Source organism: Chromobacterium sp. FG22, from assembly GCF_057809415.1.
On sequence record NZ_JBMDJX010000029.1, the window covers coordinates 1 to 49,526 of the forward strand.

Here is a 49,526-nt window from a genome sequence, read left to right on the forward strand (position 1 = left end):
CAGCAATGCCGGCGGCCGCCGGCGACGGTACGGATCTCGTGTGTGCAGCACCTGGCCGCGGACAGGCCTGCGCCCCTTAACTTCCATCAGCAGCAGAAACACATCATCGGCTTGCGGCGCCGGCCGCGCGCAGGAGGCACCAGGTGGGGCTCGCACAGGCCTGGGCGCCGACGATGCCCTCGAGCTCCAGGTCTCCACCACCGCTCTGGCCAGGCAGCAATGCCGGCGGCCGCCGGCGACGGTGCGTATCTCGTGTGTGCAGCACCTGGCCGGCGTCTTCAGGCGTTCACCAACTGCAAGAAGATATCTTTTGGTTGTGGCACTTTTGCACCCTGGTTGGCCCTCTTCTCTAGGTCCTCAAATTCGAATTACTGGCCTTCCATGACCGGAGATCGTGGATGCGCTAAACCGGACAACGCGGATGAAAAAACCGGACATCGTGGATGTCGCTCTCAAACAAAAACACTCTATAAGCCAATCTCCTAGGGCGTCATGAGGACAATTCCATATTTTCGAGTCAGAACTCCACTCATTGCATTCGTTATGCCCCACCGGATATCAGGGATGCGTTGCACCGGAGATCGGGGATGGTTTCTGTAGTTATCCACAAAAAGTAAGGGGCAGCCGGACAACGCGGATGAAAATACCGGACAACGCGGATGATTTTGACCGGACAACACGGATGCCACCTACCGGACAACGCGGATGCCTATTCCCCCTGAAAGCCAGTAACCAAGGGGGTTTGCGGAAGTTTTACTACGCGCGCGCGGTTTTTTACAAGTCTATTACTCTTTTACGAAATCAGCGGGCGCAAACGCCCGCGCCGCCTCATGACTCGCGGCAAAGCCGCTCGGGCCGGCTCAAACCCGGCCGCTAAAGCGGCCCCCACCCGGCCAAGAATGTGCGCCTACGGCGCAACCACCCGCCATCGGTGTGGCCGTACCGGCCACGGCGGGTATGCTACTCCCCACTACCAACTTAAAATGAGAATAACAATTAAAGGAGCGTCGTCAACGACGCAACCGCCCGCGTAGATGTGGCCTACGGCCACGCGGGCCTACATAATTACAATCCATAAGCAGATCTAAGGTTCTGGCCTAAAAGGCCAGAACCTTGACCCGGACAAAGGCACGGGCAGACCGACTCTTCGAGCCAGCCTGCCCGGCCAGCCGGGCGCCTGTGGGCGTCTGCAAAATATACCTAGATTGACTTACGTAAATGTCTACAGGAAGGGAGGGGAGGGGAGTGCTCACGAATCTTGCCGTTCCTGACAAGCTCAAGAGCATAGCTACACAAAACGTTCACTTGGTATGGGAGGCCACATAAACACTAGCCCCCCTTTGAAACAGCTCTAAATGGCCCGTTAACGGCACAAGCTTTAAATCGACAACGACTCGCCCATCATCGAATCAAATTTGGCCACTGCCTGTTCTGCACTTGTAGTCCTTGCAACAATCTCACTCTGATAGCGCCCAGTAGTGTTCCAGAGTTCGTAACTGATTTCGCCGCAGCTGCTGATCTTGCAAATGGTCCAGCTGCCTGGACCTTGCAAATAGTAGTTGTCTTTCTTTTCCCACTCTTCGATTGGCATGCGTGTCTCACTTTGTAGATTTGCTGGCGCTGGGCGTCGGCTTCGCTGCTGCAGGTTCCCTCACCGTAGTCGTTTTCGCGCCTGCTGGAGCCAGCAAACCAATCAGACGCTGATTTTCTTGTTGTTGGCGATCCAGGTTGGTCTTGGCGTCTTTCAGCTGCTCCTGGGCACTTTGCAGGCCGGCCTGCAATTTGGCCACCTCGGCGGCGTCTTGGCGCGCGCCGGCGCGTAAGTCCACCAGCTCGGCTTCCATTTTGGCTTGCAACTGCTCGGCCTTGGCCGCGGCGACGCCGGCGCTGGTCAGCTCGCTGCGTGCCTGCGCCAGATCCTGTTGCGCTGCCTGGCGTTGGGCCTGTTCCTGTTCCAGCCGTTGTTGCAACTGCTCGACCCGCTCCAGGGCCTGCGTGGCCCGTTCGCGTTCTTCCTGACGCTGCTCGCGCAGCATGTTGAGTTCCGTTGCCGTGGAGGCCTGGCTCTGCTCAGCGGCTTGCCGTGCGCGCTCCGCGGCCTGCAACTGGGCTTGCAGCGCCGGCAGATCCGCCAATTGTTGGCGGGCGCGGCCCAGTTCATCGCGCAGGCCGTCGACGGTGGCCTGCAGCTGGCTGGCTTCGGCGCGGATCGCGGTGAGGTCGGCGTCGGTCTGTTCCTGGCGGCCGGCGGCCTGGCTGAATTCGTCGCGCAGGTTGGCCAGCTCGCGCTCCAGATCGTCGCGTTCGCTCTGCAGCGTCTCGTTGTCCTGGGCGAGGGCGGTGGCGCTCTCCTCGATGTCGGCCAGCTCGTCGCGCAATTGGCGCGCCACGTCGCTGTGGCGGCGTTCCAGCGCCTGCTCAACCTTCTGGTACAGCGCGCCAATCAGTTTGGTCGTCTGATCGGTCTGTTGCTGCAGAAACTTTTCCGCCTGGTCCTGGACGTCGGCTGGCCAGCTGCTGGGGTTGGCGGCCGCCGGCGCCGCGACGTCGCCGTGGTGCTGCTGCCAGACCTCCATCAACCGTTTGGGATTGCCGCCGCCAACGATCTTGTGCAGACCCCATGGCGTGATGGCGCGGCCCATGCGCAGCATCTCGTCGCCGGCGGCGAGGATGTCCTCGTCGGAGATGGTGGCCTTGCGGCCGGCGCGGCCCTGGACGTTGTCGGCGAAGGCTTTGACGAGTTCGGATGGGATGGGCATGGACGCACCTCAATAAGTTGGTATGTCATCAGCGTAGCATAGTATTTGTTGGTTGCCAATATTTGACCAACAAATAAACCAACAAACAAATAAACCAACAAATAAATAGCCAACAAATCAACCAACCAATCAAATAAATTGATTTTCCTGGGTCCGGAGAATGGCAATTCTCCGGACCCAGCCCGCCACCACGCCGCCGGCGCCCACCGCCACCCGCACCTGGGCGGCCGCGCGTCCTGCCGGCCGGCCGCGGGCAGGCGCCGCCGCGCGACCGGGTCGACGCCCGGGCCGGGCACGTCGAAGGCCGTCAGCCGCGCGCACTCAGCGCCGGCGAAACTTGAAAACGTACTTTTTCAGGAAGGGGAACAAAGTGAAGGAAGGGGCGCTGCGTGAAAAACGGCGATTTTGACGTCGGTAAGGTCTTGGCCGACCCTCAAAGAGGGCAGAGGAGGGGAATACCGGCGGCACCGGCGGGCGCCGGCGCCGGACGACGGGTCGTCAGGAGGGAGACTGGCCGGCCTCGGGCTCCACGGTGCAGACCAGCTCATCCTTCGGGCTGTTGCGGCGGCCGCTCGCGTTGAACCAGCCGACTTCATGGCCATTGGGGCCGAAAGCACGGAAGACATACATGGTGAGCTGCTTTTCGTTCGCGGCCGCCTGGGCCTGCGCTACAAGGTCTTGCATTGCTTATACTCCTGCGCGTTAAGAGGGGGGAATGCCGATCGGATGGCTACGGCGCGCCCATTCTACGACGCGAGGACGAGTCTGGCTTCCAATAATCGAGAGCGCGACCCGGCTCGCGAAGGGGGGGCGAATCCCTTGCTGGCCACCGGCAACGCCAGGGAAACCGGTCTGCAGGAAGGCGAGATGGGGCGTTGGCCGCGGGCGGGTAACCAATCACATCGACAGCGCGCCGCGGCTACGCCGGCGGCCGTGGCCAACTATTTTTCGTGTACGCCCGTGTTATCCAGGCCCGCGGCGCTATACCTCCCATCGGCGTCTTACACGCCGCTGTGCGCCATCACCGATGGCATGCACAACATTCCAAGGAGTTGCTATGACGGCATTTTCGATGTACTTGGTGGGCCTGCTGTTGCTGGCCCTGGGGGTGGACGCTTACTCGCCGTGCTTGAAGCGCGCCGGCGGCACCATCATGATGTACGCCACCCTTATGGCGCTGTTGACTTAAGCGGGTTGTGGCGGCTCACCGAGCGGTGGGCCGCCAATATCCTAACGAACCGCGGAATCTTCTAATGGCTTCCTTCGAAGGGTTAGAAGGTTTTTGCTGCCGTTAGAATATACCTTCGGCATGCCTTGGCGTCCCACGTGTAGCCGTTTCGCTCGACCAGAAGCTCGGCCGTTGTGTTGGCCAGGGCCGCTCCCTCATAGAGGCTCTTCTCGTAGCGGGCATGCACTTCGCGCTCGGCATGGATCACTTCAGGATCCTCAAGCAGGACCTGGAATTCCCAATCAAAATCGATGTCCTGGCGCCAGATGCGCGCTGCCTCGTAGTGAAACCAGAGCGTTTCGATATCAGGGATGTACCCGCGGTGCCAGCGGCGACCTTGCCAAAAATCGTCTGGCAGCTGCTGGGTTAGGAGGAGCGGGCGAAGCGCCGGTAGATCGAACAACGCCCGTAAGAAGTAGACCTGACCAGCCTTGCTGTCTCCAAGCAGAAACGAGCAAAGCGCCAGGATTAACAGAATGTGGCCATCCCCGCGTTCTCCCTTTTTTTGAATCTTGGCCATGGCCCTGAGCGCGGCACTACGCTTTTGGGCGATAGCGAGGAACAGGGGGAGATCGAACCGGACCCCAAGGTTATCGTTGGGGTTTTGACGAAGTTGGCGGCGAGCAAGCTTAAGGGCTGCGGCAATATCCCCTTGCCGAATATGCCAGCGCATGTAGTTGTAGAGCAGGCGATGGTATGCACGGTTGTCCAAGTATCCCCAGGAGATCTTGCCTTTGAACCCTGTGGGGATCAACGCTAGCGCTCGATCCACCCCTTGCCTGAAGGCGAGGCCTGCCGTTTCGTCATGCCTCTCCAATTCTTGCATCGTGGCTTGCGCGAGCCACCCCTCCAAAAAGTCAGGGCGCTTTTTCAGAATGCTTGCAACGTGGGATTGCGCTCGGGCTTGATCTGCCTTTGGGCGCTCATCGTAGCGCTGCCACCTGTCGTCCAGTTCTTCTACCAGGCTTGCGCATGCGGCCGAGCAGACAAACCGGCCATCGCCGTCGTCATAGACATGAAACTGGTAAAGCGGTGTAGGCGAGCCTTCCGGCTTGCGCGCCAGCAGATCTCGCCATGTGTCGGCGCCATTTAGCTTGGCAAGCGCGGACTCCACCTGGTGCTGTCCGCCAAGCTCACGGCTGAGCCGGGTCGCCAGGTCGGTGAGTCCCGCGCGTTCCTGGGGAGTGGGAGGGATGTCCGGCGAGAGGGAAATCAGTAGCGGAAGCGCCGGGACAAACGGCTGAAAGTATGTGGCTGGCGCCTGTTTGCGGCTGCCTCGCTCCGGGGGCGCGTATTCGGCCGCGATTCTATCCAGCAAGGTCTGAAATGCGTGCCAGTTAGGGAAGCCGGCAGCCTTGGCCACAATTTCGAGCATCTTGCGGTGACCGATCAATGGAAACTCGGCCTCCAGGAATCGTGCATGGCGCTTGGCCGCGGCCATGAGTTGCTTGCCCAGCATGTCAGGGCAAACCAAAAATGTCTCGGCGCCAGCAACGCCGAGGGCGTCGGCCGACACCATGAAGTCTGTAGCCGAAAAGGACATCGTTGTCTCCTAAGCGCCACGGAGGTGGAACGGCTCACTCGTTCACCGGGCGCAGGAAACACTCGATGAAGGATGGGGAATACAGGTTCTGGTTGATCGGCTTGGCCAGTGTGAGCGGCAGGCGCACCAGGGGCACCGCGACCGATTGTGCGACCGGGGAGCCAGGGCGTCAAGGAGGTGCAGAGCTCCTGCACGAGGCGAGCGGAATAGGGGAGCTCCTGACCTTTTGGTCAAGGAACCAAACAGTGAATATCTAACCCAATGCCCATGCCAATAAAATGGCATTTTTCCCCAATTCAACTGAAGGGAAGGGCATGCAGCACACGACTGAGGAAGGGCAACGCCTGGTGGCCGACTGGCTGGCCAAAACCGCCGCTAGACCGATCCAGGCCGTCTATCCCGTGGCGACGGGGGCCTCCGTCACCGAGCGGGGTGGCCAGGTCCTGGCGACGTCGCCCATCGTGTTGGGCGCTCACCGCATCGCGCTGGTGGGCGACACCGTGCGTTACGCCGACGGCACCGAGGCCATCATCATCAGTGGCGCCGGCGTCGCCGGCGTGGTGGATAACCGCTCCTTCGCCCTCGTCGGCAGCGAGCTCAACAATGGCGATCGCATCGCCGGCCCGCACCATGATGATGCCACCATCACGCAGTATGCCGATGAGCCGCCCATTGAGGGCCTGCTGGATCCGGCCTATGTTTCGGCCTCTGGGTCCGGCGTCTGACATGGGCAAGCCCATTATTCGCGAGGGGGACCCAACGTCGCATGGTGGCACCGTGCTGGAGGCCTTCCCCACGCTGACCGTGTTCGGCAAGCGCGCGGCCGGCATCGGCCACCAGGGATTTTGCCCTAAGTGCAAAACCACTTTCACCATCGTCGCCGGCGCTAAGAATTACACCTTTATGGGCAAGAACGTTGCCGTCGAGGGCATGCAGACCTCCTGCGGCGCCGTGTTGATTGCCACCCAAGGGCAAGCCACGGTCGGGGACGAGCCTGGCGCGCACAGCGTCCAATCGGCGCTGGCCGGCGTGCCGACCGCCGCCCTGGCCGCCGGCGGAGGCGTCGACGAAGAAGTGATTGAGCACTGGTACAGCCTGGAAGACGAGGCCGGCAACCCCGTCGACGGCTATCGCTACGACCTGTACCAGGGCGAAGATCGGCTGGCGCATAAAGGAACCTTTGCGGGCGGGAAATCGACGGTGATCCCCGGTGGCGAATCAGAGTATGTGATGTGGTTGGAGCGCGACTCCGCCATCAGAGAGGCGGTGTCATCATGACGACAGTGACGGCAAAAGCGCCGAAAGCTATCGCGGCGGAAACCCGCCTCCTTGCCGCCATGGCGTATGGCGAGGCGTCCACGGCAGATGATGCCGACGAGATTTACGCCCTGGCCAGCGTGCTAAAGCGACAGCGCGACGCCAGGGGCTACGCCACCATGGCGGCGTTTGCCGCCGGCGAGCCCTCATTCTCGTTTGTGGTTGGCGACGGCAACAAGCGCTATCAAAAATTCAAGAAGGCGTCGGATGCGGACGTGCGTGCCGATACGGGCATGAATACGGCCATCGCCGCGGCCGAGAACGCGCTCGCGAACGGGCCGGATAAATCGAACGGCGCCTGGTTCTGGGACGGCGCAGACATCAAGTCCAACTACAAGAAGCATTTCAAGGTCAGGCAAGGCATCCGCTTTACCGATGCGGCTCACAACATCTACGATCTCAACGAGTCCAGCAAGCTCGTGATCAAGTACAAAATCACGAAAAAGAAGGTCAACGGGAAGGTCCTGGAGCACAAAGAGGAGCTGTATCGCTATGATCATGTCTATGAATCCACCGCGGCCTACGGCGGCACGATCTTCTGGCAACAGGCCCCCGACTACCTGAAATTCACTAGGGCAAAGGAATACAAATGAGATGGCTCAGCGTGCTTTTTGCCCTCGCCCCAGCGATGGCCTTCGCCCTACCCTCTGGCGCCGTTGTGAAGAGCTGTCTGGAGAACCAGGCCCAGCCGGGCGTTACCGTAACGGACATTCCGACTCACGAGATCAACCAGGAAGACGCGTTCCGCCCCGGCTACGCCGCCGAGTACGTCCTATTCAATGGCGCCAAAGTGGGGGTCGCCACCTCGAAGCGAGGCGCGGCCCTCCTCTACCGCGGGAGGCTTTACCCGGTAGCCAAGGCAACCATCCTGCCGGGGAACAAAGCCGCCCAGCCGGAGGAGATCCGCGTTGAGCTGGCGTCCTGGACTTGGTTGAAAGAAGGCGGTCGGCAGTATCTGTGTGTTGCAGACAATTTCGACGGTGTCGGCCGCAGCGGATCGTTTCAGAAAATCCGGTATGGCTATGTATTGGAAACGCGTAGCGGCGGGAAGTTGTATTACGCCAACGGCGTGGTGGGTGATTAGGGGGAAGAGCGTCCATCACCTGGTGATAAACGCCGTTCGCGAGATGCAGCCCGAAGGCCGCATCATTACTCAGAGGGTATCTGCTGCGTCCCGAGCTTCGTCCATCAAATCGTTCTTAATGGCCGCAACTTGGCTGGCCGGCACCGGCTTGCTCGGGGTGGGCAGCTGGTTTTCAATGAACTCCGTCATCGTGATATCACCCTGGGCCTCGTTTCCCCTACGCAGGAAATCCGTGGCCGCCTTGATGGCCTCCTTACGTCCCATATCACCAGACGCGATAAGAGCAGCTGCATGCTGTGCAATAAAATGCGCGCTGTCCTCGCGGTACTGATCTTCTGCGTCTTCCACTGCCAATGTAGAGCCAATACTCATTTTGATTCCCGCCATTGTTGAATCCAGCAACCGGCTGGCGCGGGCGCCTGGTGGCGCGCGTGGTTTCGCATGCGAAACTCGGTTGAGTTTATTCGTCGCTGCCGGCACCTGACCGCGATCCAATAATTTTATATGCTCGCGGCAACAAATCCTTGTCATTACGCGCGGGCAAACTTTTGCCAGCCGCTTCCAACTTAGCCGTCACCCGGTCCTCCAGCGGAGGAGCCCAGCCATCGGATGTGCTACCGATCTTCTCGGGTGTGCCACAGCCGCAGCACATAGATGATGGGGGCCTTGACCTCGTAGCGCACTTCATAGTCCCCAACCAGAAGCCGACGCACTTCGCGCGGTGCGAATTGGAAAAGCTGTTCGCCGATGCGCGGATTGTCCTGAAATTTGGATGGGGCTTGAGCCAGCGCCTGGATGGTTTTCGCTGCCGCGTTGCGGTTCACCGGAGCCAGGAACTCATGCAAGCGCGTCAAATCGGACAGTGCCTTGGGGGTCCACTTCACCTTCATCAGCGCGGTACCGGCAGCGGCTGATCCGAGCTCAAGCTTTCCGCCCACGCTTGCACGGCCTGGTGATCAATGACGCAGCCGGCGTCGACGTCCGCTAATGCTTCCTTGGTCAGCCGATCGCGCTCATCTTCTTGGGCGATCCAGGCGGACAGCGCCTGCTTCATGATCCAGCCGCGGGAACGCTCGATGCGGCTGGCCACTTGATCCACTTTCTCTGCGAGTGGAATGGGGACATGTGCGGTCAGCACGCGAGTCCCGGTCTCGGTCACGGTCACGGTCACGGTCTTGGGCATATTGGGCTCCTCTGTTTCGTTGATTCAAAGTTAATAATAGTGATTAACTTTGAATCGTTCAAGCGTATCACTTCAGTAGGCCTGCCAGGGCAGCTGAAAATACTGCGCCAGGCCGGCGGACAGCCGCCGGTAGCCGGTGCGGGTGGGATGGACGTTGTCCGGGCCCAGCACGCTGTCCACCGGCTGAATCAGGTCGCCAAACTCTCGCGCCACAAACTGTACGTAAGCCGCGGCACGAAATTGGGCAGAAGGAATAACCCAGACCACCGTCCGCGCTTGCAGGCGGTGGCGAAGCTGCCGCAGCTCCTCGAGCGATACCCGGTCCTTGTCGTTGCTGCCGGTGCTGACGACAACAACTTGATAGGGCTGGCCGGGGGCCACGGCAATGCTTTGGCGCGTCGTGCGGCCGACTTTGGCTTGCGCCACGCAGCCCGGCAGCCCGCGGCTGATGCCCACCGCCAGGCTGTCGCCCAGCACGAGGCAGTCCGCGGCCATGGCCGGCAAGGCGAGCAATCCTCCGACCAACGCGGATAGCAAGTGTGGCTTACACATCGTTCCTCTCCCCTTTTGACCAGGCGGGCTCGGTCAGCAGCACGCGCAACACCGTCACGTTTTCATCGGCGCCCAACTGGTAGACCAGCAGGCACGGCTCGCTCAAAAGTTCACGGGTGCCCGCGACACGGCCAGGGTGGCCCGGCCACGCTTGGCGGATCAATTGCTCTGCGCAGGCTTCAATGTGTGCATCTCGCTCCGCGGCCGGCACATTCCCCTGGGCGCTGTCGGCTAGGAGGGTTTCGCGATCGGCCAACGCCAGCGGTGTCCAGGTCAGCACTTTTTCCCCTTGGCGGCGCGGGCCTCTAGTTCCGCCCGTTTGGCGGCAAACTGGGCTTGGGCCTGCTCATGCGGGATGCCCGGCGCGGGATCCTCCAGCGCGGCCTGCACCGCATTGCGGACATACACATCGTAAGCAACGGCCTGGTGGGCGCGATGCAGGGCGGCGCTGCGGTCCGGGCGCTGGGTGCGTTGCGGGCTGTTCGGGTCGAACGCCGTCGAGTCGACCTCGAACTGGGTGATGCCAAGGCTGGCGAGGTAGGCGACCAGGGTCTCCAACTTCTTGAACAGGCGCACCTGTTTGCTGCGTGAGGCCGCCAGCGCGCGCCGACTGCTGCCGTATTGCACCACGATGGACCAGCCGCCGGCTTGGCCGATGGCCTGTGCGCTGTGCACGCTGCCGGCGGCAGCCAGGTTCGTCAGCGTGGGGTGATCGATGGTTTCCAAAGTCGGGTCTCCCAACCTGCAATTAATCATTAAATGGCAGTGCGAATTATAATTAGCTGCCGCAATTACTGTAAATTGACTGGTCCAATCGCGCAGATCGATAATGGATGCCGGATGATTATCAGGAGTCTAAAGCTATGTCATCTCGCCTTGATCCCATGCGGGTTGCGGAGCTCCAGCGCAGTGGTTTTTCGGTTGCGCTGAAGTGCGATGTAGGAGAGAACCAGTATGGTTGGATCAGTTTATTGACGCCGGAATCCCAATCGGATTGGCAACATCGCCAGCCCTATCGCTCCACCAGTGCTCAAGCCTGGGTGGATTGTGATGCTTACGCGAGAGGAGTGATGCCGATGCAGCCGGATCCGGATTGGAATGAAAAGCGTTAGCGCCGTCACAAACCGCGGCCGGATCGCCGGCCGCCAGCAAGGAAACACGAGCATGAAGAAAAAGCGGGTCCATCGACCGCCCTCCTTCGATATTTCGATCAAGATGGTCGCGCCCGGGCTGGATGCCGTGGCGGCAATTCGACAGGGGACGGTCGACCAGGTGCAGGTGGTCAACCTGCGCATGATGAGCAAGATTGCCAGCGCGGCACGCTTGCGCAAGTTGCTGGCGCCGGATCCGGATGGATTGGATACGCTGATCTCGCCGCTGGTGGCGGCGCTGGACAGCGGCGACATGGTTCAGTTGGATCTCGATGAGCTGGAGCGCGCGGAACTCTGGCTGACGGCGCTGCGCGATATGCTAGGCCGGGCGTCGGCCCAGTCTCTCCAAGCGTTGCTGGACGATTTGATCGTCAGCGCCGATATCCGTCAGCAGCTGAAGCGGATTGATCAGGCGAGCGAGTTGGCCTGAGTAAGGATGGGGATGGAAGCGAGAAGACCAGGTCCACAGATGACCGATGCGCAGTTTGACTGCTGCCTGGCCAGCCGATCCGGCGAGGCCTCGGCGGCGGCCAGGCTGGTGCTGGTCCAGGGGCAGACCGTTGCGGCCGCGGCCCAGCAAGCCGGGCTGGCGGAGAAAACCATCCGCAACGCGATGAGCCGGATCCGCAAGCGCCACGCGCGAATTGTGCAGGCTTACTGCGGCGGGGGAACGGTCATGCGTTCGGAATAAAAAATTGCATCCCTATTTGAGTGGGGATATAATTTGGGTGTGTACTCCACTTAAGCAAAGGGTAAAGCATGGCGAACAAGACGATGGCCTTCGAAGAACTGCAGCGCCGCTTGACCCAAGCGGTGCTGGCTACGCTGGATCAAGAAGTGAAAGCGCTGCTGGGCGATGAAGGGGCGCGCGGCTGGACCGACAAGGAACTGCCGATGCTGTTCCGTGGCCTGCATCCGCATATTGAGGCTGTCGCCCACCGGATCAATGACGGCGGCGAGCCGGGCGGCGCCCGTTTCAAAATCGTCAAAGCCAGCCACTAGCGCCATGGCCAGTCCAGAACACGATAGCTTGGTCCGCATGGGCGCGAAGTGGCTTAAAAAACAAGGCTTCTCCGTGGTGGCCACGGAAATCCAAGCGACCGGCTGTCGGGAGCAGCCCGACGTCATCGGTTTCCGCTCCGCGTGCTCCGCGATCATCGAAGCCAAAGTCAGCCGGGCAGATTTTTTGGCGGACGCCAAGAAGCCGGAACGACTTGCTGACGGCGCTGGACTGGGGATGTATCGGTTCTACCTCTGCCCCCAGGGCTTGATCCAGGTCGACGAGTTGCCGCCCAAATGGGGACTGCTGTACGGGCAGGGAAAAACCATCGAAGAAGTGCTGCGGCCGCTGGGCAATATGTGGCCCGCGGCGGGATACACCCAGCATGGATGGGAGGACTTCCAGCATGTAGCGGATCCGGGAATGGAGCGCGCGGTGTTGTTTTCGATTGCCCGGCGTCTCTCCGATCGTAAGTCGTTTGAGCAATGAGCTCGAGGGAGAGAGGCGTGTCAAACCTACCGCATATCAAAAAGCCTTGCCGCGACTGCCCGTATCGCAAGGACGCGCAGAAAGGCTGGCTGGGCGCCGATCGGGTGCGCGAACTGCTCGCCGCTGAGTCCTTCGTCTGCCACAAAAAACTGGATCGGCAGTGCGCCGGACACATGCTGATCAAGGGCGAAGCGAACGCTTTCGTGCGCATGGCCAATCGGCTGCAGATTCCGCTTGAGCTGTCCGGCCGCGAGCTGGTTTTTGAGAGCCAGGACCAGTGTATCGAACATCACCGATCCTATCGTGATCTGCCGGCGCCGCAGAAGTTGGCGGATACCTGAGGGGAGCTCCTCTTGGGTGTAATTGTAGAAACAGCGCAGGCCACTAAGGAATTTGCCATGCAGATAAAATTGCAGCTCGATTATGACGCCACTAATGATTATGGGCTGAATCAGTGGGACGCTGCAGCACAGCGCTATATCCCGTTCGAAAATGAATCCATTTTCAAATGGAAAAGAGGGGACCGTGGATTTTTCAGCGCCGTAGCATTGGCTGTTGAGTCTTTGGCTGATGAGGGCTATCAGATTGAACTGGCCGAAGATGAGGAATATGAATCCTCTGCATCGGAAATTGCTTTTGAGATTTGCTCGGCAGTGGGCCGTCGTGTTTTGCCACTCGAACCCATCGTGCTGAACGAGGGTGAGTATGCCTTTATGTATGCTCGAAATATTATTCAAGGCAGATGGCCTGAGGCAGAGAAAACGCTCCTCAAGGAGAATTACGCCTCTTTAATCTGGGAATACATCACGGATGTGATTAACGGTCCTTGGCCGGAGCTGGAGCCATATATTCTTCGTGAGAATTCCATGTTGCGTGAAGCCTACCCCCTCTTTTTGAAGGAGCTGAAAAGGTCGGAAGAGAAGGATGGTTGTTATGTGTTTGTGATCCCCAACCTGACTGATGGTGATCCAGCACTGGTCCCTGAGAACGAAGAGCATATGCCTGCAGATTGAAAGGCAGTGGACTTGAGTGTGGGGGTAGGTCGACGCTGATAGGGCATGCGACGGGAGGCCTTGGGGGAGAGCTAGCGCCCTGATGTTGCCGCATGCAAGCCCCCACACTCAAGGCCACCGTCGCAGCCACGCGGAAGCCACAAAGACACCGGAGCGGTACATGAAATTGCAAAAAGGCATGAAGCTGATCTACCAGGGATTTGAGCAATCGCCGTCCGTCGAGATCAAGGCGGTGATGCTCGAAGGGTACCAGGAGTACGACGGCGGGCTGCAAGGCGTTGCGGTTTGCTGGTTGAAAAAGCCCGGAAAGCCCAGCGCTTTCATCCCGTGTCAAAGCAGTGTTGACTTCGTCTGCGATGAACGCTTTGCCAATCTGAAGCCAGCTGGCCAGGTAAGCCGTTAACGGCGAGTCCGACATCTACGAGCTGGCTCAATAGATGAGTTTCGCATGCGAAACCACGCGCCAAGTGCGCCCGCACCGGACGGCTGCCGGGATAGAAAGGTAACAAAATGAAGCAGTCAAACGTCGCTCGCATCCGCCCTATCCGGTGGATCATCTATGGCATCAGCGCATTCGTGGTTTTGACCGCATGGCAGGGGTGGAATATTCGGAAAGAATACAATGCGGCGCGGGTCGAGGCTGTGCAGAGCTGGGGAAGTACTTCTGTTGCTCGGATGAGTCTCGTTGAAGGCTACATGCAAGCTTGTGAGAATGAGAAACCTAAGCCGCGTGAAGAAGGAAAACCGCCGGCTGGGCCGCTCACTTTCAAAGAGTGCGCCGCTCTGCTCGTTCGCAAACCCGGTGTGTCAGCACAAGAGTCGGCAAATCTTCTTCAGGTTATTGACCGCAGCACCGACAACGTTCAAGTCCCCATCCCTCTAAGGTGGCTGTAACTCGAAAATTATCGTGGCCAGGTGCCACCCGTGCCGGCGTGACGGGCCGGTATCAGCAAGCCAACTTCTGACACCTATCGCGGCTGCAAGGCTGCCCGCTGACGGCCGGAAGCCGTTAAGGAAACATTATGGATTTCAGCAAGCACGTACTGGCCGTGGTCACTTTGCTGGCGCTGGCCAGCGGCGCGGCGGCTGCCGCCGACTCTCGGTCTTTCCCTACTGCACAGCAGATGCAAGCTGCGGGGGAAAGGACTTGCGGCAACAACACCAAGTGCTGGCGCGAGTTTGCCATTCTGCAAAAAACCCAGGCGCAGAACGCCGTCGGCCTGTACTGGGTGAAGCTTGAATGGCGCAATAAGAACAAGTCCAAAAATGCTCTCACAACCTTCCCCCAATGCAAGACGGAGGATCAGGAGTGCTGGAAACGCCTGGTCAAGATGGCGAGCGTCGCGAACGAAGCCGTCACCACCCTGGACAAGTTCGATGATGAGGAAGGCGTCCACAAACCATAGGCCGTAACGGGAGCCGGACAATGAACCAGGATCAGCAGGCTGTATACCAGGCCTTGAAGGCGAATCCGCCCGTCAGCCGGTTGACCGGACTGGGCGCCGCCTTCTATCTCGGTTATGACCACCCTACCCTGCCGGTCGGCCAAGCGGGGCCCGCCGCGGGCCTACCAGGATCCAAGGCCCGGGCCGCATACAAAGCGGGCCAAGCCGCAGCGAAAGCCGGCCAGAACCACACGAGGAAAAAAGCATGACTGGAGTTCAACGTGAAGCGAGCTTCGATCAACGCTCCCGCGAGGAGATCGAAGCGGAAAAGGCACGCATGTCGCCAGTGCTGACACAGCAGGATCATGACAATTTGGATGCTTTCTTGAACGGCGTGCTGGACGACTTCAGCATGGGGAAACTCACCAAGTTCCAAGTCGTTCAGGGGCTGGGCCATGTCTTTGGCGCCATGGACAAGGGCAACTACCCGGAGGCCAGGCATTGGTTTGAGCAAGGGCGGAAGCTGATCCGCGGTGATTACGAATAGTGGCCACATAAACCCATCCTGGTGGTGCCCGTCCCGGGCGGCCGCCGTAACGCTGGAGATCAGAAATGTCCGATACGTTGAAGATGGCTCGCATCATCAGTGGCCACCGTATCCGCGAGGTCAATCCCGATGACGCGGACTGGCTGCTCGCGGTGCAAGAGCAGCAGGACCAGCTCGCAAAAGAAGTAGCAGCCTGGCGCGAACGCTTTCCTAGCCACCGGTATAGCGCGAAAGACGATTGCGTAGAACTCAAGTAGTCGCTCGGTATTATCGCGTCGCTTTGCCCATGCCGCCGGCCAGCGGCATCAGCAAATCGACTCACCAGGAGATCTACATGGAAAACTTTTTACGCCGTTATGGCGTGTGGTCGGTGACCACGATAGGTATCGGCTACACGCTCTTTGTGCTTGCAGGGGCGTCCGGCTGGAGAATCGGCGCGTGGTTGGCGGATCGGCTCATGCAATTCTGAGCCGTAGCGCGCTCCGAGGCCTGGCAGGAACCAATCGGCGCGCTGGCAGCCGGTACGTCCAGACTTATTCGTGAGGCCCTTTGCTCAGGCGTGCCTTCGCTTCCAACACCCTCACAATCAGCGGATGTTCTCGACGGAACACCGAGGTGTGCTGGCTGGACTTCTGCTTGTCATCAATTGCCTGCATTTTCTCTTCGCGCAGGGCTTTTGCCTCCTCATCGCCCGCGGCCGCCGGCAGCGCCTTCTCCGCTTGTTGGCGTTCTATCATTTTCCTATAGCACTCGGCGTCGGCATCGAGCAGAGCTTGGTATTTGGCATACATCTCGCGGCGCTCATCCGGGGAGTAAAACTCGTTTACCAGTTGCAGCAGACTGAGGGCGGACACCGAGGCATCCAAATGCTGCAGAGTAGCCAGCAGCGGTTTCTGGAGGTCCTTCACCAGGTCGGGCATTGTGCTATCCATCTTGCGTCACTTTTGTGGGGGAAAGGGTTTCAGAGGGCGCAGGCCTGGCGTGCGCCAGGATCCAGGCGTCGCCGGCATGTCGCCGTGAGGGTGGGATTCTATTCCGCCATGATTTTACTGCGCAGGTTGTTGCAGTAGCCGCAATAGCTACCATTTCTCAGATCCTCTTGGCTTAGAGGGGCATCACAGCGGCGACAGAGCTTATTCTCCAATTCGTGCTCACACCACTGACAGCAACCGTCACGAGTCAGGAAGGTATGGTGATGGCAGCTGTCACATTCTTCAAAGTCCGATGGCTGGCCGCTGAATTGGTCTGAGCCATCCAGCTCCTGCAGCATTTCCCAGATCATCTGAGGCCTGATCAAGTCGATCTGACCGCATCCATGGCACTTGTAGCGGAAGTCATGGGACTCAACCCTGAGGCCTGCCTCCATGTCTTCCGAGTGGGGCTGCAGCAAGTCGGAAAAACACGCGGGGCAGTAGCAGCGATCCAGCCAGCGCCGCATGCGAGGCGGCACGCCGGCTTGGCTCCACTGCTGCTCACATTCCTTGCGGATGGCCGCGTGAACCTTGTGATGCTTCAGCATGACGAGCCAGGATTCTTCCAGCAGCTCGGCGGGATCTTCTTCCAGTTCATTGGTGATGAACTCTTGCAGCAGAGGGAACAGGTCGGCCAGCATGCTGGCGATTTCGCCAAGCGGGTTGGTCGGGTGCAAGTGCTCCAGGAAGTTGCGGTTTTTTTGGATCCGCTCCAGGAGCGTCCAGTCGGTCTTGATGCCAAGATGTTCGAAACGCAGCCTAATGCCTTTGACATCGATCGTGGCCGGCCTGAATCGCCCGACTGGCTCCCAGCGAAGACCGCCGTCCCCATTGGGACGGGGAAGAAAGTCAGCGGGTGGGTTATGGATCAGTTTGTATGCCCCCTCAGCATCATCCGCCAGGGAAGCGATTTTGTATTTCAGCAGCAGCAATACGCCGGCGAACAGGTTCCGACTGGCGGACAGCGCGCGGGCAATCTCTTGCTCGCGTTTCTCTCCTTCCTGGGGGGGCTGGCTACGTATGAAATCCTCGACGCCGAGGCGGATCGAGGTCAGTGCGTTTTCCTTGAGTTTTTCGATATCAAGCGTTGTCATGGGGTCTTGCCAGAGAGAAAAAGGGTGAGGCCTAGCGCGATGGCGCCCGGCCTGTCGACGATTATTTAATGAGAAAAATGACGCCAGCGATGGCGATACCGAAGGGCCCGAGGCTCCCAATTACGGAACGGCCCATCCCAATGCAACAAATATTCAGGAATCCAACGACCGCGCCGTATGCGATCGCAAAGAGGGCCAATCCCTTCGCCAGCATGCCTGGAAGCGGCGCAAGGTAGATCAGCAATGCTGCAATGAAGGCAAGCATACCCAAAAACCCCTCCACACCGAGGTTGTATCGATCGCGCATAGCACTCCTTAGGTGCCGGGCGCACCCGGCCGTTGAGAACAAGGGCATATTCTAGCAGTCTGACCGCGCTCTTCGGAAAAGCCTCTCTATCAGATACATAGTTATCTATTGATTGATGGGGATAAGTAGAATACTATTGATTCATGTTCAACGCCGGCGGCGCCCTTTCCGACCTTGTGGGGTCGCCGGCCATTCTTGACGGGGACCAGCATGCAGCAAGTCAACAAACACTATGTGATCGCCTTGTGCGGCGTGACCATCGGCCGCAAGTTTCACTTGGCCGGCACCATCATTGGCATTTACCACGATGACGACTTCAGCGCGTGGCAGAAGGCTCACGAGATAAACCGCAAATCCGGGGCCGATTATGGCCGTCGGGCCGCGGTGATCGAAAGCGCTGAGCCGCTGAAGAAGGGTGATCTGCGTATGGATCTGGTCGAGGCCTGGGAGCGGCAAGAGCTCGACCGGCGCAAGCTCGAGCTGATGAAAGATATCCTGCGGCCGGAAAGCACCGGTGTCGATTTCAATCAACGCCGTGTCACCGGCGAACTGGCCCTGCTGAAAATCTCGCTGGACGAGCTGCGCGCCCTATACGAGGTGCGCGCCCGCGAGTCGTTGGAGGAGGACGAGCGCAAGGAGGTGCAAGAGGCCGAAGACCGCGCGCGGCGCAATGCGGCTTTGCACGATGTACGGAAGCTGGAGCTGCAGCGCGACGAAATCACCTATACCTTTCCCGCGGTGCGAGGCATCCAGGCCGGCCGCGCCTACTACGTCGCCCAAGTGCCCTACGGCGTGCTCGCCAAGCTGTTCAAGTTCGATATGGTGGCCAACCCTATCGACTACGTGCTGCCGGCGCTGACGGCCAGTGTGTCCGCGGAGATGGCTTTCGAGCCGGTGGCGCTGCCCGGCGCCAGCGACCGCGTCGGCATGCTGTCGATTCCGATCAGCGCGACGATGTTGATTAACGACGGTCAGCACCGGCGTAAAGGCATCGAGCTCGCGCTGGCGCAGCGGCCGGCTTTCGCCCAAGAGACCATCGCGGTGACGCTGTACTTTGACCAGGGCCTGGCGCGCAGTCAGCAGATGTTCGCCGACATCAACGCCAAGCAGGTCAAACCGTCGAGCGCAATCAACGCGCTGTACGATCATCGCAACCCTTTCAACGCCTTCGTGCTGAAGCTGCTGGATCATCTGCCCAAGCTCAAATCGCGCATCGACTTCGAGAACGCCAGCCCGGGCGCAAAGTCGCACAAGCTGTGGAGCCTGGTGGTGGTCCGCAAATTCATCACCTTGCTGACCGGCGTCAGCGAGAAGAACATCGCGGAACTGGAGCCGGCCATGCAGGCCGATTGGGCCGAGGTGCTGAATGCCTTCTTCCAGCAGTGCGCCCAGCACATCCCGCAATGGGACGCGATGATGGACAACCGCGTGGCCGCCAGCCAGGTGCGTGAGGAATGGGTGATTGGCCATGCAGTGTGGCTGGAGGCCCTGGCGTTGTTTGGCCGTCAGCTGCTGAACCGCGCCGGCACGGCGGAACAAGTGAACTGGACGCCGATGGCCGGCTTGGCCACGCTGGATCCGCAAAAATCGTCGAAGCTGTGGGAGGGACGTTGCGTGGTGCTGGGCAAAATGCAGAAGACCAGCGACGGCGTGAAGTCGACCGCGGCGCAGCTGCTGAAGGCGGCAGGCCTGCCGCTGACCAGTGAGCTGGAGGAGCTGGAGCAGCGCTTGACCGCCAGCATGGCGTAACCAGGTGTGGCGCACGGTTCCGACACCGCGCGCCACCTACTGAGGACCAGTAGTCCGCCCATCTTATCAGAAAGCCCCCATGCCCCGTCCCTACCCGATTACCGAAGCCTCCCTGGACCTGATGCTGACCCAAACTCGGGTCAGCTCGCCTGGCATCCGCGCGGCGCTGCAGGACCATTTCGTGCGCGGCCTGCCGCAGAACGAAGCGGCCGCCCGTCACGGAGTGGCGCCGCAGCAGTTGAACCCGGTGGTCCGCAAGATCCGCAGCAAGATCAAACCGGCCTTTGACGCATATGCCGATCTGGTCGGCGCCGGCGGCGCGTCGCAGCCGTGAGCCAGGGAGACAATCATGAGCTTGAGCTGGAGAGACAGCGCGCTGGCGGTGATGGACCAGGTGCGCGTCGAGCATTTGCAGGCCGGCGTCAACGATAAGGCGCAGATCGCCCGCGCCATCGATGCCGCGTATCCCTTTGGCGAGCGGACGCACTATCCGTACAAAGCCTGGCTGTCGGCGCGCAAGGCGTTTTTTGCGCGCCATGGCCTGCCGCTGACCACGCGCCGGCGGCGCCCGCCGGACTTGCTGGACGCCCTGGTTACCGGAGATCGCGGATGAACGTCGATAGGCAATACCCCTTGGCCTTGGATGGCGACCCGGAGCGCGAAGCGATTGAAGCCGTGCACGCCGCGACGGCGCTGTACACCGCGGAGCCCGTTGTCGACCAGCTGCTGGAACTGCTGCAGTGGCCGGCCAACGGCGGCAGCCTGCTGGATCCGAGCTGCGGCAACGGCATGTTCCTGGTGCGGGCGCTCGAGCGTGTGCTGGCGATGGCGCCGGCGGCCAGCGACGAGGCCTTGCTGCGGCTGACCGGCTGGGAGTTTTACCCGCCGGCGGCCGCGGAGGCGCGGCAGCGGGTCGAAACGCGCTTGATCCTGGCCGGCCGCAGTGCCGGCGATGCGCGGCGGCTGGCCGAGCGCATGGTGGTGTGCGCTGACTTCCTCACCGCGGGGCCTGACTCGCCAAGCGTCAATTTCATTGCCGGAAACCCGCCCTACCTGCGCCGGCTTCGGGTGCCGTCGCTGCTGCAGCGGCAATACGACACAGTCGTCCCGGGCCATGCCCGCGCGGATCTGTTGCACGCTTTCCTCGATCGTTGCGTGCGCTGCCTGAAGCCCGGCGGCCGCATCGGCCTGGTGACCGCCGATCGCTGGCTCGCCGCCGCCCAGGGCGCCGCGTTGCGCGCCGAGATGGGGCGCTACGTGGCCATCGCCCACCTACAGCGCCTGGACGCGCGCAGCACCTTCTTTCGCGCGAAAACCCGCGTTGCCGGCACGCCGCCGCGGGTGCATCCGGTGGCCTTGCTGCTGGCCGGCGCCGGCGAGCCGGGGTGCCAGCCGCTGAGCGCCGCCCCGATCTATCCTGGCGTCGATGCCGCGCGCTATCGCGACCGGCCAACGCTGGGCGAGCGGGCCTCGGTTCGCCTGGCGCCCTGGTTGGGGACCGATGGCGTGTTCCTGGTCGACGCCGGCGCCGCGGCGACGCTGCCGGCGGATCACCTGGTGCCGGTGTTGGCGCCGGAGGACCTCGCCGGCGAAGCGGTGCAGCCGCCGCGGCGCTGGGCCATCCGGACGGTCCCCGGGGTGCTGCCGGCGCCGTCGATCTGCCAGCACTTGCAGCGCACACTGCCGGCGATGTCGGCCCGTGGCCGCCAGGCCGGCGCCTGGCAGCCGCCCGAGTCCTTCCATCGCTGGGATTTGTCGCGGCCGATGTTGGTGCTGCCGCGGATCCTGGCGCGCGTCGCCCCGATCTGGTTGCCGGCCGGACGCTTGCCGATCAGCCACCAGCTGGCGATCCAGTGCGACGACGTGGCGCAGCTGCGGCAGCTGGCCGACGCCCTGCGCCAGCCGTTGGCCACCGAGTGGCTGCATGGCCATGCGCCGCGGCTGGAAAACGGCTATCACCAGCTATCCGCGCCGTTGTTGCGGCGCATGCCGCTGGCGATCGACGGATGAGCGTGCGGGTGGTGCGCCCGCCGTCTCGCTGTCCTTGATAGAATGTTGGCATTTTATTGCGGCAGAGGTGGAAAGAGATGGCATTACCGTCACTGGAAGGGAACTGGTTTTCAGGCAAGCGTGGGAACGCTCGCCTTTATCTGCTGGACGTGCGCGACAAGCGGCATCCTGAGGGAGCGCCGGTTGCGCAGCTGCTGGTGGAGCGTGAGGAAACCGTGGTGCCGGATGAGAAAGAGGGTCATACCTTCGAAGCCCGGCTGCAGCTGTTTTACCAGGTGCTCTGGTCAAGCGGAGGTCTGCAGCCTTTGGCGAGCGGCCATTTCCAGGCCAGTTACCGACGAGAGTTCGACGGCGGCGAGATCGTATCCTTGACCGGTCGTAATGGCGCGCCAGGAACGGTGTTCCTGGATCCAGAGTCGCTGCGGGGGCAGCGAGTCGGCACCTATCTGATGAATGAGCTGGTGGCTTGGGTGCAGCGCTGGCCCGAAGCCGACGTGCATCCGATCCAATTGGAGAACGCCCAGGCGTATGAAGCAAACCGCGCCCGCCGTAATCGTTTCTACGAACGGTTCGGCATCGTGTTCGACTACCAGGATGCAGGGTACCAGGAAGGCCGGTCGCGGCCGATGAAGGTGCGCGAGCTGCTCCCTGTTTTGTCTTGGCAAGAAAACATCCGGGAGCGCGATATCCGGGACGTGCTAGAAACGCAGCGGCGAGAAAATGAGCGCCTCACGTTCGAGCGGGACGGGAGGGTTCGCGCGCTGGAGCAGGCGAACGATCAGCTGCGGCGCGCATGCCGCCAGCCGTTGCGCTGGGCCGTGAGCCAGCTGTGGCGATTGCATGCGCCGAGCCGCGGCGTGGTGTTCCTGGCGCTGATGGTGGCGGGGATGTTGTGGTGGCAATTCAAGTCCTGAGCCTGGCCGTGGCCAGGCGCCGGCGACTGGCCAGGCACAAGTCATGAGCCTGATCCCTTTTGGACTGAAGGGCGAAGTCCTAGTGGAAGTCAGCGAAGTCGCCCAGGGCCTCGCCTGCGGCTGCGTGTGTCCGGGCTGTCGCGGCCCCCTGGTGGCGCGCCAAGGCCCGATCAACATCCATCACTTTGCTCACCACTCGCGTGCCTCCTGCGCCGAAGCCATGGGCCAGGCCTTGCTGCTGGCCATTGTTGAGGTGTTACAGGCGCCGGATTGCCAGTTGGGTCTGCCTGGTCCGCAAGCTCGCGTGCTATCCCTCGAGGCGGTGACGCTGCCGCCGGCGACGGTACCAGGTGGCGCAGCCATCCAGGTTTGGTACCGTCAGCGTGCGCTGCAGCTGCTGGTGGAGTGGGATCTCGCCGCCGGCGCCGCCACCCGCGCGCAGTGGCAGGCGCAGCGGGTACCTGCGATCGCGCTCAACTTGACGACCTTCGTCCGCGAAATCCAGCATCGGCAACAGAAGCAGATCCGCAAGGGCGATGTCCAACAGTGGCTGCGGGCCGAAGCTTACAAGAGCTGGATCTACCGCACGCCGCGGCCGGCGCCCTCCTCCCGGGTAGAGCCCCAGGTGATCTCCAGGCCCGCGCCTGTTCCATTCGCTCCGCTCAGGCTGGCCAGGCCGGAGGTGATCGTGCCGCGGCCGCGCAGCCAAACCCCTCCGAGTCAGGAAGAAATTCGGGCCGCACTGATGGCCCAGCTGGCGCATTTTGCGCCGTTGGCACCCGTCAACGTTGAGCTTTTTGTCTTCAGGATAGAAACGGCGATCCGCCTGGGCGTGCTGGCGGATGCCGGCCGGAGATACCTGTTCAAGAAGAACTTGATGCCGGCGGATGATCTATGGGTGGGGCAAGTTTTAAAGCGGCTGGGTTATGGCGTTGAGTGAGAGAAACGAATGATATCGTCTGACTTAATATTCCAAATCACGCCATGCCGGAGGCTAGAATTTAGAGGACATGCAGAAAAAACATGAAAGGAGAACTTGCGTCTAGATAGCAAAAAGGACACCCCTTAAGTAAGAAGTGCCCCTCTTAGCCAGTGTAGGGTGACCCACACGATGCTTATATATAAACCGTCGCTGGTTTCAGTATCGTTGAACGTCCCCCACTGGTCAAGCTCCCCGCACGTCTTTTTCCGAGGTCAGATTGCAAAGTGTTCAAGGGGTTTGCCCATGAGCGCCGTGTAGTTGGCCTGGCAGTTTTCAGCCGTCCACTCATGCCAGTCCAAGCAGTTCTCGAACTCACCGGGTTGTTTCACCGTCGAACGCAATTCTTTACCGGCATGCGCCAAACAGAATGCCCCGACAACTGCTGAATTATCTGCGCCACGAAACCAACTCGATGACACCTCGGCTACATGGACCATCTGCATCGTTTCGTGGCAGTAGAGTGTTACGCTGTGGCTCATAATTATTTTCCGTGATCGTGCCTCTAGTTTTCCAGCCAGAACACGACTCTAACGTTACTCGGTTCACCTAGTGACTTAAGAGTGGCCATATTTTTGAAATAGGTTTTACCCAATGCTTCTTGTAGAAGGTGCGAATATTCGGTTTCGAGAATCTCGCTTACAAGTAGCCACGAAGCAGAATGCCTCTCATCATAAATAATGGATTGGATCTGATCTTCTCGGGGTATGGCATGGCCTGACCTATCGCATGACTCAGCATTTTCATCCAGTAGCTCTTCGCTGATATCAACCGGAAGACCGCGCAGGGTATTTATCCCGCGCAGAAACGTTGACAGCAGGTGGTGACGGCTCGGAAATGGAGTCGTTGTCATGCTCCCGTCTACATCGATGAAGACAGGTTCCGTTACCAGCAGCCACCGCCCCTGCTCCTCTATCTTCCGTTCAATGAACGATGTAATGTTTGTTCCCATTGCGGCAGGTATCCTTTCCGACAACCGGCCGGCGCGGGCGGCCTTGACCGCGAGGTTTCGCACGCGAAACTCTGGTTGAAGTCTGCTTGTGGTTGCCGGTTCTCGCCCGGCAGCGGCTAGCAGGCATTTCCGTTCTGGCCGCCTTGGTAGGGGCGGTAGGGTTTGACAACCTGCCGACCATCCATACTCTCTCAAGGTTTACCGGGTCTTGCTCGCGCTCACCGCCGTTGTCGGAGTATCTGGCTATCGGGTTCCTGTCCTACTACCCCTACCGGGGCGGCCTGTTTTCCGACTATTCAGTCATCACTTAGTGGGTCAATTTCAATCCGGTCCATATTTGATTCAAGTGCCAGATGAAATGCAGTTTTTGAGTCACATGGAATGATATTTGCCTCGATCTCATCCCAGCCTAGTCTTCGTGCAGCGAAAGCCAAACGGTTACCGCGTATAACTTCGAACTCACCCTCTTCAACTGGTCGAATCAGTATCGGCGTTTTCTGGCCATCGGCATCAAGCTCAACCGCCAGTGCATAGATAGCTTCTGCCGTATGCTTGTGTAGACTATATTTGCCAATAACAAGCTTGCTTGTTGATATTTTCATTTTCTATGTTCCCTGGGGTTAGTGGGCCTCCTTGGATGCGTCAGACTTCACCCAGGTAGAAAGCCGAGCAAGCAGGCCGAGCATAAAAATGGGCACTAGGGCAATCAATAGATTGATCGTCAATCCCATAACTGCCCTCAACAGTAGTGATGGCCCGCGGATTACCCAGGGGAGTTCGGTTGTCGATGGGAAAATTCCTCCAGTGAAGAACTCATGCGCAAGGTACGCTCCGGGCCAGTGCCACGGCCATGCATGCCAGGCAGATGGTTGGTAGGTCAGCGATGACCATTCAAACCACATGATTGCCTCATATCCTCCCCAGCTGAAGCCGAGGAGACAGAGGGCGAGCAAGAAAAAGGGCATAGTCATTTTCCGGGGTCTTACTGGCCGCGGGCTGCGCGGGCCTGGTTGACGATTTTGACCAGCTTTGGCCGGTAGTATTCATTGCCCGGCATGCCGCCCGGCTCGAACGCTTTTTCAGCATATTCGGCCTGGAATAAAATCAATTCATCAGCTAGCGCCCGAAGCAGCTCAAGCTCTGCCGTGACAAGTGCCGCGCCCTCTACAACAGCCTGCCGGCGTATCGCCGTTGCGCGCTCGCTTTTATCTTCTATGTGCAGGCTGGCATCTACTGCGCGATCCAGAGCGGCAGTGATTTGCTCGTCAGTTAGCTTCATCTCTAAACCTTTCTCTCGGCTTCCAGCCGGTAGTGGGCGACCAACTGGCTGCAATGTTTCGCATGCGAAACTCTGTTGAGTCTGCTCGTTGCTACCGAGACTCGCTCGGCAGCGGCCAGCAGGCTTTTCCGGTCAGTTTGATACCTTGGCGGGCAGGAAAGAATCCAACGTCGAGCGCTCGCCAAATACCTGTTTGCTGGCCGCTGAAATCTGCTCAATCGTGCCGTTAAACAAGAAGCCCTTTTGTGCTGGCATCGCCAGCACCTCCGGCAAGTTATGCGCTGCATCGGCCAGAGCATAGATGGCTTTGCATGCAGATTCTGGGTTGAACTTTCCACCGCCTAAAGCGCTGACATGGCCTTGTCTTGCAGCATCCCCAGCAATCCCTCGAATTTGCACTAGCAGTTCGCCGAGCAGCTGAAGTGCATCTTGGTTCTTGTCCATTTCGTCATCCTTGTTGTTGTTCATGGCGGCGGACGGCCTGCGCAGGCAGCTACCTGGCCGCGATATTTTCCGTCCCGTTACTTACTTGTCTGGGCGCGCCAAGGAGCGCTTAATTCTGCTCACGGCCCGCGCATCCCGTTTTGCCCATTCTCTACTACGCTCCACCTGCTGGAATGCAGCCCAATCCGCTTCATTGGCTTTTCGCATCGCTACAGCCCATTTTTGGAAACTTGTTACTGTTGCGCTGCCTTGAGCTTTGGCTCCACTTGCAAGATACGGATCTGCTGTTCGCCAGATTGCGACCGCATTTAGTCCATCCTGGCCAACAGAAACCACAAGCCGTTGCTCTCCAGCTGCGTTTTGATAGACGTGATCCCGTTGAATTGGCAACACATCAGCCATCTCTCATCTTCCTTTTCCGCGAATCAGTCACAATTCCAGCCAAGCACCAAAATGCTGGCTTCGTTCGGTATTACTTCTGCAATACCGAATGTCTGAAGGGTCTCCGCCATGGATGCAAGAGGATAGACCGCCTGCTGTAGTAGGGAGGGATCGCCTGACTCTACGCCAAGGGATTTGAGAAACAGAGCGTATGCCTGCTGATGCTTAGGCTCCACCCCGTAATCAAGTCCGGCCGGTTCGAATGCAGCACAAAAATCTTCGTTTGCGATGGCATTCAGCGTGGCTGTTGCCTCTTTGGTGGTCGGGTGAATGACCTTCACGAAGCCCTCAAATTGATGGATCGCAAAGCCGCCGCAGTCATGGCCTTCCAGCCACTCCCAACCATCGCCGTCATCAGCACTGATGCTCCTTTTCCAGAAAACCAAAACTGGCTGATCATCAGCAATTTGTGCGCTCTCACGAATTGCCCAAATTCTTGGCATGGAATTCTTTCTTAAATCTTCCCTGGCTACCGGCCAGCGCGGGCGACGACTGCCGCATATTTTCCGCTATTCGGCAATGAACACGGGTTCTGCCGACGCCAGAGCGTTTTCCAGCGCGTCTTGGTCTACATCGAACTGCGCGCAGGTATGCCATACGGCGTCATTGATTGCCTGCAGATCGCCGGCTTTGACGCCTTTCAGATTCTCCAGCAAGGACGCAAGGGCTTCGCCTACACTGGCCGTATCAGTTTTGTATTGCAGTTCGCTTTGCATTGTTTCGTTCTTCCTACGGTTGCCGACCGGTGCGGGCGCCACCTGGGCGCGGTGATTTCCGAGGGGACTACCTGGTATCAGCTCAAGAAGGGAGCCAAGTAAGGAAGTGTTTGGGCCGCAACGATGCCGCCTGCCGCATTCTCCAAAACCGATTTAATGCTGTTCGCTGTGGCTTTGATTACGTGCCACTTTGGCTTGGGCGATACCGCCTGAGCCTGCAAAGTCGCCAGTTCGGACCGCAGTTCATCGCCAGGCTCACCAGCGACCTCGCCTCGATCAAGGGTCCCATGCAAAACATCGATCAAGGCTTTAAGGGCATCCAGGTCGGCCGTCTTGGTTTGCATCTGATTGGAGCTATTCGATCCAATCTGAATTTGCGACCCAGTCACGTCGCCAAAGTGGTAGTGCTGCTGAACCATTTGCTTCTCCTGGGGAGTGAAAGTCATCCCTTCACCGAGTACGCCACGCTCTTCGAGATCCAACGCCCATTCCAAGATGCGACTGCGAACCTTCTCAACAATGCCGTGAATTTGGACTGTGGAGAGACTAATTGCCGGACGCATAGGCACCTCCATGCCCTGCATCAGACGGTGCTCCAGGTCAGCGGAAAAAAAGGAAAACAACCCCTGTTTGCTTTGGGACAATTGAACCAGCTCAGGAACAGATTGGCGAACCCTAGTCAACGTCAGGTGCTCTGCTGACTCAGCGGTCGGCATCATTAATGGGATAGGGCCGTTGATGGGGTTGAGGGCTTTCAACTGACCACGCAACAGCCGGTAGTCGGGGATGTCTTTTCCCTTGTTGTAGCCATTTAACTCGCCGTCGATCCAATCAACAAGGTCGGGCACGGCTAGCCGGCGAGCGACCACCAGCGCCTTGAGCAATAGGTCGGCTGTAGAAACGGCTGGATCGGTGGCCATATTGACCAGCTCAGGAACGATGGCTGCCATAAGTCCTTCCTTAAAGTTGTTATTAAACGGAACACCAAAGCTAACCAGCCACGGGCGCTAAGCGCAATTTTCCGGTCAGTCGGTAACGCCCAAGTCACCGCCCAAAATGAGCGACACCTTCTCACCACGTTTTGCCCGTGCAGCAATATCCGCGATCATCATTTTGTCCCCCTCCGCGACCAGCTCTTCAGGCACACCAAGTTCTTCAAGCGTTGCGGCAGGCCCGGCAACAATTTCAAATCCCTCGCCATCCTCCGTTTCCTCAGCTTCCATCTTGCAGATCAGAAATGCGCCATTGTCATCTACTCGCGTTTGATACAGGCCATCTGCGCTGACGTAGTATCCAGGATTCCCAGGGCGATGATTCCAGATCACGTCAGGTTGCATTGTGGTGGTTTGCTGATGTTGGTTCATAATTCTCTTTCTGCGCGGCAGAGCCGCATTGTTGCCCTTCTGGGGCGGTTATGCCGGCAGCGACCGGCGCGTCTTTTCCGTGGTAATTACCAAAGTTTCAGGGCCGCAGGCACTTCGGCATTGATAACTACAAACATGCCCAGGTACACACCCAGCAACCAGTATTTTTTGAGCAGAACCTTCAGTGTTCTCATATCGCCTCACATTTTCCGTTGGAATCAATCAGGAATGGAAACATGGCCGTGTTTTTGAGCACTGGAGACAATCGAATCAACCCTTGCTCGCAAATTCGCATACTCACGCGGGGACAGCTTCTCCCCGATGTGTATTGAAATCAGTTGTTCTGCAGTGGCGTTCCCTTCTGCCGCTTCACGCAAAAAAGAAATTTGCGACGAAGTAAGTTCAGTGCGCTGAGCTTCATTCACCTTCAGATGCGTGTAGAAAGCGACCATTAAACAAAGGGTTACCAGAAAACCATATAGCAAAAATGAATCCACTTTATATTCCATTTCCGTTCTGGCCGCCTTGGTAGGGGCGGTAGGGTTTGACAACCTGCCGACCATCCATACTCTCTCAAGGTTTACCGGGTCTTGCTCGCGCTCACCGCCGTTGTCGGAGTATCTGGCTATCGGGTTCCTGTCCTACTACCCCTACCGGGGCGGCCTGTTTTCCGGTATCTATGAAACCATCCGGAATTTCCGGATAGTTCGTGCTGAATAATTTTCCGGGGTCTTACTGGCCGCGGGCTGCGCGGGCCTGGTTGACGATTTTGACCAGCTTTGGCCGGTAGTATTCATTGCCCGGCATGCCGCCCGGCTCGAACGCTTTTTCAGCATATTCGGCCTGGAATGAAATCAATTCATCAGCTAGCGCTCGAAGCTGCTCAAGCTCTGCCGTGACAAGTGACGCGCCCTCTACAACAGCCTGCCGGCGTATCGCCGTTGCGCGCTCGCTCTTATCTTCTATGTGCAGGTTGGCATCTACTGCGCGATCCAGAGCGGCAGTGATTTGCTCGTCCGTTAGCTTCATCTCTAAACCTTTCTTTCGGCTTCCAGCCGGCAGTGGGGGACCAACTGACTGCAATGTTTCGCATGCGAAACTCTGTAGAGTCTGCTCGTTGCTACCGAGACTCGCCCGGCAGCGGCCAGCAGGCTTTTCCATTGGTTTAATTCTTTGCGGCCAGTTCAGTGATTAACAGCAATACAACTTCCTTTTGACTTGCGGAAAGGTTTCGAAACATACGTACCAAAGTAGCCTCTTGCTCACTCTCGCAAATCCCCTGTTCGAGATGATGGCCCGTCAGAACATATAGCAAATCCACGTTGATGGAACCCAAGGCGGATAATTGAGTGGCCGTAGGTGACGAAACTCCCTTTTCCCAATCTACGAGCGTTCGCCGCTTTGCTCCTGAAACCTCGGCAAATGTCTCTTGCGTCATTCCCAACCGCTTACGCTCATCACGCAAACGCGCGGCTATAGTGCTATGAGACACATCCATTTGTTGGGATTCCATAATTTCCGATCAGCTACGCCAGTCGTTGAGTACGTTCGAATTTATGAATGAAGCACTCGCCGTTATGTGCGCAAAGCCATACACCATTGTCGAAATAATTGATGACGACATGGATTTCCGGATTAACGCCATCAGCATCGGGAATCCAATCTTCATCGTTGCGAACCATGTGGGCAATCTGTTCTGCTAATCTGTCGCTTATGGTGTGTTGCATAGTAATTTTCCGATGGCTAGTGAGGCTTCGAGCCGGTCAGCTCGGTGTAAATGCTTTCCCACTCGATCCGCTCGACGTTTTTTTCGTTGCGCTGGCCTTCCCAATCTTCCACCACCCGACCGTCGTCTATCAGCTCAACCCGATCACGCGCAGCATGCCACGCGCCATGTGCGTAGTCCGCCAAGCGCTGCAAATCCGCGTCCGGCAGATGCTGGCCATCCTGATGCCGGCGGTACAGCTCGGACAAATCGTCGTAGTTGGGGAACATGCGAGGCTCCTGTTTTTAGAGGGGGTGGCCAGTTTCAGACAATTCGCCGGTATCAACAAAGTGTTGCAGGATCGGTAGCAGTTGTGCGACTTGTTCACGGGTGAGGTGCATTCCCGTCGTCAGCAGAACGGCATCGGGTAGCGGGTACGGCACCCAACCCGTAGTCTCGGTAGTTTCCACTCCGTGTGCCGCCGCGTTGCACGCCATGATCTTGGGTTCGGCGTCATCAACGCCAAGCCACAAGGCGTCTTCGGTGACCAGACTGCTTTTCTGAAGGCGGCATGGTGCGTCGTTGCGATCACGGAAGGCTATCGACGCGAAACCATGTTGCGTTTTGGTGTGATTCATAATTTTTCGTCCTATTTGTTTTTCATGGCGTTTATCAGCATTTCGGCTGACTGCCAATCGCGGAGGAACTGAACAAAATTCCTAGGGTAGATACTGTGGTTCTGCTCGCCGCTAGGACTGATGGCGTGCCGAAACAGCGTTGTTGCCGCCTCCGCAATCTCGTTTTCCTCAGCCATCCCAAGCGCCAAAACTTCACTTTGCTTGCGGCCTATTAATGTGAGTACAGCGCAAAATGGATCGGTTTCTGCTTCGCCCCGGTCGATGTGATCTGCAACCTTCCGCAACCACTCCACTATACGGCGGCGCTCCCTCATCTGTGCAATGGTTGCTTTTCTGTCAAGCAGCCGGGTTACGTCAGCCATTTTCTTTTCCGAGTTATTCCTGCGCCTTCAAAACGTCCGCTTTCTTCTGGCATTCAACGCATCGCCGCTCGTGCGGCAGCTCAAGGAAAGCCGCCAGCTGCACGATCACCACGCGCCGGCTGGGCCTGGATGAATAGCGACACCTCGAACGGCTTCCGCTTTCGTTTGCCAGGTGAATACGCTTAGGCTCCATGACACAATTTTCCGCTATTCGCTGATCTGCTGGACGGAGGCAAGCGCCACGTTGCACCAGTAGCCGCCAGAGCCAGCCCAACGAACCTCCTGCCGGTCCTCATACACTGACTGAACCGTGACGATTTGCGCTCGTGCGGTCGTGTATTTGCGACGTGGGCCAGTCGTCGTTACAGCGGCCCCTGCTTGGATGCGGACCCGCGAGCCGGATTTGATCGTTTCGGTGGTCATAGGAAATTTTCCGTGAACACTTAATCGTTCGATTTGCACAGATCCCATATACGATATCGATCCTCAGTATCCACCTCGTTGTAGTGGACAATACTGCCCAACAGGTCAACGTTGCGGGCGAGGAGAGAACTCACTTCTTCTTCTGAAACTGGTCGCTTCAAACCGGTTTCCATGTGCCCTTGTACCTGCTGAAACAGGTCATCCGTCAACTGCAACTGAAATACTTTCATGGCTACTTTCCGATGTCAGTGGAAGTAATGCTGGATGATCTTCGCGCCGATGAAAATTAGCGCGCCGACAACAAACATAATCATCTTCGACACACCACTGCCAGGATGTGTTGCTTGAGCCAAAAGTCCATTAGGCCGGGCTTGCTTGGCTTCGGCAGCGGTTGCCTTGAAATCAGTCCACAGCATCAGGGCAGTCAGTATCCCAAGCAGCAGTGCAGCAACTGGCAGGGCTGAGTAGTAGGCAAGGATGGCAAAACCCAATACAAGCCAAGTCAGGACATTCCAGATCATGAAATTTCTCCTATTTTGAAGCCAGCAGCGGCCGGCGCGTCTTTTCCGTGGGTCAGGCCGGAACGACTTCCAGCTCGTAATCGACCATCCAGTCGGTGCCATTACCGCCATCGTCCGTGACGACACCGTTATCCAACTGGTAACGAATTTCCTGCTCGAATTCCGCAATGGAGTCGCAGCCCATTTCCTCCAATTCAGCCGGCGACACTTCGATCCTGATCTTCATGTGAACCTTTCTGCCCCTATGGCACTTGTGAATCGTCTTGCTGATGCCGGCAGGGACCGGCATGGACAAGGCGTTTCCGCTATTCGGTCATGAACATGGGTTCTGCCGATGCAAGGGCGTTCTCCAGCGCGCCGAGGAACGAACTCACTTTTTCTGCTGCTGATTGTCCATAAAGGCCAGTTTCTCGGCCTCTTTATCAGTAAGTTGTCGCACCTCGGCAGGGACAGTGGGCAGGTTAGCGATCAACGCACCTTTCCAGCGAGCCAAGCCACAGACAACCTCGTACATGTCACCAACCGGCCTCACGATTAGAGGCTTTTTGACCCCATTTTTCTTGATGTCATCAGCGATTGCTCGGGTGTATTTATTAGTATGAGTATCCCCCCGCAACGGTTCGTAATACTTCAGCAGCGAGAGCTTGATCTGAACAATTTTGGGCACGAGTCATTTCTCCTGTCCGGCTACCGGCCGGATACGGGCGCCACCTGGGCGCGGTGGTTTCCGTGGGGTTAGTGGGCCTCCTTGGAGGCGTCAGACTTCACCCAGGTCGAAAGCCGAGCAAGCAGGCCGAGCATAAAAATGGGCACTAGGGCAATCAATAGATTGATCGTCAATCCGATAACTGCCCTCAATAGCAGTGATGGCCCGCGGATTACCCAGGGGAGTTCGGTTGTCGATGGGAAAATCCCTCCAGTGAAGAACTCATTCGCAAGGTACGCTCCGGGCCAGTGCCACGGCCATGCATACCAGGCAGATGATTGGTAGGTCAGCAAGGACCGTTCAAACCACATGATGGCCTCATACCCTCCCCAGCCGAAGCCGAGGAGACAGAGGGCGAGCAAGAAAAAAGGCATAGTCAGTTTCGAGGTCTGATTCAATTTGAAGGGTCGTTTCAAAAGCGGGCTGGGTTGAATACCAGCCTGCACACTTGCAGGATTCGAACCTGCGTTCTCCTTATCGGGTGTCCTAACCGCTAGACGATTGCGCAGCGTGGAAGCGACTCCATTTTGTGCGCAAGCGGGAATCGAACCCGCGCTTCCCTGTTCGGATGGTCCTATCCTCTGGATGAAAGTGTGCCGGGAAAGTCGCCTTCCCCTGCGTGCCTACCACGCTGCCGCTCGCGAAACGATCCTTTAGCAATTTTCCGAGTCAAGCCGCCGTGCGGTTGCTGGCACCGGCAAGGTGGTTGTCGATCCAGCGCAGGCAGTCAGCTTGCGTGGCTTCCGAGTGAACCTGCTGGCCAAGCCCAACATGCCAGCGGCCGACGTAGCCAGGCTGCATGTCCGGATTGAGGTAGACCAGAAACCCCCGGTATTCGTAGTCGCCTTGGACGATTCGCTTGCATTTGTGCACTGGGGGAGCCATCGCTTGTTTTCCGTGGCCGATCAGACCGCACCGAATTGGCGCAAGGGTCGGATGATAAGGCGGTTGAGTTGCAGGTTGGGCATCAGGTTGGCAACACAGCTGACGGCCTGATCGACGGCGTGGAAGTTGCCGTTCTTACGGGTGCGCTCCGCTATATCATCAAGCTCCTGCGCCGCTTGGCGCATACGCACAGCCATATCGGCGATAGCCTCAGCAGTCGATTCAACATCAATTTGATTTTCAGTCATTTTGGTTCTCCAATTTTTCACAGCGTTGTTGATGGTCTAAATATAAACGCCTAGGCGTTTATATGCAAGTAGAAAATTCAACTTGCATCGGCTTGTTGCGGCAAGTACACACGGCGGATTTTCTCGTCGGTTACGCGAATGCGCCGGACAGCATTGCTCACCTGCTGTGGGGTATCCACGTCGTGCGCCCGCGCTGCCTCAAACGGCCCCATGCCTCTCACCAGCACATCCCGCGCCGCCTCCTTCAAAGGGCCGGACTTAGCACGGATTATCTCGGCAACTACCTCGAACTGATCGTTCGTCATTCCCTCATGCTCTCCCTGTTGGCGGCCAGCGACTCAGAATGGAAACCAGCCACCCAACGTATCTTGCGGTGCCCCACACTACCGTCACGAGCCAGCCAAAGCCAATAGCCGCGATCACGGCGATCCAGCCCGCGCCAAGCCCCAGCTTTGGGCCAAACCCCGCCAGCAGCCCCGCAATCAGGCCGGCATAGTTGTAGCTGATGAAAATTCTCACCTTGCCGAACTTCACCGCTGGCCCGTCAGCAATACCCCAGAACAGCAACAGCGCCCACAGCCAGCCTCTACGGCGTGTGATGGCCGCAGCGTTTCGTTCGGTGTGAGCATCAAGCGCTGGCGGTTGCCAAGCCAAGTAATGCCACGGAGATTTCATCAGATCACCCTGGCGACGATCGCCCCTAGATTCATCGGATCGCACTCCACCAGCTTGCGCACCGCTTTGATGCTGGTATGGCCCAGCAGCTCCTGGATGTGCCTAAGATCGCCGCCGCCAGCCTCGCCACTCTGGTGCCGGCGATATAGCTTGGTGGCGAACGTGCGCCGCCCGCTCGTTGCGCTAGCGCCCTCGATGCCGGCCTGGGCGAACAGCTTGCGGTAGAGACTGGTCATCACGTCGCAAGCATAGGACGGCTTGCCGTTTACTACCCTCTTTGTCATCGCCATGCTGCGCCCGTCCTCTGTTACGAATAAGGCACTCTCCGGTTGTAAGCCACGGAATGCGTCGCTCGCCATCGCCCCAAGCCCGTTTTTGCGGCGCAGCTCCAAGTAAGCATCAATGCTTGCCAGCACCTTCTTGTTGACCCAAAACAGCGGGCGCTCGCGCCGGTTGTAGGCGATGTCTGGCCGAACACGCCAGTCTCGCTTTGCGGTGCCGTCCTGGTTCAAATAGTCGTCCACGCGGAGTAGAGCTATCTCGGTCGGAGTGAGGGCCGTCCCAAACAGTACATGCAGCAGCGCCACGTCCCGCTTCTGGTTGCGACCGGTAATGCTGGCCACCGTAACCGCGTGTTTGAACTGGTGGTCTTCAACGATAATTGCTTTTGCCATAGCCTGAATTAGCATGAAAATGGAACTATTCAGATACAATAGCACGAAAAAAATGCCTGAACCAGCCTGCAAGCCAGTCCTGGCGGGCTTCCTCGGGAAACACCTTAGGTAGCCAAGCCCAATGAAAGGTTGCCACGTATGACTATCTGCCTGTCCGGCAGTGAAAACCAGCGTCGTCTTACGAGGCTTCTATTTACTAAGCTGCCTGTCCGGCAGTAAATGAAATGCAAAATCAAGCTCTACTATTGCTAAGCTGCCTCCCGGCAGCGTCTAGCAATCTATCCCTGTTTCGCGGCTTATGCAACACGGTACACATGCGATCAACATCACGCTTGATCAGTTGATGCATAGACACCTAGATTGAGCATAGCTCTTGGTTCGCAATGGGAAACCTCCAGTTGCTGTGCAACAATTCAACAGAGTTACTTGTAGAGGCCGACTGCAGTGCACCTTGACGACGATCATCTCAACCATGGTCACGATGATACCGATTGTGGCCAACTCGCCGACTACCATGGCATTCCCATTGCCTTACAAGCAACGCTGGAAGCCGCAAATGCCTACTTGGGCGCCACACTGGCCGACGGTACACGACGCGCCTATCGTAGTGATTTCAGGATTTTTACAGACTGGTGCTCAGCCTATTCATTGGCGAGCACCCCTGCGACGCCTGATAGCATCGCTCTGTTCTTGGCTCACCAGGCCCAATCCGGACTTGCCACGGTGACGCTGAATCGTCGCCTCGCTGCTATCCGCTACGCGCACCGACTGCAGAGCCTACCCTCACCGACCGAGCATGCGCTGGTGCGGGATACCCTGGCCGGCATCCTACGCAGACACGGTCAGCTGCCAAAGAACCAGAAGGAGCCGCTGTCCGACCTAGAGATTGCGCTGCTGCTGCGCGCGTGCCCGGACACCCTTGGTGGGTTGCGTGATCGTGCGCTGATCGCAGTCGGGTTCGCCGGTGCTTTTCGTGCTGGCGAGTTGGCCGCTCTCACACTTGAGCGGTTGACGTTCCAAGCGGATGGCCACCTTGTCGCCTTGTTACCGAAGTCGAAAAATGACCAGCATGGGCGTGGTTTCGAAAAGCCAATCTACAACGGCTCCCGTTTGACGCCGGTCAGTCACCTACAGGCCTGGCTCAACGCCTCTGGTATTAAAGAGGGACCAATTTACCGCGTGGTGCATCGCTCCGGTGCGTTGCAGCCGGCCGCGTTGTCGGCAGACTGGATCTGCCGTCGAGTGCAACAGTTAGCCAAGACGGTGTTGGGAAAAGATAAAGGGGCTATCGGCGGGCACAGCCTGCGCAGCGGCTTCATCACCACCGCGGCCGAGTACGGCGAGGATGTGGCGCGCATTATGGAAGTCACTGGGCAGAAAGATCCTAGGACAGTGCTCCGCTACATCCGCCGTGCCAATCGGTTCAAGGGGCATGCTGGGCGAGGATTTTTATAGCTGCAGGCGCTTGTTGCGCTCATGCCTCCGCCTACTGTTAGGGCCCGGAGGGTATAAAACCGGTTTATTTGGGACGATGTCAGTATCCCTATGGGCCGTGGATATGTGGGCAAACCTGCATCCAGAGCATGGATAAGTAGGTGGATAATCCGTGGACGAGGGACGGCTCGTTCCTCTCCTCTCGCCCACCAGTTACCCACCTACTTATCCACCCTCTGAAACCCGCGCAGGGTTGTCCACATACCCACCGCGTCGATGTACAGCGTGGCCTTCGGCATTCTCGATCATCAAATTTAATTTTTTTGACGTCAAAAGCGGCACGCCGGCCTGGCTCTAGCAATGGAGGAACAGAGTGGATGACGGCGAGGAATTCTCGCATGCGAGAATTTTAACGCATACCTGTGACGCGAATGTCAGTGTGGGTACATGTCAATATATGGAGAGGGGAAGAGTTCCTCTTCCCCGCGCTATCTGCGCTCCCCTTCTCCGCCCTACGCGGGCCGCGTAACCGTTCCGTGGCGCCGGGAGGAATGGGCTCCGCCCATTATTTTGAATGCCCTGCGGGCGGCCGGTCTGCAGTTAGGGAGGGGAGTGCTTTCGCGAAAATGGGGAGGGGTGCCCATGACCCAGCAAGATCATGGGCGGGAGAACTCGTAGGACTCTGTGCAAGAGATTTTAGAGCTTCCAAGGTCGATTCTACGTAGGCTGAACCGCAATTGCAAACAAATACCTTGCGGCTTTTACGTCAAAACATATTTGACTGTAGTTGACTTGAAGGGTTTATGAGGGGATAATATTTTCATCCTCTGTAATTTAGAGGATGCGCTGGGTTCTCAACGGTGTCAGCAAACGCCATGAATCCAATCAATAAATCTCTGTGCAGGAGTATTGTCATGCATGTTAAACACCAATCCAACAGTTCTTTGATCTTTCTCGCAGTTGAACGATTTGGCAAGCTCGTCAAATGGGGGTCTCGCCTCACCTTTGTTGAGTTTGGTAAGCGCATCCAGAAATTCGCGAAGGACAAGCATAGTCAGCAACTCGCAGAATTAATCGGCAAGACCGACGGTCAAATTTGGCGTGGTTTATCGGGAATCCAGCTGAGCTGGAAAGGATTGTAAATTTAACGGGGCGGGTCTTCCGCCCCATTTGGAGAGCCTAATGGCGAAAAATATCCAGCGTCTCACTCCTGAGGAGTTCGAGGCCTTGATGCCTAGCTTGAAGCGTCTATCGCTTGGAACCATAGAGGTGGCGCGTGCTGTATTGGTAGAAGGGAAATCCCAGGCAGAGGTAGCGCGGGAAACTGGGAAGTCAAAGCAACTGGTCAGTGCAAATTGCAAGATAGTGTTGGATTATATTGAAGATGTGCCGCGCGGTTGGGTAAAGGAAGAAGTGTGCTTGCCAAAGGATGTGATGGAAGAAGTCCGGCAGATCGAACGCCGTGAGCGGGCCAAGCTCTCTGGGTAGTGCAAGGAGTGGTCCATTAATTATTGGGTAGGGGAACGAGCCTATAAACAAGGTGCTGGGGTTCACTCACAGTAATCGTTCTCTACTAAATAAAAAAGATATGCGCATTCATGCGCTTTTTTTTTGTCCAAATCACGTTGTATTTTAGTCAAATATTATTTGACTTGATTTGACTTTCGGGTAAATAAAGAGAATAATGAATCATAGCCTGAATTAAGGCGGATTCGATTAAATCACCTGGCAGCAACCGGGTGTTATGCAAATAACTCTGTGCAGGAGTCCATCATGGAATTGAGTCTCTCTGGTGAATTGACCATCGCGAAACCTGCTGTTTTTTCCGATGTTATAAAGTCCGGTGGTAGTAAGTCGTATATGTACATTGATGTCGTATATGAGGGTAATTTATTCGACAAAAAGGTTAAAGGCCTTGGTCTGGTGGTTTGTGGCAATGAGGTGGTCAAGATCCGTGAGTTTCTGGGCTTGCATTCTGAAGGTCAGCTCCTCCTCACTGGCCAGATCTGCACTCGATATACGGGCTACGGAAAAAAAGAACGTATCCGCCCGGGTATTGAAGTCGGCACGATGGGGGTAACGCATCTGTCTGGCGGCAAGATGCTGATGGTGGACGTCGAGTTTGTGATGTTCCGCAGCTAAGCCTAAACCGGAGAGAGCTATGTTCTTCACCTTACCTAGTCCGGCGCTGCAGGCCTGGATCATTGTTCGCCGGCATGCATGTGGCGAAGTGTCTGGCATTGTTTACGCCGTAGACAAGCCCTCCCAGGAGCAAGCTGCTACAGCGGTTGCCGCCGGCGTCTCACCACAGTGTGGCGATATTATTGAAATTCTGGGCCCGCATGCCCTCCCCTCTGCCGACGTTTGGGTCTCGTGCCGCTATGGCCGCGTGGACAGCGTCACTACCGCCCTACCTGGACAGATACTGGTCACGGAGGAGGACCTCGACCTGATGGAGGATGATGACTGCTGCAGGGAGATCGACGGCGCAGATCGTTTTGTCTATGCCGCAGGTCTGCAGGAGGTGAATCCAGGCCGTATCCAGCATGCGTTTCTTGCCGCGGCGCGATGAGGACCTTCCCTACTCCGTCTTCCTGGCAGCAAACAGGAATGACGGTACATCTGTGCAGGAGTAATCATGACGACATTTACACAATCCCAATTGGATGCTGGCCAGCAGTCTATCGCGAGGTTTCATGCCGCCATTGTCAATGCCGATCGAGGTGAGTCGATTCGCGAGCGGCTTCGTTACCTGGAGCTGTTGGCCGAGATTTGTGGCCAGGCTTTGATCGGCAGTGAGCCTGGTAAGAGCCCCAGAATCGAGCAGTACGAAACGGCTATCGCCGCGAAAGACGGGGATGAGCCGGTCTGGGGGCAGCGCGGCCGATTTGTGGTCGTGATTGAGGGCGTTCCTGTTCTAGTCAATAGCAGTGGGCTTGGATCGACGTGGAGTGCATTCACATTCCAGTTCCACGCTATTAGCACCAAAGCACCGTTCCTGGCGCCGCTTGGCTACCGCTCCCACCACGGTTCGCAGCAATTTGCCAAAACTACGAGAGAGGCGGCCATAGATGTACTTCAGTCACTCGCCAAAACCGAACTAAAGCCAATGATCGTGCTCCCCGAGCGGACCCAGCTACAGATCGAAACTCTAGCCAAATTGCCATTCGTGCAGGGGGCCCTGGCTGGCCTCACCGACCCTACGGCGCCGATGCTGCAGCAAAACCTGTTTTGAGGAAGAAGGATCATGGCTCTCAACGTGAATATGTGGCGTTATAGCGTGCGCTGGGGACTTCGACATCAGCCATGCCCAGGAGATGAAGAACTAGGCAGCCAGGACGTTCCCGCGGGCGAGCAGTGCCCGGCGCCACTCCGTGCCTTGTGGCGGCCGGGCAGCGGCTATGCAATCTGCCTGGACTTCTTCCAGGGTGAAATCAAGCGCTGGCCACCAGAGCGCAAGGGCGCTGTCCGTCAGAAGCGGTTGGAAAAGTATCTGCAGAAGCACGCCCCTCTGTTCTTCCAGGAGCTGCTCGAGCGTGAACTGAACGGAAATGCCGATTATTACCAGGGCCGCACGCATCTGCGCCGCCGGCTATGATTGCCCGTTATTTGGTCAGCAGCATAAGCTGATGAATATTCAATATATTTCAGGATTTCATAGGGTTTGAGTGGCTATTATCCACGGCATTTGTGCATAACCCCGATGTGCAAAAACACCACAGGGCGACAAATTTAACTATTAACACACTATTTACATGATACAATAGTGTTAATAGTTAAGCGCGGTCCCCTGTACCCTCACGCAAGGAAATAAACATGGCTGTGAATTCTTTCAAAAACCTTCTGGCTACGATTGTGGCGTTCGCCTTCCAGAAAGGTGGCGTCACCAAAAGTACCCAGACGTACAGTACGGCTTGCCGGGCGGCAGAATCCGACATCAAGACCATATTGATTGATTTTGATGAAGGTGATCTGACGGTTCTCTTTCCGGAGGACGACAGTGGTCGCAACTATATCAAGGCCTCACATCTGGTCAGTGGAGATCTGGACGGCCGCGAGTTGCGTCAAGTTGGCGAGAACCTATACCTGATCGAGGCGGACGAAGCGATTCTGGACGTGGATGAGCTGGGCATTGATCACGTCGCCGGTATGCTGCAGCAAAGTTTGCAGCGCCTGCGTGTTGGGTTTGGCCTGATAGTGATAGACACCCCGCCAAACTTGCAAGGCCGCATGCTGGCCGCGATGGCCGCCTCCCACGCGGTCGTGTCGCCTATTAACATGGGTCCGTTCACCATGGCACGGTTGACCAAGTTTGAGACGGCCTTTCTTAATGTACAGGAACGCTACAACCCGAAACTGCACCACCTGGGGTGGCTACCCTGCAACATTAACAGCAATTCGCGCGATCAACTGGAGGGACTGGAGTTCCTCAAAGCTAAATGCGGTGAGCAGATGTTCGACACAGTCGTGATGGCGCGTAACACCGCGTCCACCAGCCTGGCCTACAAGCGGCCAGTGTGGCATCAGGCGACAAATGGCGCCCAGCGCGTGGCCGCGCGTGAACAGCTGGCAGCCTGCGATGCCGTTTTGGCGCGGTTGGCTGAAGTGGAAACCGAGTAAGGGGACAGACATGGCAGGAGCCTTTGGAAGCCAGATTAAGAGCAGCGATACCAAGTTGTCGGATTTCCGCAAGAAACCTTCAATTGCCGCGATGAAACCTGGCGAGCAGATCGTCATGCTTAAGGTAAAGCAGATCACCTGCCTGAAGCAGATCCGTGGTGAAGACAACCCCGGTTTTTCAGAAGCCTCGTTGGAGGAACTTGGCAACAGCATGGAAGCAGAGGGGCAAGTCGAGCCCTGCATCGTGCGACCAATTCCAAACACCGGTGAGGAGTATTACATGGTCGCTGGCGAGCGCCGTTTGCGGGCGGCCGATCGCAAGGGGCTTGACCTCGCCTGCGTTATTCGCAACTTGACTGATGCCCAGGCGCGCAGTGTTCAACGTGCCGAGAACATCCATCAGGCGGGCCTTACCTTGCTCGATGAGGCGAGATCCTTGCGCGAGGATATGCAGGATCCAGAGCTGAATACCCCGGAAAAGCTGGCCTTACACTGCAAAAAGTCACTCAATTGGGTATATGAACGACTCCGCTTTTTGGACACGATGGAGGCCGGTGGCCAGGCCAGCATGGCTGTGACCGAAGGTGTTACGGCAGACATCTCCACGGTGTTGGAGATCCAGCGTCTGGAAAAAGCCAACCCCCAAGCTGCTGCCGAGTTTATCGAAGAGGCAAAAGCGGACCCGAGTATGAATCTGCGTAAAGCTGTGCGCGAAAAGCGTAAGGAGGTGGCGAGCCAGGCGAAGGCTGGCCCAAGCCAGAAGCAAGAGGCTGACGCACTCGCCGAGAATTCTCGCATGCGAGAATCGAAAGAACCGGTGGAGACCTCCTCAACCGCACCAGCTACAACAAGCCCCGATGGGACCGACGAAAATTCTCGCATGCGAGAATTCGCCAGCCATGCGCAATGTGAGTCCCTGAACGCCGCCGCCCAACAGCTGCAGGCCATGGCAGAGCAGCTCGAAAAGCTCTCCCTGTGGCTGCAGGGTCAGGCCCCTAGCGAAAAAACCCTGGCAGGACTCCGGGTCGCGCAGGCGGGCCTTAAGAATGCTGTTGATGGGATCGGGCAGCTGGTGCCGATCGCAGAGTAACGTGTAGGAGGCCACGTTTGACGTGGCCCGCGAGAATTCCATGCAAGAGTTTCGAATTACATATGAAGTGTTTCAGAAGGTGTTGGAGAGTGCGCGCTGGGGTGAGAAATCTACTGCGGTAGCGCATGCCGTCTTTGTATTGGGGTCCCCTACAGCAGGGATGGACAAGCTGCATGGTTTGTCGCGCGCGCGGGTATCCCAGATCTGCAAAGACTTTGAACGCCTCTACCTGAAGCATGCAATGTACCCTCCTGGCTGGGAGCGAGCTACAGTGTGCGCCCCACCTGAGCGGCTCAAGGCGTTCCAGGAGGAGATGGAGCGTGAACGGATGAAGTTTTTCTCCAGTAAGTAGTTCTCAGTAGGCCTGGCATTTGCCAGGTCTTACTCATTTATGACATGGGAAATTATTGTTGATGCGCCACTTTGATTGATTTATTATTCAAATCAGGGGATTTGATAACCTCAATCGTCTGTTCAAACTGCGCCTCGGGTCACAGGGGCAGGAGAAGTGAAATGAAAGCTGATAGCCTTCACAAAGACATCGCTGCATATAAGATCCAGCAAGCTGAAAAGTGGAATCACCACCCACTCAAAACTGTCGGCCGATTGGCCAGCACGTATGAAGTTCGCCCGCTTCTTATCTCCCTAGCCATTGAAATCGGCAGTGAAAAACTGGCCAGCATTGCAGCTTCCGTAGCGGAAATTGAAGACCAGCGTCAAGCCCTAGGCCGTCGTTGCCATCGCCACGTCACCGATAAACAGCGGCAAGCCTTAGCTGCTGCCTTGCTTGAAAAGTACGGCTCGCCTCGTAACATCGTCAAAGCGGCTTGGCACATGACTGATCAAGAAATTGATGAAGCAGAGGCCTGATATGCAAGCACTTATCTGCATGATCCAGGTGCCATCCAAGACCTATCCCAGCTTGATAGGCTGGGGGCACACGGAACGGCTGGCCCGTATCAATGCCTTCGCACGCTGTCACCAAGGCTACAACCCTTATGACGAGGAGTACCAGGGAGGGATCCTTGTTCCGGTGTCCAAGCGTTTGGAGGAGGTGAACCGGCGCGGATGCGGCCCCGATAGCCATGTCAGCATCTACAACCAGAAGGGCGAGCTCGTAGGCGGGCACTTTACCGAGTTGCATCATGAGCTGCTACGCGCCCTGGGCAGTCTCTGCATCCGGAACGGGGAGCTGGATTATGAGTGATCTTGATTTTTCAGACCTGTCAGACGACCAGATCGTTGAACTTGCAGCTGGTCTAGCGCAAGAGGCTCTACGGCGCAGTCCGGCCCTTGCTGCCGCTTTCAAAGAGGCGCTGGTGACCGAGAAAGAGCGGATTGAAGCTGCCGCGCGCGGAGGGATGCAAGCGAAGAGGGAGGCCCTGGCTAGAGAGGCGCAATTACACAAGCGTCTTGAGGACGAAAAACATAGGGCGCGTGAGCGCGAAGAGAAGCAAAATCGCGCCGCGTCCATTCTTAGAGAGGCGGCTCAAATTGTTGAGCGGCCTCTATCTGACGTGACGCTGGTCCTGACATCGTTCCCGAGCGGCAAGCCGCAATTGTATTTGAATCCGGGGGTCAACGTAGAAGGGTATGGGAGCGTGAATCTGGTCCACTACGACGTGGAAAAACAATCGATTCGCACCAGCTGGAAGCTCGAAGCTAAGAAAAAGGAATTGCTTTGCTGGGCTAAATCTTCCGTCGCCGCGCTACGCGCCATGAACATCCCCTCCATCACGGTAAAAGGCATCGAGCTATGAGTAAGGCGGTAACCAATCCTTTGCAGCTGTTGATCAAAAAGGCCGCAGCGTCGCTGCCTGTATCGACCGGCAAAGTAGCCTTGCATCAGGAAAAAATTAACCGGCGCCAAGGTGAAACGGTGATATTGGCTGATATCAGTGTCAGCATGGACTCGATCGCATGGGGTGGGCAGCGCAAGATCGACATCATGCGCAGCGCAGTACGCCTTGCCAGGGCGGGCAGGGACGCGCGCTTATTCGTGTTCAGCGCGGAAACAAGGGAGGTCGAGGGCATACCCGACTCTACCGAGGCGAATACCGCATTGCATACGGCCCTCGAGCGCGTGGCGGCCCTCGACCCAGGCGTGACGTTGGTGATCTGTGATGGCGTCCCAGATGATCGGGCCCGGGCTCTAGAGGCTGCGAAGAAGTTTAGAGGGGTCATTGATGTTCTATACATTGGCCCTGAATCGGACACCCAAGCCATTGCGTTCATGCGCAAGCTAGCAAGCGTGGCTGGCGGGGATATCAGAACTTATGATGTGCTCATGCTGGGCGATGCTCAGCAGATGCGCGCGCAAATAGCGGGATTGCTGCAATGAAACACCTGAATTTTCTGGCGCTCAACGATGCGTACTACCAAGAAATCACGTTCGACGACATCGAGCCGGTTGAGCTCGGGAGCGCATACGAAAATTTGCTGGAGCCGCTCTCCAGCGGTCGAACCGCGACGGTACGGCGCGGCACAGGATATACCGCGTCCGGGGAGATCGGGGGAAAGCGGGCTGTGTTCACGATCCGTGATGAAGGCGTGGCCATCGCGGTGATTGGTGTTTGCCTGCACAGCCGCACCTCGCCTCAGCTGTGGCGAGAGCTTTACCAGGGCGAGGCGTTGCCGGATCTACTGCCTCCGTCGGCGCCATGGGTCGCTGTTCGCTATGAGGTCGCCGAAACGGTCATTCCTCCCTGGCTTGATCGACTTGCTTGGCATGCCGCATGGTACTTGGCCGAGGAGTAGAAAATTGACTGATGCAGAGTGGGAAAAACCTATGCCTGTTGGCCGCGGCGGCGCGCGAAAGGGAGCTGGACGCAAGGCTGAAGATGGCGCAAGTGGGCTGGTCCCACATGCCATCGCTTTGCAGCCAGAGCTTAAAGCCTGGTGCCAGGAAGTTGGGGCTGCGCGTATTAGGCAAATTCTTCAAGAAGCGCGTCAATCTTCCACTCTAGCTTAACACACGGTCTACCTAGAACTGCGTCAAACGACCCGCCGCCCGGCGGGTTTGACATTTTGGTGGCGTAACAGCGTGGATCCAGGCCGCCGCGGCGCCGATTGCCACCGGTAGCGTGTTGCGCGCGCCGGCGGCCAGCAGTAGGAAAAAGGAAGGCCTGATGGCGCGTACCAGGTACGGCTGGCGCCAACGGCACCCAGGCTGCGCGTGGAGCTGGTCAGCGCGCGCATGCACTTCAAGAAGCTCTTGTCAGATCACCGCCAGTTCCTGGCGGTCGTGGGCTCGCCCAGACGCCGCGTCCTGCGGATCCTCGCCTGATCTTCCTCAAGCTCTGAACCCCACCCCCACGGCCCCGTGAGGGGCTGCGGCCGCGGCTGCGCCGCCCGTTTCCGAGGCGAGCTGCGCCCGCCGGTTCAAATCATCCGCAAGCGGGGCTTCGCCAACTCGTCCAGCGCCGGGGGAATGCCATCTCTCTCTCGGTCTCGGAATTGCGCATGCCCGTGCCTTTATGTGAGTGCAGCACAACCAGCCGGCAATGCAAATCAACCCGCAAGCGGGGGCGCAAGCGCCGATTTGCATTGCCGGCCGGCGGTGCTCTTTCGCACTCACGGCACAGGCATACGCAACTCCGACAGAGAGATGGCAAACACCATCCCCCGGCCCCGGCCAAGCACTTGTTGAATCCGCTTCGCGGATGATTTTTAGAACCGGCAGGCTCCACTCACCTCTTGAGAGACTGGAAAACCCCCGAAAGGCAAAGACCATGACTACGAAAACTGTTGAGCAACCCAAAACTGAAATCGCTGAGGCGGCTGCAAAGCTGGTGGCCAACGCCGAGTTCATCCAGGTGCCCTATGGCCAGCTGGTGGAAAGCCCGCTGAATGTCCGCGCCGGCGCGAAGCTGGCCAACATCCCGGAACTGGGCGAGGAGATTGTTCTGGCCGGTGGCCTGATCCAGAACCTGGCAGTGATTCAACGTAAAGGCTCGAAAAAGAACCAGCTGACTTACGAAGTTGTCGCCGGCCGCCGCCGTCACGCCGCACTGGACTGGCTGTTCGAGAATGGCCGCATCAGCCAGGATTTCCCCATCGCGGTACGGCTGGTCACGGAAGAACAGGCGCTCTACATCTCGCTGTCTGAAAACCGCGACCGCGAGAACATGCATGTCTACTACCAGATCCGGGCGTTCAAACTGCTGGCCGACAAGGGCGATAGCATCGCCTCTATCGCGCTGCAGTTCCGCGTTACCCCGTTGACCGTTCAGCGCCATCTGAAGCTGGCCAACATGTCGCCCAAGCTGTTCGAACTGTTGCGCGAAGACGAGCTGACGCTGGAGCAAATGCAGGTGCTGGCGCTGACCGAAGATCACGCGCTCCAGGAAAAAATCTGGTTTGAATCCGGCAGCTGGAACCGCAATCCCAGCCAGCTGCGCGCCCTGATCACTCAACAGGAAACCAAGGCCAACAGCAATCGGAAAGCTAAGCTGGTCGGCCTGGAGGCATACCGCAACGCCGGCGGCGCGACTCGCGAGGACATTTTCGGTGGACCGGACGACGTCTACATCTGCGACCTTCAGCTGCTCCAGCAGCTGGCCGATGCCAAGCTGCAGGCCGAGGTCGACACGCTCCAGGCGGCAGGGTGGAAGTGGGTAGAGGTTCGCCCCAACGGCTTCGATGATGAGCACAAGTTCGGCGTACATCCAGGAACGTTGCGCGAACTGCCGGCAGAGCAGCAGCAGGAGTATGAGCGCATGCAGGCCCGGCTCGACGAGGTCAACGCGGACATCAACAAGCTGGAGCAGGAAGCCGACGAAGACATGCCGGAGGAGGAGTACGAGGCGCGCTGGCAGGTACTGGGCGACGAGTGCGAAGCCCTGGAAAGCAAGCTGAATGCGATTGACGCAGAGCGCAAAGAACTGGATCGCTCGACATGCGGAGCGGTGGTGTTTGTGGATGCGCAAGGCCAGATTCAGCAGCGCACCGGCCTAATGCGCGGCGAGGAAATCCGCGCAGCGAAGAAAGAGGGCGTAACGATCCAGAACGGCAGCGGCTACGAAGTGCGGACGCCCAAAGACAAGGCGGTCCATTCCGAAAGACTGGTCAACAAGCTGACCGCCGATATGACCATCGCCGTGCAGGCCGAACTGATCGCCCAGCCCGCGATTGCCCTGGCGGTACTGGCCCACCGATTGCTGTGCGACGAGTTCGGCTCCCACAGCCAGACGCTGGCCACCAAGATCAATCTGCACACCACCAAGCACAAGCTGGCCCAGGACAACGAGGAAATCAAGGCCACCCCGGCCTACATCGCCCGCGAGGAAGCCCGCGCCAAATGGAAAGCCAAGTTCCCGCAAGGCTACGAAAAATCCATCGACTGGCTGCTCGACTGGAAACAGTCCGAACTGATCGACCTGCTGGCCTTCCTGACGGCGGCCAGCGTCGACGGCATGGCCGGCACCGAGGAGGAACGCACAGGCCTCGACGCGGTGGCTAAGGTCACCAACCTGGACATGAAGAAGTGGTGGCAGCCGACGGCCAGCAGCTACTTTTCCCACGTCAACAAGCAGCGCATCCAGGACGTAGTGGCGGAGGCAGTGTCGCCGGAGGCCGCGCTGCCCATCGGCGGGATGAAAAAGGCCGAGGCCGCTGAGTATGCCGAAGGCTTGCTGGCCGGCAAGGGCTGGTTGCCCCAAGTGATGAACATCGCGAACTGATCGCCGCTTGGCAGGGGCTTGGCCCCTGCCTCTCCCCATAGATTGAGATTCAAAACATGCCTACATTCGCCGTCCACCAATACCACGTAGTAATTCGGACATTCCATGTCGAAGCCGATAGCGCCGAAGCTTCCGCCCAGCTTGCACACGAAATCTGGCCAGTTCTGGAGCTTGTTTCACAAGAGGATGACGATGAGGTCTTGGATGACGTCATGGTTGATCCGTTACTACCCAACGGCAAAGTCGACTACAACAACGCGGTATCTCTGAGACGTGCCCCTGGTGGCGCATTCCAGCCGATAGCCCCTGAACCCAAGGAGCCGACCACCATCGCCGGCATCATCGCCGCTGCGGCCCCCGAGGAGCACTCCCGCCGCAGCATGATGGCCACGGCCATCTGTCTGTATGAGGGCATGCGCGCGGCAGCAGGGAACGAGTTCGAGCAGCTGCTGGAGCAGTGGCGGCAGAGCCATTACGAGCTGTGTTACGGCCTGGGCATCGTCGCGGAACGCGTGCACAACGCCAGACTCAAGATCGCCGCGTTTGCTGAGCTGGAGGGCCTGCACCCCCACGGCGAGTTCGATTCGGAGGTTTCCAAAGAGATCGGCGCGCAGCTGGCCAGCTTCCTCTTGCCCAAGCGGGTCTGCTACGACGCGCCGCTGTGCGACACCCACGTCGACAACCTGCTGAACGACCTGCTGCGAAAGTACTACCAGGACAGCATCGCCGCGAAGCCCGCTGCGGCGGAGAAGTTCGACGAAAAACTGCACGAGCTGCTGCCGTTCACGGACATCCCGTTCGGCGACTGACAAATTCATAGCGGGGCTTGCGCCCCGCGTTACTACCGAGGACCTACCATGCACGATTTCAGCTTTGTCCCGACGCTTAGCTTGAACCACCTTTCCCAGACCCTGCGCGACGAGCTGGAGAACCACGCCGGCGACTGGGGCCGCAACATCATCGCCGCGCAGTACGACAATGGCTACCTGATCCAGATCGATCCCCAGGACGAGGACCAGTTTGTCGAGTGGCCGGAGCTGCAGCTGCTGCGCAGCTGGGCTATCGATATCGCCGGTCGGCATGTGCGCTGGCTGGAGTTCGACGCCGAGGGACCACGGGTGGAAGCCTTGCCCTACCATTTGCAGATGGACGCGCTCGAGGACCTCGAGATCTCGCTACCGCTCGGCCAAGCGCGCAGCACCCTGGTGGTGGCCAAGCTGGAAGGCGGTCTGCAATGAAAGTCCGCGTGAACGAAGTCAGCGAAGAAGAGTACGAGCTGGACGCCCCGGACGGCTTGAGCGAAGACGAGCTGGAGAAGTGGGTTAAAACAGAGATAGAGGACTTCCCCGGCCCGGCCACGTTCATCGGTGTCGTCAGCCGCACCTGGGAGATC

General features: G+C 58.1%; 83 protein-coding genes and 1 tRNA gene (1 of these 84 running past the window's edge). 44 read left to right on the forward strand and 40 right to left on the reverse strand.

Translation table 11 applies throughout. The features are described from left to right. Positions 1-1,378: 1,378 nt before the first annotated feature. The 3 genes from ACODSD_RS20865 to ACODSD_RS20875 form a co-directional block, all read right to left on the reverse strand. Positions 1,379-1,591, reverse strand: a complete 213-nt coding sequence (locus ACODSD_RS20865; protein ID WP_166454431.1) for a hypothetical protein — start codon at positions 1,589-1,591, stop codon at positions 1,379-1,381. A gap of 7 nt (positions 1,592-1,598) precedes the next feature. Continuing rightward, complete coding sequence (locus ACODSD_RS20870) at positions 1,599-2,759, reverse strand: hypothetical protein (protein ID WP_488878198.1); 1,161 nt, start codon at positions 2,757-2,759, stop codon at positions 1,599-1,601. A gap of 498 nt (positions 2,760-3,257) precedes the next feature. Next, a complete protein-coding gene (locus ACODSD_RS20875) occupies positions 3,258-3,443 on the reverse strand; it encodes a hypothetical protein (protein WP_488878199.1) in 186 nt (61 codons plus the stop codon). Positions 3,444-3,816: 373 nt separating this feature from the next. On the opposite strand from ACODSD_RS20875, the gene ACODSD_RS20880 reads away from it, so the two are divergent. Further along, positions 3,817-3,948, forward strand: a complete 132-nt coding sequence (locus ACODSD_RS20880) for a hypothetical protein (RefSeq protein WP_488878200.1) — start codon at positions 3,817-3,819, stop codon at positions 3,946-3,948. 82 nt (positions 3,949-4,030) lie between these two features. On the opposite strand, the gene ACODSD_RS20885 is transcribed toward ACODSD_RS20880, so the two are convergent. After that, on the reverse strand, positions 4,031-5,530 hold the full coding sequence (locus ACODSD_RS20885) for a hypothetical protein (RefSeq protein WP_488878201.1): 1,500 nt from the start codon (positions 5,528-5,530) through the stop codon (positions 4,031-4,033). A 314-nt stretch (positions 5,531-5,844) separates the two neighbouring features. Between ACODSD_RS20885 and ACODSD_RS20890 the strand changes: the two genes are divergently transcribed. Genes ACODSD_RS20890 through ACODSD_RS20905 form a run of 4 tightly spaced genes read left to right on the forward strand, consistent with a single transcriptional unit; the run spans position 5,845 to position 7,931 of the window. After that, positions 5,845-6,255 carry a hypothetical protein gene (locus tag ACODSD_RS20890; protein ID WP_488878202.1) on the forward strand — a complete coding sequence of 137 codons (411 nt, stop codon included), beginning with the start codon at positions 5,845-5,847 and terminating at the stop codon, positions 6,253-6,255. Between the two features lies 1 nt (position 6,256). Further along, positions 6,257-6,808 carry a PAAR domain-containing protein gene (locus ACODSD_RS20895; RefSeq protein ID WP_488878203.1) on the forward strand — a complete coding sequence of 184 codons (552 nt, stop codon included), beginning with the start codon at positions 6,257-6,259 and terminating at the stop codon, positions 6,806-6,808. After that, on the forward strand, positions 6,805-7,440 hold the full coding sequence (locus tag ACODSD_RS20900) for a hypothetical protein (protein WP_488878204.1): 636 nt from the start codon (positions 6,805-6,807) through the stop codon (positions 7,438-7,440). Before ACODSD_RS20895 ends, ACODSD_RS20900 begins: the two co-directional genes overlap by 4 nt. Further along, on the forward strand, positions 7,437-7,931 hold the full coding sequence (locus ACODSD_RS20905) for a hypothetical protein (RefSeq protein WP_488878205.1): 495 nt from the start codon (positions 7,437-7,439) through the stop codon (positions 7,929-7,931). The genes ACODSD_RS20900 and ACODSD_RS20905 overlap by 4 nt, the downstream gene beginning before the upstream one ends. 69 nt (positions 7,932-8,000) lie before the next feature. Here the strand turns inward: ACODSD_RS20905 and ACODSD_RS20910 are convergent, their stop codons facing one another. From ACODSD_RS20910 to ACODSD_RS20935, 6 genes are all read right to left on the reverse strand, one after another. Then, positions 8,001-8,318 (reverse strand): hypothetical protein, encoded by a 318-nt coding sequence (locus ACODSD_RS20910; RefSeq protein ID WP_488878206.1) that lies wholly within the window; start codon positions 8,316-8,318, stop codon positions 8,001-8,003. A 227-nt stretch (positions 8,319-8,545) separates the two neighbouring features. Continuing rightward, positions 8,546-8,821 carry a type II toxin-antitoxin system RelE/ParE family toxin gene (locus ACODSD_RS20915; protein ID WP_488878207.1) on the reverse strand — a complete coding sequence of 92 codons (276 nt, stop codon included), beginning with the start codon at positions 8,819-8,821 and terminating at the stop codon, positions 8,546-8,548. Beyond that, positions 8,821-9,114 carry a CopG family ribbon-helix-helix protein gene (locus ACODSD_RS20920; protein ID WP_488878208.1) on the reverse strand — a complete coding sequence of 98 codons (294 nt, stop codon included), beginning with the start codon at positions 9,112-9,114 and terminating at the stop codon, positions 8,821-8,823. Before ACODSD_RS20920 ends, ACODSD_RS20915 begins: the two co-directional genes overlap by 1 nt. Before the next feature lie 72 nt (positions 9,115-9,186). Further along, positions 9,187-9,666, reverse strand: coding sequence for an SGNH/GDSL hydrolase family protein (locus ACODSD_RS20925; RefSeq protein ID WP_488878209.1), 480 nt, complete (start codon positions 9,664-9,666; stop codon positions 9,187-9,189). Further along, the gene (locus ACODSD_RS20930; protein ID WP_488878210.1) at positions 9,659-9,946 is read right to left on the reverse strand and encodes a type II toxin-antitoxin system RelE/ParE family toxin; all 288 of its coding nucleotides are present in this window, start codon (positions 9,944-9,946) and stop codon (positions 9,659-9,661) included. The genes ACODSD_RS20925 and ACODSD_RS20930 overlap by 8 nt, the downstream gene beginning before the upstream one ends. Next, positions 9,940-10,392 (reverse strand): antitoxin PaaA2 family protein, encoded by a 453-nt coding sequence (locus ACODSD_RS20935; RefSeq protein WP_488878211.1) that lies wholly within the window; start codon positions 10,390-10,392, stop codon positions 9,940-9,942. The genes ACODSD_RS20930 and ACODSD_RS20935 overlap by 7 nt, the downstream gene beginning before the upstream one ends. A 107-nt stretch (positions 10,393-10,499) precedes the next feature. On the opposite strand from ACODSD_RS20935, the gene ACODSD_RS20940 reads away from it, so the two are divergent. The 14 genes from ACODSD_RS20940 to ACODSD_RS21005 all read left to right on the forward strand — a co-directional run bounded on the left by ACODSD_RS20940 (position 10,500) and on the right by ACODSD_RS21005 (position 15,720). Beyond that, complete coding sequence (locus ACODSD_RS20940) at positions 10,500-10,778, forward strand: hypothetical protein (protein WP_488878212.1); 279 nt, start codon at positions 10,500-10,502, stop codon at positions 10,776-10,778. Further along, entirely contained in the window at positions 10,765-11,247 is a 483-nt protein-coding gene (locus ACODSD_RS20945; RefSeq protein ID WP_488878213.1) for a hypothetical protein, read from the forward strand. Before ACODSD_RS20940 ends, ACODSD_RS20945 begins: the two co-directional genes overlap by 14 nt. A 39-nt stretch (positions 11,248-11,286) precedes the next feature. Then, positions 11,287-11,508 (forward strand): hypothetical protein, encoded by a 222-nt coding sequence (locus ACODSD_RS20950; protein WP_488878214.1) that lies wholly within the window; start codon positions 11,287-11,289, stop codon positions 11,506-11,508. Positions 11,509-11,591: 83 nt separating this feature from the next. Beyond that, positions 11,592-11,819, forward strand: a complete 228-nt coding sequence (locus tag ACODSD_RS20955; protein ID WP_488878215.1) for a hypothetical protein — start codon at positions 11,592-11,594, stop codon at positions 11,817-11,819. A 37-nt stretch (positions 11,820-11,856) separates the two neighbouring features. Further along, positions 11,857-12,306: a hypothetical protein gene (locus ACODSD_RS20960; protein WP_488878216.1), complete on the forward strand. Its 450-nt coding sequence runs from the start codon at positions 11,857-11,859 to the stop codon at positions 12,304-12,306. 17 nt (positions 12,307-12,323) lie between these two features. Further along, positions 12,324-12,647 (forward strand): DUF6283 family protein, encoded by a 324-nt coding sequence (locus tag ACODSD_RS20965; RefSeq protein ID WP_488878217.1) that lies wholly within the window; start codon positions 12,324-12,326, stop codon positions 12,645-12,647. 57 nt (positions 12,648-12,704) lie between these two features. After that, entirely contained in the window at positions 12,705-13,319 is a 615-nt protein-coding gene (locus ACODSD_RS20970) for a hypothetical protein (RefSeq protein ID WP_488878218.1), read from the forward strand. Between the two features lie 160 nt (positions 13,320-13,479). Further along, the gene (locus ACODSD_RS20975; RefSeq protein WP_488878219.1) at positions 13,480-13,722 is read left to right on the forward strand and encodes a hypothetical protein; all 243 of its coding nucleotides are present in this window, start codon (positions 13,480-13,482) and stop codon (positions 13,720-13,722) included. A gap of 107 nt (positions 13,723-13,829) precedes the next feature. Next, positions 13,830-14,213, forward strand: a complete 384-nt coding sequence (locus tag ACODSD_RS20980) for a hypothetical protein (RefSeq protein ID WP_488878220.1) — start codon at positions 13,830-13,832, stop codon at positions 14,211-14,213. A 128-nt stretch (positions 14,214-14,341) separates the two neighbouring features. Then, positions 14,342-14,725 (forward strand): hypothetical protein, encoded by a 384-nt coding sequence (locus tag ACODSD_RS20985; protein WP_488878221.1) that lies wholly within the window; start codon positions 14,342-14,344, stop codon positions 14,723-14,725. A gap of 20 nt (positions 14,726-14,745) precedes the next feature. Beyond that, positions 14,746-14,973, forward strand: coding sequence for a hypothetical protein (locus ACODSD_RS20990; protein ID WP_488878222.1), 228 nt, complete (start codon positions 14,746-14,748; stop codon positions 14,971-14,973). Further along, positions 14,970-15,251 carry a hypothetical protein gene (locus tag ACODSD_RS20995; RefSeq protein WP_488878223.1) on the forward strand — a complete coding sequence of 94 codons (282 nt, stop codon included), beginning with the start codon at positions 14,970-14,972 and terminating at the stop codon, positions 15,249-15,251. Before ACODSD_RS20990 ends, ACODSD_RS20995 begins: the two co-directional genes overlap by 4 nt. Before the next feature lie 65 nt (positions 15,252-15,316). Continuing rightward, complete coding sequence (locus ACODSD_RS21000; protein ID WP_488878224.1) at positions 15,317-15,508, forward strand: hypothetical protein; 192 nt, start codon at positions 15,317-15,319, stop codon at positions 15,506-15,508. A 77-nt stretch (positions 15,509-15,585) separates the two neighbouring features. Next, entirely contained in the window at positions 15,586-15,720 is a 135-nt protein-coding gene (locus ACODSD_RS21005; RefSeq protein WP_488878225.1) for a hypothetical protein, read from the forward strand. Positions 15,721-15,784: 64 nt separating this feature from the next. On the opposite strand, the gene ACODSD_RS21010 is transcribed toward ACODSD_RS21005, so the two are convergent. The 3 genes from ACODSD_RS21010 to ACODSD_RS21020 form a co-directional block, all read right to left on the reverse strand. Next, positions 15,785-16,171 carry a hypothetical protein gene (locus tag ACODSD_RS21010; protein ID WP_488878226.1) on the reverse strand — a complete coding sequence of 129 codons (387 nt, stop codon included), beginning with the start codon at positions 16,169-16,171 and terminating at the stop codon, positions 15,785-15,787. Positions 16,172-16,281: 110 nt separating this feature from the next. Further along, positions 16,282-17,316 carry a hypothetical protein gene (locus ACODSD_RS21015; protein WP_488878227.1) on the reverse strand — a complete coding sequence of 345 codons (1,035 nt, stop codon included), beginning with the start codon at positions 17,314-17,316 and terminating at the stop codon, positions 16,282-16,284. Between the two features lie 61 nt (positions 17,317-17,377). After that, a complete protein-coding gene (locus ACODSD_RS21020) occupies positions 17,378-17,623 on the reverse strand; it encodes a hypothetical protein (protein WP_488878228.1) in 246 nt (81 codons plus the stop codon). Between the two features lie 210 nt (positions 17,624-17,833). Here ACODSD_RS21020 and ACODSD_RS21025 point away from each other — a divergent pair, with 210 nt between their 5' ends. The 6 genes from ACODSD_RS21025 (at position 17,834) to ACODSD_RS21050 (ending at position 23,236) form a co-directional block, all read left to right on the forward strand. Continuing rightward, positions 17,834-19,372, forward strand: coding sequence for a DNA sulfur modification protein DndB (locus ACODSD_RS21025; protein ID WP_488878229.1), 1,539 nt, complete (start codon positions 17,834-17,836; stop codon positions 19,370-19,372). Between the two features lie 79 nt (positions 19,373-19,451). Then, positions 19,452-19,706, forward strand: coding sequence for a hypothetical protein (locus ACODSD_RS21030; protein WP_166453217.1), 255 nt, complete (start codon positions 19,452-19,454; stop codon positions 19,704-19,706). A 15-nt stretch (positions 19,707-19,721) separates the two neighbouring features. Further along, positions 19,722-19,985, forward strand: coding sequence for a hypothetical protein (locus ACODSD_RS21035; RefSeq protein WP_166453180.1), 264 nt, complete (start codon positions 19,722-19,724; stop codon positions 19,983-19,985). After that, complete coding sequence (locus tag ACODSD_RS21040; RefSeq protein WP_488878230.1) at positions 19,982-21,382, forward strand: Eco57I restriction-modification methylase domain-containing protein; 1,401 nt, start codon at positions 19,982-19,984, stop codon at positions 21,380-21,382. Before ACODSD_RS21035 ends, ACODSD_RS21040 begins: the two co-directional genes overlap by 4 nt. A 77-nt stretch (positions 21,383-21,459) precedes the next feature. Continuing rightward, complete coding sequence (locus ACODSD_RS21045; protein ID WP_488878231.1) at positions 21,460-22,296, forward strand: GNAT family N-acetyltransferase; 837 nt, start codon at positions 21,460-21,462, stop codon at positions 22,294-22,296. 43 nt (positions 22,297-22,339) lie between these two features. Further along, positions 22,340-23,236 (forward strand): competence protein CoiA family protein, encoded by an 897-nt coding sequence (locus tag ACODSD_RS21050; protein WP_488878232.1) that lies wholly within the window; start codon positions 22,340-22,342, stop codon positions 23,234-23,236. Positions 23,237-23,490: 254 nt separating this feature from the next. On the opposite strand, the gene ACODSD_RS21055 is transcribed toward ACODSD_RS21050, so the two are convergent. The 27 genes from ACODSD_RS21055 to ACODSD_RS21185 form a co-directional block, all read right to left on the reverse strand. Next, positions 23,491-23,757 (reverse strand): hypothetical protein, encoded by a 267-nt coding sequence (locus tag ACODSD_RS21055; protein ID WP_488878233.1) that lies wholly within the window; start codon positions 23,755-23,757, stop codon positions 23,491-23,493. A gap of 23 nt (positions 23,758-23,780) precedes the next feature. Beyond that, entirely contained in the window at positions 23,781-24,290 is a 510-nt protein-coding gene (locus ACODSD_RS21060) for a hypothetical protein (protein WP_488878234.1), read from the reverse strand. Positions 24,291-24,523: 233 nt separating this feature from the next. Continuing rightward, the gene (locus tag ACODSD_RS21065; RefSeq protein ID WP_488878235.1) at positions 24,524-24,829 is read right to left on the reverse strand and encodes a ParB/RepB/Spo0J family partition protein; all 306 of its coding nucleotides are present in this window, start codon (positions 24,827-24,829) and stop codon (positions 24,524-24,526) included. Positions 24,830-25,209: 380 nt separating this feature from the next. Then, positions 25,210-25,506 (reverse strand): hypothetical protein, encoded by a 297-nt coding sequence (locus ACODSD_RS21070; RefSeq protein ID WP_488878236.1) that lies wholly within the window; start codon positions 25,504-25,506, stop codon positions 25,210-25,212. A gap of 132 nt (positions 25,507-25,638) precedes the next feature. Continuing rightward, the gene (locus ACODSD_RS21075; protein ID WP_488878237.1) at positions 25,639-25,950 is read right to left on the reverse strand and encodes a hypothetical protein; all 312 of its coding nucleotides are present in this window, start codon (positions 25,948-25,950) and stop codon (positions 25,639-25,641) included. Between the two features lie 81 nt (positions 25,951-26,031). Then, the gene (locus ACODSD_RS21080; RefSeq protein WP_488878238.1) at positions 26,032-26,352 is read right to left on the reverse strand and encodes a hypothetical protein; all 321 of its coding nucleotides are present in this window, start codon (positions 26,350-26,352) and stop codon (positions 26,032-26,034) included. A 23-nt stretch (positions 26,353-26,375) separates the two neighbouring features. Further along, the gene (locus ACODSD_RS21085) at positions 26,376-26,834 is read right to left on the reverse strand and encodes a hypothetical protein (protein ID WP_488878239.1); all 459 of its coding nucleotides are present in this window, start codon (positions 26,832-26,834) and stop codon (positions 26,376-26,378) included. 66 nt (positions 26,835-26,900) lie between these two features. Then, positions 26,901-27,107 carry a hypothetical protein gene (locus ACODSD_RS21090; RefSeq protein WP_488878240.1) on the reverse strand — a complete coding sequence of 69 codons (207 nt, stop codon included), beginning with the start codon at positions 27,105-27,107 and terminating at the stop codon, positions 26,901-26,903. A gap of 77 nt (positions 27,108-27,184) precedes the next feature. Next, complete coding sequence (locus ACODSD_RS21095) at positions 27,185-28,057, reverse strand: AbiTii domain-containing protein (RefSeq protein WP_166453243.1); 873 nt, start codon at positions 28,055-28,057, stop codon at positions 27,185-27,187. A 75-nt stretch (positions 28,058-28,132) separates the two neighbouring features. Further along, positions 28,133-28,471: a hypothetical protein gene (locus ACODSD_RS21100; RefSeq protein WP_488878241.1), complete on the reverse strand. Its 339-nt coding sequence runs from the start codon at positions 28,469-28,471 to the stop codon at positions 28,133-28,135. Positions 28,472-28,689: 218 nt separating this feature from the next. Then, entirely contained in the window at positions 28,690-28,980 is a 291-nt protein-coding gene (locus ACODSD_RS21105; protein ID WP_488878242.1) for a hypothetical protein, read from the reverse strand. Positions 28,981-29,203: 223 nt separating this feature from the next. After that, positions 29,204-29,500 carry a hypothetical protein gene (locus ACODSD_RS21110; RefSeq protein WP_488878243.1) on the reverse strand — a complete coding sequence of 99 codons (297 nt, stop codon included), beginning with the start codon at positions 29,498-29,500 and terminating at the stop codon, positions 29,204-29,206. Positions 29,501-29,636: 136 nt separating this feature from the next. Further along, positions 29,637-29,969: a helix-turn-helix domain-containing protein gene (locus ACODSD_RS21115; protein ID WP_488878244.1), complete on the reverse strand. Its 333-nt coding sequence runs from the start codon at positions 29,967-29,969 to the stop codon at positions 29,637-29,639. A 28-nt stretch (positions 29,970-29,997) separates the two neighbouring features. After that, positions 29,998-30,198, reverse strand: a complete 201-nt coding sequence (locus ACODSD_RS21120; RefSeq protein ID WP_166453234.1) for a hypothetical protein — start codon at positions 30,196-30,198, stop codon at positions 29,998-30,000. A gap of 16 nt (positions 30,199-30,214) precedes the next feature. Next, positions 30,215-30,466, reverse strand: a complete 252-nt coding sequence (locus ACODSD_RS21125; protein WP_166453237.1) for a hypothetical protein — start codon at positions 30,464-30,466, stop codon at positions 30,215-30,217. A 15-nt stretch (positions 30,467-30,481) separates the two neighbouring features. Further along, the gene (locus tag ACODSD_RS21130) at positions 30,482-30,814 is read right to left on the reverse strand and encodes a hypothetical protein (protein ID WP_166453238.1); all 333 of its coding nucleotides are present in this window, start codon (positions 30,812-30,814) and stop codon (positions 30,482-30,484) included. Positions 30,815-30,825: 11 nt separating this feature from the next. Beyond that, positions 30,826-31,176 carry a hypothetical protein gene (locus ACODSD_RS21135; protein ID WP_166453239.1) on the reverse strand — a complete coding sequence of 117 codons (351 nt, stop codon included), beginning with the start codon at positions 31,174-31,176 and terminating at the stop codon, positions 30,826-30,828. A gap of 443 nt (positions 31,177-31,619) precedes the next feature. Continuing rightward, positions 31,620-31,829, reverse strand: coding sequence for a hypothetical protein (locus ACODSD_RS21140; RefSeq protein ID WP_488878245.1), 210 nt, complete (start codon positions 31,827-31,829; stop codon positions 31,620-31,622). A gap of 15 nt (positions 31,830-31,844) precedes the next feature. Next, positions 31,845-32,120 (reverse strand): hypothetical protein, encoded by a 276-nt coding sequence (locus ACODSD_RS21145; protein WP_488878246.1) that lies wholly within the window; start codon positions 32,118-32,120, stop codon positions 31,845-31,847. A gap of 52 nt (positions 32,121-32,172) precedes the next feature. Next, positions 32,173-32,346, reverse strand: a complete 174-nt coding sequence (locus tag ACODSD_RS21150; protein WP_488878247.1) for a hypothetical protein — start codon at positions 32,344-32,346, stop codon at positions 32,173-32,175. A 144-nt stretch (positions 32,347-32,490) separates the two neighbouring features. Then, positions 32,491-32,787 (reverse strand): ParB/RepB/Spo0J family partition protein, encoded by a 297-nt coding sequence (locus tag ACODSD_RS21155; RefSeq protein WP_488878248.1) that lies wholly within the window; start codon positions 32,785-32,787, stop codon positions 32,491-32,493. 480 nt (positions 32,788-33,267) lie between these two features. Continuing rightward, positions 33,268-33,331: transfer RNA gene (locus ACODSD_RS21160), tRNA-Tyr, on the reverse strand. Between the two features lie 164 nt (positions 33,332-33,495). Continuing rightward, positions 33,496-33,711, reverse strand: coding sequence for a hypothetical protein (locus tag ACODSD_RS21165; protein ID WP_488878249.1), 216 nt, complete (start codon positions 33,709-33,711; stop codon positions 33,496-33,498). Positions 33,712-33,731: 20 nt separating this feature from the next. Further along, positions 33,732-33,959, reverse strand: a complete 228-nt coding sequence (locus ACODSD_RS21170) for a hypothetical protein (protein ID WP_488878250.1) — start codon at positions 33,957-33,959, stop codon at positions 33,732-33,734. 77 nt (positions 33,960-34,036) lie between these two features. Further along, entirely contained in the window at positions 34,037-34,264 is a 228-nt protein-coding gene (locus tag ACODSD_RS21175; protein ID WP_488878251.1) for a hypothetical protein, read from the reverse strand. Positions 34,265-34,268: 4 nt separating this feature from the next. Continuing rightward, positions 34,269-34,634, reverse strand: coding sequence for a hypothetical protein (locus ACODSD_RS21180; RefSeq protein WP_488878252.1), 366 nt, complete (start codon positions 34,632-34,634; stop codon positions 34,269-34,271). Next, a complete protein-coding gene (locus tag ACODSD_RS21185; protein WP_488878253.1) occupies positions 34,634-35,380 on the reverse strand; it encodes a tyrosine-type recombinase/integrase in 747 nt (248 codons plus the stop codon). The genes ACODSD_RS21180 and ACODSD_RS21185 overlap by 1 nt, the downstream gene beginning before the upstream one ends. Before the next feature lie 372 nt (positions 35,381-35,752). Here ACODSD_RS21185 and ACODSD_RS21190 point away from each other — a divergent pair, with 372 nt between their 5' ends. The 19 genes from ACODSD_RS21190 to ACODSD_RS21280 all read left to right on the forward strand — a co-directional run. After that, on the forward strand, positions 35,753-36,763 hold the full coding sequence (locus ACODSD_RS21190; RefSeq protein ID WP_166453249.1) for a tyrosine-type recombinase/integrase: 1,011 nt from the start codon (positions 35,753-35,755) through the stop codon (positions 36,761-36,763). Positions 36,764-37,656: 893 nt separating this feature from the next. Further along, complete coding sequence (locus ACODSD_RS21195; protein WP_488878254.1) at positions 37,657-37,884, forward strand: hypothetical protein; 228 nt, start codon at positions 37,657-37,659, stop codon at positions 37,882-37,884. 40 nt (positions 37,885-37,924) lie between these two features. After that, entirely contained in the window at positions 37,925-38,230 is a 306-nt protein-coding gene (locus ACODSD_RS21200; protein WP_488878255.1) for a TrfB-related DNA-binding protein, read from the forward strand. Between the two features lie 285 nt (positions 38,231-38,515). Continuing rightward, positions 38,516-38,884 (forward strand): hypothetical protein, encoded by a 369-nt coding sequence (locus ACODSD_RS21205; RefSeq protein WP_488878256.1) that lies wholly within the window; start codon positions 38,516-38,518, stop codon positions 38,882-38,884. A gap of 19 nt (positions 38,885-38,903) precedes the next feature. Then, on the forward strand, positions 38,904-39,314 hold the full coding sequence (locus tag ACODSD_RS21210; protein ID WP_166453253.1) for a hypothetical protein: 411 nt from the start codon (positions 38,904-38,906) through the stop codon (positions 39,312-39,314). 66 nt (positions 39,315-39,380) lie between these two features. Continuing rightward, positions 39,381-39,977, forward strand: a complete 597-nt coding sequence (locus tag ACODSD_RS21215) for a hypothetical protein (protein ID WP_488878257.1) — start codon at positions 39,381-39,383, stop codon at positions 39,975-39,977. 12 nt (positions 39,978-39,989) lie between these two features. After that, entirely contained in the window at positions 39,990-40,340 is a 351-nt protein-coding gene (locus ACODSD_RS21220; RefSeq protein ID WP_206118970.1) for a theronine dehydrogenase, read from the forward strand. 218 nt (positions 40,341-40,558) lie between these two features. After that, complete coding sequence (locus ACODSD_RS21225; RefSeq protein ID WP_488878258.1) at positions 40,559-41,362, forward strand: ParA family protein; 804 nt, start codon at positions 40,559-40,561, stop codon at positions 41,360-41,362. A 10-nt stretch (positions 41,363-41,372) separates the two neighbouring features. After that, on the forward strand, positions 41,373-42,452 hold the full coding sequence (locus ACODSD_RS21230; protein WP_488878259.1) for a ParB/RepB/Spo0J family partition protein: 1,080 nt from the start codon (positions 41,373-41,375) through the stop codon (positions 42,450-42,452). Positions 42,453-42,492: 40 nt separating this feature from the next. Next, on the forward strand, positions 42,493-42,804 hold the full coding sequence (locus ACODSD_RS21235; RefSeq protein WP_166453257.1) for a TrfB-related DNA-binding protein: 312 nt from the start codon (positions 42,493-42,495) through the stop codon (positions 42,802-42,804). 161 nt (positions 42,805-42,965) lie between these two features. Beyond that, positions 42,966-43,322 carry a hypothetical protein gene (locus tag ACODSD_RS21240; RefSeq protein WP_488878260.1) on the forward strand — a complete coding sequence of 119 codons (357 nt, stop codon included), beginning with the start codon at positions 42,966-42,968 and terminating at the stop codon, positions 43,320-43,322. A gap of 1 nt (position 43,323) precedes the next feature. Next, a complete protein-coding gene (locus ACODSD_RS21245; protein WP_488878261.1) occupies positions 43,324-43,659 on the forward strand; it encodes a hypothetical protein in 336 nt (111 codons plus the stop codon). After that, positions 43,652-44,212, forward strand: a complete 561-nt coding sequence (locus ACODSD_RS21250; RefSeq protein WP_488878262.1) for a hypothetical protein — start codon at positions 43,652-43,654, stop codon at positions 44,210-44,212. Before ACODSD_RS21245 ends, ACODSD_RS21250 begins: the two co-directional genes overlap by 8 nt. Further along, a complete protein-coding gene (locus ACODSD_RS21255) occupies positions 44,209-44,793 on the forward strand; it encodes a vWA domain-containing protein (protein ID WP_488878263.1) in 585 nt (194 codons plus the stop codon). Before ACODSD_RS21250 ends, ACODSD_RS21255 begins: the two co-directional genes overlap by 4 nt. Then, entirely contained in the window at positions 44,790-45,209 is a 420-nt protein-coding gene (locus ACODSD_RS21260; RefSeq protein ID WP_488878264.1) for a hypothetical protein, read from the forward strand. The genes ACODSD_RS21255 and ACODSD_RS21260 overlap by 4 nt, the downstream gene beginning before the upstream one ends. A gap of 974 nt (positions 45,210-46,183) precedes the next feature. Continuing rightward, a complete protein-coding gene (locus tag ACODSD_RS21265; RefSeq protein WP_488878265.1) occupies positions 46,184-48,133 on the forward strand; it encodes a ParB/RepB/Spo0J family partition protein in 1,950 nt (649 codons plus the stop codon). A 56-nt stretch (positions 48,134-48,189) separates the two neighbouring features. Then, the gene (locus ACODSD_RS21270; RefSeq protein ID WP_488878266.1) at positions 48,190-48,942 is read left to right on the forward strand and encodes a hypothetical protein; all 753 of its coding nucleotides are present in this window, start codon (positions 48,190-48,192) and stop codon (positions 48,940-48,942) included. 48 nt (positions 48,943-48,990) lie between these two features. Next, the gene (locus ACODSD_RS21275) at positions 48,991-49,371 is read left to right on the forward strand and encodes a DUF5983 family protein (protein ID WP_488878267.1); all 381 of its coding nucleotides are present in this window, start codon (positions 48,991-48,993) and stop codon (positions 49,369-49,371) included. Beyond that, positions 49,368-49,526, forward strand: the 5' portion of a protein-coding gene (locus ACODSD_RS21280) for a hypothetical protein (RefSeq protein ID WP_488878268.1). Its footprint extends 9 nt past the window's final position; the window shows 159 of its 168 coding nt (coding positions 1-159); its start codon is at positions 49,368-49,370; its stop codon lies off the right edge, out of view. Before ACODSD_RS21275 ends, ACODSD_RS21280 begins: the two co-directional genes overlap by 4 nt.

What these genes read in the sequence shown, in the direction of transcription:
- ACODSD_RS20865 (WP_166454431.1), bottom strand. Translation starts at nt 1,591, where the DNA reads ATGCCAATCGAAGAGTGGGAAAAGAAAGACAACTACTATTTGCAAGGT.
- ACODSD_RS20870 (WP_488878198.1), bottom strand. Translation starts at nt 2,759, where the DNA reads ATGCCCATCCCATCCGAACTCGTCAAAGCCTTCGCCGACAACGTCCAG.
- ACODSD_RS20875 (WP_488878199.1), bottom strand. Translation starts at nt 3,443, where the DNA reads ATGCAAGACCTTGTAGCGCAGGCCCAGGCGGCCGCGAACGAAAAGCAG.
- ACODSD_RS20880 (WP_488878200.1), top strand. Translation starts at nt 3,817, where the DNA reads ATGACGGCATTTTCGATGTACTTGGTGGGCCTGCTGTTGCTGGCCCTG.
- ACODSD_RS20885 (WP_488878201.1), bottom strand. Translation starts at nt 5,530, where the DNA reads ATGTCCTTTTCGGCTACAGACTTCATGGTGTCGGCCGACGCCCTCGGC.
- ACODSD_RS20890 (WP_488878202.1), top strand. Translation starts at nt 5,845, where the DNA reads ATGCAGCACACGACTGAGGAAGGGCAACGCCTGGTGGCCGACTGGCTG.
- ACODSD_RS20895 (WP_488878203.1), top strand. Translation starts at nt 6,257, where the DNA reads ATGGGCAAGCCCATTATTCGCGAGGGGGACCCAACGTCGCATGGTGGC.
- ACODSD_RS20900 (WP_488878204.1), top strand. Translation starts at nt 6,805, where the DNA reads ATGACGACAGTGACGGCAAAAGCGCCGAAAGCTATCGCGGCGGAAACC.
- ACODSD_RS20905 (WP_488878205.1), top strand. Translation starts at nt 7,437, where the DNA reads ATGAGATGGCTCAGCGTGCTTTTTGCCCTCGCCCCAGCGATGGCCTTC.
- ACODSD_RS20910 (WP_488878206.1), bottom strand. Translation starts at nt 8,318, where the DNA reads ATGGCGGGAATCAAAATGAGTATTGGCTCTACATTGGCAGTGGAAGAC.
- ACODSD_RS20915 (WP_488878207.1), bottom strand. Translation starts at nt 8,821, where the DNA reads ATGAAGGTGAAGTGGACCCCCAAGGCACTGTCCGATTTGACGCGCTTG.
- ACODSD_RS20920 (WP_488878208.1), bottom strand. Translation starts at nt 9,114, where the DNA reads ATGCCCAAGACCGTGACCGTGACCGTGACCGAGACCGGGACTCGCGTG.
- ACODSD_RS20925 (WP_488878209.1), bottom strand. Translation starts at nt 9,666, where the DNA reads ATGTGTAAGCCACACTTGCTATCCGCGTTGGTCGGAGGATTGCTCGCC.
- ACODSD_RS20940 (WP_488878212.1), top strand. Translation starts at nt 10,500, where the DNA reads ATGCCGGATGATTATCAGGAGTCTAAAGCTATGTCATCTCGCCTTGAT.
- ACODSD_RS20945 (WP_488878213.1), top strand. Translation starts at nt 10,765, where the DNA reads ATGAAAAGCGTTAGCGCCGTCACAAACCGCGGCCGGATCGCCGGCCGC.
- ACODSD_RS20950 (WP_488878214.1), top strand. Translation starts at nt 11,287, where the DNA reads ATGACCGATGCGCAGTTTGACTGCTGCCTGGCCAGCCGATCCGGCGAG.
- ACODSD_RS20955 (WP_488878215.1), top strand. Translation starts at nt 11,592, where the DNA reads ATGGCCTTCGAAGAACTGCAGCGCCGCTTGACCCAAGCGGTGCTGGCT.
- ACODSD_RS20960 (WP_488878216.1), top strand. Translation starts at nt 11,857, where the DNA reads ATGGGCGCGAAGTGGCTTAAAAAACAAGGCTTCTCCGTGGTGGCCACG.
- ACODSD_RS20970 (WP_488878218.1), top strand. Translation starts at nt 12,705, where the DNA reads ATGCAGATAAAATTGCAGCTCGATTATGACGCCACTAATGATTATGGG.
- ACODSD_RS20975 (WP_488878219.1), top strand. Translation starts at nt 13,480, where the DNA reads ATGAAATTGCAAAAAGGCATGAAGCTGATCTACCAGGGATTTGAGCAA.
- ACODSD_RS20980 (WP_488878220.1), top strand. Translation starts at nt 13,830, where the DNA reads ATGAAGCAGTCAAACGTCGCTCGCATCCGCCCTATCCGGTGGATCATC.
- ACODSD_RS20985 (WP_488878221.1), top strand. Translation starts at nt 14,342, where the DNA reads ATGGATTTCAGCAAGCACGTACTGGCCGTGGTCACTTTGCTGGCGCTG.
- ACODSD_RS20990 (WP_488878222.1), top strand. Translation starts at nt 14,746, where the DNA reads ATGAACCAGGATCAGCAGGCTGTATACCAGGCCTTGAAGGCGAATCCG.
- ACODSD_RS20995 (WP_488878223.1), top strand. Translation starts at nt 14,970, where the DNA reads ATGACTGGAGTTCAACGTGAAGCGAGCTTCGATCAACGCTCCCGCGAG.
- ACODSD_RS21000 (WP_488878224.1), top strand. Translation starts at nt 15,317, where the DNA reads ATGTCCGATACGTTGAAGATGGCTCGCATCATCAGTGGCCACCGTATC.
- ACODSD_RS21005 (WP_488878225.1), top strand. Translation starts at nt 15,586, where the DNA reads ATGGAAAACTTTTTACGCCGTTATGGCGTGTGGTCGGTGACCACGATA.
- ACODSD_RS21010 (WP_488878226.1), bottom strand. Translation starts at nt 16,171, where the DNA reads ATGCCCGACCTGGTGAAGGACCTCCAGAAACCGCTGCTGGCTACTCTG.
- ACODSD_RS21015 (WP_488878227.1), bottom strand. Translation starts at nt 17,316, where the DNA reads ATGACAACGCTTGATATCGAAAAACTCAAGGAAAACGCACTGACCTCG.
- ACODSD_RS21020 (WP_488878228.1), bottom strand. Translation starts at nt 17,623, where the DNA reads ATGCGCGATCGATACAACCTCGGTGTGGAGGGGTTTTTGGGTATGCTT.
- ACODSD_RS21025 (WP_488878229.1), top strand. Translation starts at nt 17,834, where the DNA reads ATGCAGCAAGTCAACAAACACTATGTGATCGCCTTGTGCGGCGTGACC.
- ACODSD_RS21030 (WP_166453217.1), top strand. Translation starts at nt 19,452, where the DNA reads ATGCCCCGTCCCTACCCGATTACCGAAGCCTCCCTGGACCTGATGCTG.
- ACODSD_RS21035 (WP_166453180.1), top strand. Translation starts at nt 19,722, where the DNA reads ATGAGCTTGAGCTGGAGAGACAGCGCGCTGGCGGTGATGGACCAGGTG.
- ACODSD_RS21040 (WP_488878230.1), top strand. Translation starts at nt 19,982, where the DNA reads ATGAACGTCGATAGGCAATACCCCTTGGCCTTGGATGGCGACCCGGAG.
- ACODSD_RS21045 (WP_488878231.1), top strand. Translation starts at nt 21,460, where the DNA reads ATGGCATTACCGTCACTGGAAGGGAACTGGTTTTCAGGCAAGCGTGGG.
- ACODSD_RS21050 (WP_488878232.1), top strand. Translation starts at nt 22,340, where the DNA reads ATGAGCCTGATCCCTTTTGGACTGAAGGGCGAAGTCCTAGTGGAAGTC.
- ACODSD_RS21055 (WP_488878233.1), bottom strand. Translation starts at nt 23,757, where the DNA reads ATGAGCCACAGCGTAACACTCTACTGCCACGAAACGATGCAGATGGTC.
- ACODSD_RS21065 (WP_488878235.1), bottom strand. Translation starts at nt 24,829, where the DNA reads ATGAAAATATCAACAAGCAAGCTTGTTATTGGCAAATATAGTCTACAC.
- ACODSD_RS21070 (WP_488878236.1), bottom strand. Translation starts at nt 25,506, where the DNA reads ATGAAGCTAACTGACGAGCAAATCACTGCCGCTCTGGATCGCGCAGTA.
- ACODSD_RS21075 (WP_488878237.1), bottom strand. Translation starts at nt 25,950, where the DNA reads ATGGACAAGAACCAAGATGCACTTCAGCTGCTCGGCGAACTGCTAGTG.
- ACODSD_RS21080 (WP_488878238.1), bottom strand. Translation starts at nt 26,352, where the DNA reads ATGGCTGATGTGTTGCCAATTCAACGGGATCACGTCTATCAAAACGCA.
- ACODSD_RS21085 (WP_488878239.1), bottom strand. Translation starts at nt 26,834, where the DNA reads ATGCCAAGAATTTGGGCAATTCGTGAGAGCGCACAAATTGCTGATGAT.
- ACODSD_RS21090 (WP_488878240.1), bottom strand. Translation starts at nt 27,107, where the DNA reads ATGCAAAGCGAACTGCAATACAAAACTGATACGGCCAGTGTAGGCGAA.
- ACODSD_RS21095 (WP_166453243.1), bottom strand. Translation starts at nt 28,057, where the DNA reads ATGGCAGCCATCGTTCCTGAGCTGGTCAATATGGCCACCGATCCAGCC.
- ACODSD_RS21100 (WP_488878241.1), bottom strand. Translation starts at nt 28,471, where the DNA reads ATGAACCAACATCAGCAAACCACCACAATGCAACCTGACGTGATCTGG.
- ACODSD_RS21105 (WP_488878242.1), bottom strand. Translation starts at nt 28,980, where the DNA reads ATGGAATATAAAGTGGATTCATTTTTGCTATATGGTTTTCTGGTAACC.
- ACODSD_RS21110 (WP_488878243.1), bottom strand. Translation starts at nt 29,500, where the DNA reads ATGAAGCTAACGGACGAGCAAATCACTGCCGCTCTGGATCGCGCAGTA.
- ACODSD_RS21115 (WP_488878244.1), bottom strand. Translation starts at nt 29,969, where the DNA reads ATGGATGTGTCTCATAGCACTATAGCCGCGCGTTTGCGTGATGAGCGT.
- ACODSD_RS21120 (WP_166453234.1), bottom strand. Translation starts at nt 30,198, where the DNA reads ATGCAACACACCATAAGCGACAGATTAGCAGAACAGATTGCCCACATG.
- ACODSD_RS21125 (WP_166453237.1), bottom strand. Translation starts at nt 30,466, where the DNA reads ATGTTCCCCAACTACGACGATTTGTCCGAGCTGTACCGCCGGCATCAG.
- ACODSD_RS21130 (WP_166453238.1), bottom strand. Translation starts at nt 30,814, where the DNA reads ATGAATCACACCAAAACGCAACATGGTTTCGCGTCGATAGCCTTCCGT.
- ACODSD_RS21135 (WP_166453239.1), bottom strand. Translation starts at nt 31,176, where the DNA reads ATGGCTGACGTAACCCGGCTGCTTGACAGAAAAGCAACCATTGCACAG.
- ACODSD_RS21140 (WP_488878245.1), bottom strand. Translation starts at nt 31,829, where the DNA reads ATGAAAGTATTTCAGTTGCAGTTGACGGATGACCTGTTTCAGCAGGTA.
- ACODSD_RS21145 (WP_488878246.1), bottom strand. Translation starts at nt 32,120, where the DNA reads ATGATCTGGAATGTCCTGACTTGGCTTGTATTGGGTTTTGCCATCCTT.
- ACODSD_RS21150 (WP_488878247.1), bottom strand. Translation starts at nt 32,346, where the DNA reads ATGAAGATCAGGATCGAAGTGTCGCCGGCTGAATTGGAGGAAATGGGC.
- ACODSD_RS21165 (WP_488878249.1), bottom strand. Translation starts at nt 33,711, where the DNA reads ATGGCTCCCCCAGTGCACAAATGCAAGCGAATCGTCCAAGGCGACTAC.
- ACODSD_RS21170 (WP_488878250.1), bottom strand. Translation starts at nt 33,959, where the DNA reads ATGACTGAAAATCAAATTGATGTTGAATCGACTGCTGAGGCTATCGCC.
- ACODSD_RS21175 (WP_488878251.1), bottom strand. Translation starts at nt 34,264, where the DNA reads ATGACGAACGATCAGTTCGAGGTAGTTGCCGAGATAATCCGTGCTAAG.
- ACODSD_RS21180 (WP_488878252.1), bottom strand. Translation starts at nt 34,634, where the DNA reads ATGAAATCTCCGTGGCATTACTTGGCTTGGCAACCGCCAGCGCTTGAT.
- ACODSD_RS21195 (WP_488878254.1), top strand. Translation starts at nt 37,657, where the DNA reads ATGCATGTTAAACACCAATCCAACAGTTCTTTGATCTTTCTCGCAGTT.
- ACODSD_RS21200 (WP_488878255.1), top strand. Translation starts at nt 37,925, where the DNA reads ATGGCGAAAAATATCCAGCGTCTCACTCCTGAGGAGTTCGAGGCCTTG.
- ACODSD_RS21205 (WP_488878256.1), top strand. Translation starts at nt 38,516, where the DNA reads ATGGAATTGAGTCTCTCTGGTGAATTGACCATCGCGAAACCTGCTGTT.
- ACODSD_RS21210 (WP_166453253.1), top strand. Translation starts at nt 38,904, where the DNA reads ATGTTCTTCACCTTACCTAGTCCGGCGCTGCAGGCCTGGATCATTGTT.
- ACODSD_RS21215 (WP_488878257.1), top strand. Translation starts at nt 39,381, where the DNA reads ATGACGACATTTACACAATCCCAATTGGATGCTGGCCAGCAGTCTATC.
- ACODSD_RS21220 (WP_206118970.1), top strand. Translation starts at nt 39,990, where the DNA reads ATGGCTCTCAACGTGAATATGTGGCGTTATAGCGTGCGCTGGGGACTT.
- ACODSD_RS21225 (WP_488878258.1), top strand. Translation starts at nt 40,559, where the DNA reads ATGGCTGTGAATTCTTTCAAAAACCTTCTGGCTACGATTGTGGCGTTC.
- ACODSD_RS21230 (WP_488878259.1), top strand. Translation starts at nt 41,373, where the DNA reads ATGGCAGGAGCCTTTGGAAGCCAGATTAAGAGCAGCGATACCAAGTTG.
- ACODSD_RS21235 (WP_166453257.1), top strand. Translation starts at nt 42,493, where the DNA reads ATGCAAGAGTTTCGAATTACATATGAAGTGTTTCAGAAGGTGTTGGAG.
- ACODSD_RS21240 (WP_488878260.1), top strand. Translation starts at nt 42,966, where the DNA reads ATGAAAGCTGATAGCCTTCACAAAGACATCGCTGCATATAAGATCCAG.
- ACODSD_RS21245 (WP_488878261.1), top strand. Translation starts at nt 43,324, where the DNA reads ATGCAAGCACTTATCTGCATGATCCAGGTGCCATCCAAGACCTATCCC.
- ACODSD_RS21250 (WP_488878262.1), top strand. Translation starts at nt 43,652, where the DNA reads ATGAGTGATCTTGATTTTTCAGACCTGTCAGACGACCAGATCGTTGAA.
- ACODSD_RS21255 (WP_488878263.1), top strand. Translation starts at nt 44,209, where the DNA reads ATGAGTAAGGCGGTAACCAATCCTTTGCAGCTGTTGATCAAAAAGGCC.
- ACODSD_RS21260 (WP_488878264.1), top strand. Translation starts at nt 44,790, where the DNA reads ATGAAACACCTGAATTTTCTGGCGCTCAACGATGCGTACTACCAAGAA.
- ACODSD_RS21265 (WP_488878265.1), top strand. Translation starts at nt 46,184, where the DNA reads ATGACTACGAAAACTGTTGAGCAACCCAAAACTGAAATCGCTGAGGCG.
- ACODSD_RS21270 (WP_488878266.1), top strand. Translation starts at nt 48,190, where the DNA reads ATGCCTACATTCGCCGTCCACCAATACCACGTAGTAATTCGGACATTC.
- ACODSD_RS21275 (WP_488878267.1), top strand. Translation starts at nt 48,991, where the DNA reads ATGCACGATTTCAGCTTTGTCCCGACGCTTAGCTTGAACCACCTTTCC.